A 57454-nucleotide genomic window follows, 5' to 3' on the forward strand; every position below is an offset into this window, starting at 1 on the left:
GTTCTCCTTGGTTCCCTGTTCGGGAGGTTGGTCCTGGAAACCCGATTCTCTCGGATTCCACTGGCGAACCGCCGCCTTCAACCTTCAACTACGCCTGGGACATTGCCTCGGTTTCAACGGTACTACACCGGCGCTCACGGGCCGGCCGTCTTACCATCCTGGCGTGATGCTGAAGATCTATGTCTACGGCTATCTGAACCGGATACCGTCGAGCCGGAGACTTGAGCGCGAATGCCAACGCAATGTTGAGCTGATGTGGCTGACAGGACGGCTTGCTCCGGACTTCAAGACGATCGCGGACTTCCGCCGTGACAGCGGCGCCGCGATCCGCAACGTATGCCGGCGTTTCGTCGAACTGTGTCGCGGGCTCAAGCTGCTATCCAGTGACATGGTGGCTATCGACGGTAGCAAGTTCAAGGCATCGAACACCCGCGACAGGAATTACACGGCAAGCAAGATCGACAAGCGCCAGAAGCAGATCGAGGAAAGCGTGCAGCGATATCTTGATCTGATTGAAAGTGCAGACCGCACCAGTCCTACCGGGTTCGATGTAAAGACGGTCAGGCTCTACGAGAAGATCGCCGTGCTGCGCCAGCAGATGCGTGAGCTCAAGCAGATCGGCAGGCAACTGGAAGAGCAGCCGGACAAGCAGTTGTCGCTGACGGATCCGGACGCACGCTCGATGGCAACGAGTGGAAGAGGCTCCGGCATAGTGGGCTACAACGTCCAGGCAGCGGTTGATACGAAACATCATCTGATCGTTGAACACGAAGTAACGAATGTCGGCAACGATCATGGACAACTCAGCAAGATGGCGATATCCGCCAAGCGCGCGATGGGCAGATCCAAGCTGAAGGTTGTTGCGGACCGCGGTTACTTCAGTGGGCCGGAGATAAGGGCATGCGATCTGAATGGCATCAGCGCGTATGTTCCCAAACCGCTCACGTCGGCATCCCGGAAAAAAGGTCTGTTTACGAAAGCCGACTTTATCTACGTGGCGAAAAGCGACACGTATCGGTGCCCTGCTGGAGAGCGGGCGATCCGTCGATTCACGACTGTCGAGCATGACCTGAATCTGCGAGTCTACTGGCCCAGCGCGTGCCCACGTTGCCACCTCAAGGAACAATGTTCACCGTCTGACTATCGTCGAATTCGGCGATGGGAGCGCACGAGAATGTGCTTGAGGTGATGCAGCGTCGGCTCGACCGCAGACCTGACGCCATGACCATCCGCAGAAGTACCGTTGAGCATGTCTTCGGCACGCTCAAGCACTGGATGGGCCCCGCACACTTCCTGACCAGGACGCTCAGGCGGGTGAGTACGGAGATGAGTCTTCAGGTGTTGGCTTACAACCTCAAGCGGGTCATGAACATACTCGGCGTTCAAGGGACACTGAACGCCTTGAAGATGGTCGGAAATTAGAGCCCTGAGGGGCTTTGTTGCGCCTATTACGGTTGATTAACGCACGCCGTCTGTGTCAAACACAATCGACCTGATCGGCACGCGCTCTTATGGCCGCGAAAATCGAGTTTCCACACAAGCTGGGTCGCGTGCTGCCGATCGCTACATATTGAGATTGGGCGGCGAATGTGGATTGCATGAGGCAGTGACCGGCCAATCTGAGACGTTCGTCATCACTTTCGCACGGACGCTCGTCTGCCCGGATTGCACTTGGAAACGGTCGGAGAGCGGTAATGATCATCGATCATCACCGATTGTTCGCATTCGGAACCAGCTACATGCGCTCCCGAACACGGCTTTCCCTAAAAGCATCCGAACGCAATTTCTCTTCGTGACCAAATTGTTCTCGCTACCAACTAGGGGCCCATGTTCACCAGCGCGCCATCAATGATGCCCTCGTTATTGAGGTGAATACGCCACGTTGATGAGCCAGAATTCTGGGTGACCTGATATATATCCCAGCCTGCGTTGCCTACACCCATGAAGCGAACTTTGTCGACGCGACCTGCTTGGTTCAAACCGTCTTTGAGCCCAGGCAATTGCTCGCGGGTTGCCTCCTGTAACAGGGGGGACATCTCAGAATAATTTGGGTTTCCCGACATCAATCCATCTATCAATCTGCGCAGTGCGGCTTCGCTCCTCGGGTCAGCAGTCTGACTCTTGACCTTTGCAGCGAGCATCGCCTCCATTTTCTCTGCCTCGGCATCATCGATTCGCGACAATGTAGTATCACGACCGTTCTGATGATGTATCAAGCCCGATACATGTCCCTGACCGTCAACCACAAATGTATCGGTTGCTTCGACGACCTTTGCAAAAAATTTCGTCTCACTCATTGGATATTTTCCAATCCATCCTTGGCCGGTGCGTTGCGACATCAGGTGGTCGCCTTCGCGTCGGAATTTCAGCAGCGTTGAGGTATAACTATCGCTATACGTGCCGACATATCGATCCAGAATTTCAGCGGATATCGGCACTTGAGTATGTTCTTTCGAAGCATCGTTCATGATTGGTGGGCTCACTTGTGCGGCCATAGTAGCCAGCGTGATTGACATACATCCAAGAAGTACTGTAACCAGCAATTTCCGTTTGACAGGCTTCCGCAACATCAGCTTTAGACGTCGCTCCAAAAAAGATCTGGACTCGGACATACCGGCTACTGATCCGATATATCGCGATTGCCTCTCTCCCACCGCGATCAGCGTTTCGCCATAAACAGCAAAGTTGTATCCAGCCTTCAGGACTCTCGCGTCGCAGTCAACTTCAATAGCACACCTGAGTTGTCGCAACTGCCACCAGAGTGGCAGGTTCCATGGCATGAACGCAATGAGACAGAGTGCGATCGTAAGAAGCGCCGGGTCATGGGCATCGATGTGCGATTTTTCGTGCGCGATAACGGCAGCCTGTTGCTCTAGGGGGGAATCCAGAAGCCAAGCTGGAAGGACGATGCGCGGGCGGAGAAGACCGACAACCGCCGGACCGACGTCGGCCGACAGGTACACCGAAACGCCGCAGACAGATGCCGAAGTCCATTGCCGTTTGCGCCACTGCAAATGCGTTGCGGTGATCAGCAAAATCAAAATCATCAACGTTGACGCCACGTACCATACGTCTCTTGCGTGAAATTGAACGTGCTGGAACGTCGAGGACTTACCATCGTGGTTCTCAATCCAGACTGCGGGCGATAAACGGGTGGACGTGATCTCGTGCAGGGCGATCACGTTCTGAGGTACCGACGGCCTCAGCTCCGCTGGGATTTCGATTGAAACCGACGTCATAGCCGTCGGAATTGCCAGTGATGCGACGATCGCGAGAAGCCAGAACCATCTGCTGGACGATCGACGTTGCCGTGCGGAATGTTCGGCAATGAACGCGGCCGCAGATAGAACCGCCGATATCGATGCCGCATAAATCATCCACGTCAGCATCGCCGTTATTCCTCGTCAGGTTTCTCTTTCAGTAGCTCACGCATACGACGTATTTCTTTCGGCGTGAGATTTTTGTCGGCCACCAGCTGCGCAAATAGCAGTTCTGTCGATCCTGCGAATAACTTGCTCGTGAGGTGCCGCAAGGCACTTTTTCGTGCCGCCTGCTGCTGAACGGCGGCTGCATAGCGATGCCCTCGACCTTCTTCCACGTGAGTTACATAACCCTTGCTTTCCAGCGTACGAAGGATTGTTAGAACCGTGGTGTAGGCGAGGTCATCGGTAAGTCCATCACGAACCTCACTTACAACGGATGGGCCACGTTCCCACAGTATCTGCATGACGTCGGCTTCCCGGTCAGTCAGCGAGATGTCCAAAATGCCTCCTACTAAAGGTGTAGTAGATCGTAGGATCGAAGTTGCGAACTGTCAACTATTCTTTTAGTTGATTAAAGTGCGGAGCGTGGCGACGCCAGCACATGCGTCCGGAGTTGCGACCGCTGGAATTTGGAGCTCATGACGACTTTCCATCGTCGATTTGCCCTGACGGGCGTCATGTGCGACAGATGCGGAACGGCAGCAGTACCTCAAAAGTGGGCGTAACGTCCGCTTGGGCCGGGTGTCCGAACTGGGTGGGTCGACTCCGGGCCTCCGTGCGTCGTCGCGTTGCGGGCGCGCTATGCAATTGGCATCGTTCCGTGATCGGCCATGAACGGTCATTCGGAAGTAATCACTGAAAGCGGCCATTCGACGGTATTGACCTGCGAAGCCAACCGACGCTACGATCGTCCCTAAGCTTAGTCTCAAAAAATTCCTCTCTTCGCTGATCCGCGCATGTTGTCAGAACGTGCCGGGGGAAATTTGCGTCTAGCGATCTAGCTACACGTCGAATCAATTGCCTTCTGGCCGCCCGTTGCAAGACTGGCGGCCTTTTTGTTTGTCCCAATACATTTTGTCAGAGAAACTCGATGCCGCTTGCGCTGTATGACACCTGGTCGCGTACCGTGCGCCCGTTCATCTCAATCCACGCCGGCGAGGTCGGTATGTATTGCTGCGGTCCGACCGTCTATGACTACGCACACATCGGTAATCTGAGAACGTACGTGTTCGAGGACATCTTGCGCCGCGCACTGATGCACAATGGATATGAGGTCCGGCACGTCGTCAATATCACTGACGTCGGTCATCTCACTTCGGACGCTGACGAAGGTGAAGACAAGATGGAAAAAGGCAGCCGACGGGTCGGAGAGTCGGCGTGGGCAATCGCGCAGCGCTATACCGAGGCCTTCGTCACGGACTGGCGCGCTCTTCACCTGCTGGAGCCGACGGTATGGTGCCGTGCAACCGATCACATCGCCGAACAGATCACGTTCATCAGCGAACTGGAACGAGTCGGTTATGTGTATCGGACCGATGACGGTCTGTATTTCGACACAAGTAAGCAGGATAACTACGGCTTCCTGGCCCGGCTCAATCGCGCCGGCCTTCAGGCGGGCAAGCGCGTCGCAGTGGGCAACAAGAAGAACATCACGGATTTCGCGTTGTGGAAGTTTAGTCCATCTGGCATCACCCGTCAGATGGAATGGGATAGCCCATGGGGACGCGGATTTCCAGGCTGGCATATCGAGTGCTCGGCCATGTCGGCGAAGTACCTTGGAAACTGGTTCGACCTTCACTGCGGTGGCGAAGACCATATCTCCGTGCATCATAGCAATGAGATTGCACAAACTCAGGCGGCCCACGGCACACGCCTTGCCAATTTCTGGATGCACGGACACTTTCTGACGCTCGATGCCAATACAAAGATGTCAAAGTCGGGCGGCGATTTCATTCGCCTGCAGACCTTGCAGAGCCGAAACATCGATCCTATCGCATACCGTTACCTGTGCTTGACGGCCCACTACCGAAGCAAGCTACATTTCAGCTGGGCGTCTCTTGATGCAGCGCAGATAGCCTTGAGCCGGCTACGGAATCTCTATTTCGGCTGGCCGGACGGTGGTCGCATCGATCCGGATTTTGCCGCACGCTTCGACGCCGAAGTGAACGAGGATCTGAATCTGCCGCGAGCGCTGGCCGTGCTTTGGGAACTCATCAAGAGCGCCCTGCCGCCGGCGACGTTGCGAGCGACCGTGGATAGCTTTGATTCGGTTCTGGGGCTCGGGCTGCGCGATTGGAAACCGCTTGTGTCTGACCTTCCGGAAAGCATCCAGGTGTTACTTAGCGAGCGCGAACAGGCCAGAGCGGAAAGGAACTGGGCAAAAGCCGATGACATACGGGAGAAGTTAAATGCGCAAGGCTGGAGAATCGAGGACAGCAAAGAAGGGCAACGGGTTATCGGTGTCACCACAGAACGGACAGATATTGGGAATGAATGATCATTGCAATGGCACCAAACTGAGTGTCCGGTCTGCATGAGATCGACTGACTGCTCCGGGTCGACCACGGTCCGACGGGAGCCGACCTCGGCAAGCAGTCTATGCAATTGGCATGGGACCGTGGGCGGCCACGAGCGGACGGTCGACGCTGACGCCTAGATCGTGGACAATCTCCGTGTCCGTCTCTTGATGAACGAGTGGCGTGATAAGGGAGAGCTGATGGGACACAAGTGGCCGATGATGAACTGGAACTGTACCGACGAGTGGACGAAGTTCTGTTCTATGTTTGGGACCCGATTGGCGTCGCGACAAGCCCGACAGCACGCGACGAGTATTATGGGTACCTGCCCATCGTTTTTTCAATGCTACAGGGTGAGGGAGCGAATGCGTCGATAATCGCGGCATATCTTGACAGCATCGCTAGCGAGCGAATGGGTCTGGATGCGAATCCTGAAACATTCCAAGCGCGTCGCCCAATTGCTGCTCGACTGGAAAACCGAAGTCCGAACAATTTTTGCACGGCCGAGGTGAGCCTACGGACCAACTCAAGCCCTTAGCGTCGATCAGGCTCAGCTTCCACGAGCGGCCAACAGCGGTAACTCTACCTTCCGACGCGAATCGTCGACAACGGTGTAAATTCCACTCCTGCGGCCAAGGTCGTCCATTCAAACACAATGAGCCCATTCGTCTGGAAACTTTGCGAAGCGCCCGTACTTGGGATGTTGGCTTGGGCTGCAAATCTGTGCGGGATTCCTCCGCTAATCGAATCGTCAAACGTGTCGCTGGCACGTGCGACTTGCGCAATCGATGCGAACGTAACGACACCCGTCCCGGTCCGGAAAGGTTATCAGCCTGCATTGATGGTTAGGCGGGCGGGTGCGGCAGACACGGCAAAGAGCGGAGAAACCGTCAAGCTAAAGCGTGCGGAATCCAATACAAGCTCGAAGCGCGCGATGGAGAATGTCCCGCAGATCAGCCCAGAACAACGAATCCCGTTCAGGGTGACGGTTACTGACTTGGCTAACGGGCGCATAGTATCGAGCACGATAGCGGGTCTATCGAGTAGGACGGCGTATAACCAAACAATGAACGAGTACCAGATTGGTGGCCTTATCTGGCTCGTTCCTGGACGTTATCACATTGCGGTTTGCACCTTGAGCAAAGGACTTGAGAATCCTGCATCGATTTACGACATTGCTATCGAATGACGTGCGACGCTGCCTTCGACTCTGACGGTCTAGTGTGTCGTCGACCGGGCGAAAGACCGCTTTAGAGAAAGCCGTATGTCCCTTGCGGGTCGATATGGTGCGTTCGCCGTCGCCAAGTACCGGGCAGAGGATCGTCGCATTCGCGCCGATCGCCATTGCGTAACTGTTGCATGTCACGGCGCGGACATATAGCGACCACGAACAACGTGCAAGCAAGGTCCTCAGACACAGAAAAAGCGCTTAGCATTGCGTCCGCAAATGGCACGACATGGAAACATGCGGCTTAGATGCATTATCATCTGTATGTTTTACCACTTACTGTCGTTTCGAGACGACGGAATCAATATGAGAACGACGGGGCGAGACGAAGTCATCACGCGCGGCACCTTTTATCGACAGGCCTGTCGGGTGGTGTGGTCGGAGAGGTGTCGTCTGGTGGGACTTGTTTAATGATGGGGACGCTGTGATCGATACCATGCGCCCTCGCGATATAGTCGCGGGGTCATCAGTGCAGCAGCATCCAGGTATTTACGTGCTCGGATGTTACGACAAGCGGATCACCTTCTACTCCCAGCAGGTCCGCGCGATGTCATTGGCGTACGCCCTTCATGTTGAAGGCTATCTCAAGGCCCCGAGACGAGTCGCAGTCGTCGGCGCGGGTGCTGCCGGGATGACTATGGCCGTCGCCCTTGCTCTTATTTCAGAAAGCGAGGTAGTTCTTTTCGAACGAGGCGCTGAGATCCTCCCTCTGCAGAGCGCGACGCGCCGGCGCAGCCTCGACCCACACATTTACGATTGGCCAGAGTGGGACACTGATGACCCGCTGGCAGACTTGCCTTTTCTCGATTGGAAAGCCGGACCTGCTCAGGACGTGCGAGCCGCCATTGCTGCTGATTTTGAGGCGATCACGGCGAGATTCAATCTTCGGTTGAAGAAGTGGACGCGCCATAGAGTCACTGCAATCCAGCGTGAAGGTAAGTCTTTCAGCGTGGAGTTTGAGCGAGACGCCAAAGGCGACGAAGAGGGGCCCCTGACAGTTGATCGTGCACAGTTCGATCTAGTATTCATTGCGGTCGGTTTTGGATTGGAATCAGAAAGCACGCAGGGCTTGCCGAATCATAGTTACTGGAGCGATGCAGGCGTTCCGAACCAAGAGTTTGAAGCCAGAACTCAGCCCCGTTTTTTTGTGAGTGGAAATGGTGATGGAGCGCTGATTGACCTTGTTGCAGCAGCGTCTGCCGCCTTCGACCATGCCGGCATGATCCAGTCGATCGTCTCGCATCCGGGTCTCCCGCGAATCTATGACCCTTTGCGAGAAATTGACCAAACAGCACGCGAAGCGGAGAGAGGCGCTCGGCGGTTTGACTTTGTCTCTGCATACGAGCGCGACATTCTCACTGCTGCGCGAGACACCGGACTGTTAGCAGCAGTAGCCGCTCAACTACGACCTGGTGTACAGATAACACTTCAGACGCAGCACCCGGAGATGTTTTCTGCCGCCACGTCAACTCTCAATCGATTGGCTGCTTTTCTCGCGATAAAAGCCTGCGAGACGGACCCGCGATGTGGATTTACCCATTTGCATTGCGTCGACGTGCGAATCGTGGCGCCGCCTGAGGGCAGGACGTACGATGCACAATACTGGCTAGATTGTGAAGGCAAAATCGTCGGAGCCGATTCTGTCATCTTTAGGCGTGGCCCGGATCGCTCCAAGGCGAGAGAACCATTTAAGGATCTTCTATCTCAATTCGAGGCAGAACATCAGAAATGGCTTGATCTTTATGGCGACTCTACTCTCATTCCCAAGTTGGCACCTGCAGCACGAAGTTACTTCGAGGAGCAAGCGAGAGCAAAACAGCTACCCCTGGCTTATCACGAACAGGCCGCACGTGATGCCATCGCCGTCGAAACAATCCAGGTTCGACCAGTGGGCGGAAATATTCGATGGTCCGGTACCATGCGTGCGGCTGAAATCGCGAGTGCATGGAGTGTGCAAGGCCATCATTTGGACATCGTATGCCCAGACATGCCAACCGAATATGGGCAGATGGCTAGCGCTTTGGTCAGGGTGGCAACCCACGCGAAGTATTGCAAGATTATTGCGGATCCAAGGCATTGGCGTGATTACGTGGAGCGCCTGACAAGCGATTCACTTCACGCAGAAGGATTGACTGCACCTGAAGTCGAGGACGGAGTCGTCGGGCCTGTAAATCGCGATCCAGACATACTGGATGCTGACCAACTCGTCCGCACAATTCATTACGCTCTTGATGAATTTGTGATGGAGGCAATTGATCGCCACATCGAAGATTATCTTCTTCATGCCCGTGATCCCGGCCGGAAAGTAGGATTTGTCACCGCGGCAGATCTTAGAGGGAAAATGCGTCCGATCTGGCGACAATGGAAGGCATCCTTTGACGCAGATGCACTGATGCGATCTCGCTTTCTGAGCCTACTCGTATGTGCCCATGACGACGACGAGTCAGTCGAGTTTGCTCGCGTTCTGGTTGGTCCGGCAAAGTTAGTGTCACTTGTGCGCGGTACTACAGTCGCATTGGCAATCGCGGCAGGATGGCAGACCATCGCACCTCACAACGCACGCCCCGGAAACTTGCGGAGGGCGCGGGAAGGCGTGGTGGCTTGGACCGGTCACAGTTGCGCAGCCGATCAGATTGACGGCTTGGCGCTTTCTCTCTGTGCTGCTAGCTTTATGTGGAAAACAGACTTTGTGATTCTTTCAGTGCGAGGGTCCGTAGATCTGGCAGAACGTGCAGAAAGATCGTTCGATATGACAGAGGAAGGGCAGCCAGGACTGGATGATTCGGGCGGTTCAGGGCAAATCGTTATGTCGATCGATGCGACGCTAACCGCCGCGATTGGCGCCGGCGCGAACCAGCTTGCGCAGTTTCTGGAAAATACCGAGCGAATCCACATTGACAATATGAGAAGGTCCATCGAGCCACAGCCAGCGGGGGCCGCATGACTGAAAAATCGCACCAGACTGAAACAGAGGCCGTAGCGCAGTTCGCCAAAGATCTGAAACTTGCTGCAACGTCGCTGTCGTTGCCCGTCACTGAATGGCCTGAAATCGCAGGACGGTTTTTTCGGGGAGATAGCTCGCCCTCAACAACCCTTGATCAGGGCGATCTGCCCAATGCGAAGCAAGGGATCTCGATTGGAAGATACGCGATTGTGCTCGGCGTGCTCCCTGAGATCCCCACTGTCTCGGCTATCCGCGAAACGTTGCGGCGGTATCGAAATCAGTGTGTGGTCGCACGATCATTTCTATCAGTAAATCAGGCATTAGATCTTCAATTGATGCTGGTTGGGCCGCGTGGGAGTGAGCGCGACGCCGAGTGGCGATCGCTTGCATTGATGGTGGAGCGAGACGATCGGGTCGCAAGAAAGCTGGCGTGGCTGCGTCCAGACGAGCAAGAAAACGATGCTCGTAGTTTCTCTGATTTCGTGAGACGCACCTTCCTCGCGCGTCCGTGGGAGCAAGTCGGACAGTTTTCGATTTCGGGTTTGGACCGACTGAACACAGGGCAAGATGGCGTAGAAAGCAGAATTCCTCGTGACACCGCTGAAGAATGGGATTCAATCGCATTGCGACCGGATGCTGATCCCGCACATATAGTCGCTGCGCTAGTGGATGCGTGGAAGCGGAGGTCACAGTAATGAGCAGCATCTATCTTTCACGGATTAAGGTCGAAAACTTCCGCACATATGGCAGCTTTGAGATTGCACTTCCCGCAGGGCCGGGCCTTACTCTTATCAGCGGCACGAACGGCCTTGGAAAGAGCAGTCTATTCGACGCTATCGAGTGGGCGCTAACGGGTAACGTTCTTCGATTCTCCCGTTACAACAAAAATCTGGATGAAGGAAGTTATCTTACGCGACGCGGGGCGGAGCCAAACTCCCATCGAGTGACCCTATCGTTCGGCGACGACCAAGTTATCTCTCGGGACGCGATGCAAGGGGCAGACAAGGCGAATATCTTGGACTTGCTTAAGCGCGCCGAATGGGGCCCTATTCGAGACGTTGGAACTTACTTGGCGTTCACTCACTTTTTGGGGCAAGCATCGCCACAACGTTTTACGAGTCGTTTGGGCAACGAGCAGTGGGAGGCTCTAAAAGGCCCAAGCGGGATAGAGCGATTGGAGCTCATTCGTCAAGCCCTGCGAGGACGATCAACCCAATACGCGTTTTCGAAGCGAATCGAGGAAGAGCAAGGAGTTGTCGATCAACTGGAGCGGCAACTTGCCACCTGGAAAGATCTCTGCTCTAGACTCGACAGGCTCGAGCAAGCCGTGCGCGTGTCCGGAGTGATCCTGCCACCTGACCTTGCGAACGCAGTTTCCTCACTAAGCGTCGAAGTGACGGCTTTAACTGGCGTACCATTCGTGTTCGCTGATGGTGACAATGCAGCGCAAATTAATGCAATCAAGGTTGGGCTCGATGATGGACTTCGGACCGTCCAGAACCGGCTCGCAGCGATAGATGCATCTTCTGAGCTGCCAGATCGATACACTAAAGCGATGGCTGACTCTCGAGACGATAGCCCTTCGATTATTCAGGCGAAGACAGCTATTGAAGCGGAGCGTTCAGCCGTAGATAAAAGCCTAGTCGCTGCGAAAGCGGCTGAAGAGCGGATAATCGAGCAAACAAAAGTCGTCGCCAGGCACAGGATGCTCTTAGATCGTCTGGACGGGGCTCGTCAAGATGTGGAGCGGATTGACCAATTAGGCCTTTTGATCCGTACGGCAGAACAGGTCAGAGACGACTTCTCGCAGAAGGTTGAGCGCCATCGTAGCGAGTCAAACAAGCGCGAAGCCTCCTTCTCCCAACTGACCGACGCGCGCAAGCAACTCGAAATTGCAAGGGCTGCGGTCGGAGCGGCCGAAGCGACGCTCAACGATTGCCAAAATCTCACAGGTTTGGAGACGAAGGCATCGGCAAGTGCCAACTCGCTCATGGAAGTGAGGGACCAATCGAACCAAGCGCAGCCTGAGCAAGCCTCATTACTGCGAACTCGGGGCGATGTCGACCAGAAACTAGAGCGAGAGAAAGTCGCACTGAACGTTGCCCGGCGCCGCGCCGGAGAAATCGCGTCTGCGGTTGCCAGTATTGCGAGTCACATACATGAGGATGATAGGGAATGCCCTGTTTGTTTGTCGCCGTTTGAAAAGGGGGAGCTCAAGCTAATTGTTCGAACAGCTGCAGAAGCGAGCAATTCGGCCTTGCAAGCCAACCAGTCCGTCGTTGAAAAGCTACAGGTTGAAAAGGACGAACTTGATAGGCAGATCGCCAACCTGCAGAAAATCGTCTCGTCGGTTGCAGAGGCAGAACAGAAGGCGAAGTCAGACCTGGATGCCGTAGCCTATGCCAGAAGCAGAATCTCTGGGCGACTGAATGCAGATCCAGCCAGTGATCTTTTGGGAATTGCGACCGAGCGCCTTAAGGCGACCAATGACGCCTTGTCTAAGGCAGACAAAGCCTTTCAAGACGCTCAGATTTCGAATGGTCCCGATGGCGTGAGCTTGCAGGATCTGCGCGAAGAGTATGCGGCGTTGGTCAAGCAGCGCGATGAAGCCGGCGCTCGCCTGTTTGCTTACGAGAGCGAGCGGCGCACCCGTATGGAGAGGCTGGTATCAAATTCGCTGAACGGCTCATCACTCGAAGAATTGTCAGCCCGCCTCGCAGATGAGCGCGCGAGCCTTGTGTCTGCGCAAGAGGTGCTACGGACCGCGACTGCCGTTGCGGATCAGGCTCGTGTGGTCTTGGCAGGATGCCGCGCAAGTTTGGGAGCAGCTGAACAAGAGCACACCAAGTTGCTCAAGCTTAGGGAGCAGGCGGAAGAGTCTGTGAGTGCAATCGTGAAACGATGGAGCGCTGTTGGTTTCCAGTCTCCGCCGAACGAGGAAAATTTTCAGACATTCCGGATGTTGACTGAAAACATCAGGACGGCGTTGGAAAACTGCGTGAGAAAGTGGACAGAGCTATCGCGCGGGAACGAAAGCGTGGTGTTGCAGCAAGAGATCAGCGAAGTACGTGCTGCTATGGCGTCTGCAGCTGGTGATCCAGAGACTATTGATCGATCCGGACACGAGACTTCATTGAAGAATCAGCTGAAGTCAGCAAAGGCGGCGCTCAAGTTGTCGAGGTCCGCAAAAACCGCAGTGAACAAATATTCAGAGAGCTTGAAACAGGACGCGATCGACTTTTCGACACAGTTCCTTGCGCCGCTCAATAATGTCATCAACGACTTCAATGAGGCCATGTTAAGCACGCCAGGTGAGACGATCCAGTTTAGCGCAGAGCATAGAGTGGACGCGACCCGGTTCGAGATGATGCTGCGCTCAAGAGACCGTGTTGAGGATGCCAACTTCGACAAGAGCCTCCCCCCTCAGATTGTTCTAAGCGAGGGGCAACTCGCGGCAAACGGTTTCAGTATCTTGTGTGCCGCGAGCACAGCCTATCCCTGGTCGAACTGGCGAGCGTTGCTGCTCGATGATCCGCTGCAACATAACGACGTCATCCATCGCGCCGCATTTGTTGACGTCATGCGAAACATGGTGGAAATGAAAGGGTATCAACTGATTCTGTCCAGCCATGATCGCAGTGAGAGCGACTTTATCGCGCGTAAGTTTGATTCAGCCGGGCTGCCGTGTTCGACCGTAACGCTTACAGGGCCATCGGCGTCCGGGGTTCAATATGATGGGCCTGTAGAAAATCGGGCAGCCGCACGAAGTCGCTGGGCTGAGGTCGATACAAGGGAGGCGATTGGACCGACGTAGTTAGGATGTCCCTGATGTCTGGGCTCAAAAGGTAGGTCAGAGATCAGGCGGAACGCATTCGAATGGCATTTGACGCTGTAATTTCATTGGTTGCCAATAGACATCTTCATCCTCGGCGTTCTCTCGCTTGAAAGGTGAGATCGTGGAATTGGGGAGTGTGTTGTCCGGTAATGAGATAGCCGAAAATAGATGGCAATACGCTCCGAAGGTGATTGTAATCATCCCATTCCAGTGGCGCGAACGGCATGTCTCCATGCCGACTGGCAGGGTGAAACGTCTGGATGCGGCGATCGTAAAAGGAAGCGAAATAGCGAACATCTTCGCCATATACTAGGCCCAGTGGTTCGTCGAAAGTGCGATAGAGCCAAGTGCCTGCATCGCGGGATGTCGGCGAAGGATTCCCATTTTTTCGCAGATAACGCAATACCAGTTCATGAGATGCATCGAGGGAGATGAAGGTGTTCATCGTCGCCTCTTCCCGGAATTCAAAATTTCCGGCCAACATGTCGGCCTTGACAAGGGCGTAGAGTCCGCGAAGCAAGACTAAATTTCGGCTAGAGATTGCCTTCCAAAACAAGGGTTGCAGCGAATTCTGGATTGATGCGCGATCAAAGCAGTCGAACTCCTCATCGCCAATAGCTTTCCACGCATCGAGCAGACTGGACTTTTGAGTGTGGTTTCGTGCATCGAGCAGAGACCGCTTGATCCTTGCGAGGGTTATTGGGCTTGTTAGATCGAGGTCTTGGTCAATATATGCCCGAAAAAGCGGTATGGGGCGAAAGATACATCGCGGTCCGCCTTCGAAGCACTCAGTCAACATCAGCGACCCAAGCAACCGAATCTCTGCCGGATTCAGCCAGGCGACGGGACTGTACGGGAGTTGCTCTGGCCACTCGATGCATCGTGACACCATGAAAACCAAGTCGGTGTCAGCCCAAAAAGCGGCAGTTCGAGCCCTGACTTGCATCTTGGGATAGATACCCCCGGCCGAAACAATGTGATCCGTACTTGCCGGTTGCTCTGTGTCCTCTTATTCAACCTTGGGAAAAGAGTGATTGGGCTTTTTCTTCTCCAGACTTTATGCATAAGCTGAATAATTTTTAAGCTCTCAAGTCGAATCAGGCAGAAAAAAGCTTTGGCGCACGCACGCGTGCAGAGCGGGGTAAGTTTTTGTCAGTACTTGGCCTTAATTTTCTCATGCCGTCGCCGATATCGTCGCTAATTATTTCATTGGCACGGAACTGGTTCTGTAGACAACATATGACAAAGCGAAAAAAGGACTCAGGCGGAAACACGCTACCTCCGCAGCGGACTGACGAGCATCGGATCGACACAGAGGCAGTGAGGGTCGTCAGAAATCAATTCACTTCCGATTGGGAGGAGCGGTCAGTAGAGGGAAGAGACTACGGCATGGACATGATGGTGGAGGCCTTCGACGGGAACAGCCCGACGGGTATCCGATTATCTTCGAGCTGGTAAATTGCCGCGTACTTCCCCACGCGAAGTTCATAAAGATTGTTATCAATTTTGCGCGCTCGCGCTGCCGCGAGGGGCTGGCCATGCCGCACGAGATCGGAAATCGCAGCAAGTATTCGCGCCACATCGTTCGTTGGCAATTCTTTGAGCTTGCGTGAGGCATGCAGCGTTAGGGCGGATTCCATATTTGGCTCTCGATCGGATAACTGACACAAGATGACACATTCCTTCGTCGGGGAGCTAGAAAGTGAACCTGATGCCTACATTGGACCCTGAAGCGCAAACCTCACATTCGCGCCAGAGCAAAGTAATCATTTGTTTTTGCTATCAATTCGATTGAATAATAGGTTCGTCTGCCCTGCTCATGTAGCGCTAAAGACCGCTTGACGACATTTGATACGCCGCACAGGGAAATCGAAGCCGCAGTTTTGCAGCGCCGCGCGCACGCGCTCGCGGCTCTCGCGGACTTCCAGATCAGGAAGCCCCACGATGGAAAAAGAGGGTAGCCCGTTGGCGAGGTGAACCTCGACGGTTACTTCGGGCGCGCGGCCGGCGGCCGGCGCGCGACTGCGCACCACGGCAAGCGACATGTTTTCTCCCGTCGGACGGCGCGCACACGGCGCGCTCCATCCCCTTAATACGCTGATGACGTCACGGCTCGCTTGCCTGTGATGTGCAGTTCGATGCAGCTAAAGCGCGATCAGTGAACCGTCAGACGGTTTGCGTCGTGACCGGCAGCTTCTGTTCGAGCTCGGCGACGCGGCGCTCCAGTTCCTCGAGGCGCGCCCGCGTGCGCACCAGCACCTGCGTCTGCGTCTCGAATTCCTCGCGTGTGACCAGATCGAGCTTCGAAAAACCTTGCGACAGCATGGCTTTCACATTGCGTTCGACGTCTTTAGCCGGCGAGTTCTTGAAGAGCTCGCTCATGCGGGCCTGAATGTCGTTAAAAACATCGTTGGGTTGTTTCATGGTGTTCCCCTTGGTGCACAAAAAATGTGCAGTGTTTCATTACGTCTGTGCCTCAGCTTTCGCCGTGCGCTCTGTTGGTGCGTCCATGCGGGCGCTGCTGCACCGCATGAGTCGCTTTGGTGCGTGCTCTTGCCGCGAAAGCCTGCGAACACTCTAGCAACGATCCCCGCCTCACGCCACCGGGCGGCCCGCGCGTTGGCCATCTGGACAAGGGCGGCTGAGCCCTTCGCGGGTCCGCACGGGCGCAGTCTGACACAACATGGCATACGAGTTGCTCTTACTGCCCCGCGCGCACTGGCGGCACTATTTTCCGGCAGCGCAACGAGACCACGCGAACAGGCTGCGAGTAGCGCCAGGCTTGCGCGAGCGGCTACAACGAGCTTACGCAACGGTTACGCAAACGCTTACGCAACGGGTTAGCAACGGGTTAGCAACTAAGCGAGGGGATTTCATGAAACTCATCACCGCAATCATCAAGCCGTTCAAGCTCGATGAGGCACGCGAAGCCTTGTCGGCGATCGGCGTCTCGGGCATCACGGTCACCGAGGTCAAGGGGTTCGGCCGTCAGAAGGGCCATACGGAGCTGTATCGCGGCGCGGAGTACGTCGTCGATTTCCTGCCGAAGGTGAAGATCGAGGCGGCAGTCTCGGACGACATCGTCGACCAGGCGATCGAGGCGCTCGAGCGCGCGGCGCGCACGGGCAAGATCGGCGACGGCAAGATCTTCGTCACGCCGATCGAGCAGGTGGTCCGCATCCGCACCGGCGAGACCGGCGCGGACGCTCTGTAACACCAAAAGATAGCGACACAGATAGCGACAAGAGGAAACGAAAGATGCGCAAATTATTGATGTCCTTGCTGATGGCCGGTTCGCTGCTCGCGGGCGGTATCGGGGCCGCCCTCGCGGACGACGCTTCAGCCCCCGCAGCCGCCTCGGCCGCTGCTTCCGACACGGCGGCAAGCGCGCCCGCAGCGGATGCGTCCGCGGCACCGGCCGCCTCGGCACCCGCTGACGCGTCGGCTGCACCGGCAGCAAGCGCCGCGGCAGCTGCGCCGGCCGCATCGGACGCGGCTCCGGCTGCGCCCACCGCACCGTTCTCGGTCGATTCGTCCAAGATCAATTCCGGCGATACCGCCTGGATGCTGACCTCCACCGCGCTCGTCCTCTTCATGACGATCCCGGGCCTCGCGCTCTTCTACGGCGGCATGGTCCGCAAGAAGAACGTGCTGGCGACGCTCATGCAGAGCTTCGCAATCACCTGCCTCGTGACGATCATCTGGGCCGTGGTGGGCTACTCGCTCGCCTTCACGCCGGGCGGCTCGTTTATCGGCGGCTTCTCGCGCTTCTTCATGGCGGGGATGAACTACATCAAGGGCGACAAGGCGACCACGCTGACCGTCAGCCATCTCGCGCCGACCATTCCGGAAACGGTCTACTTCGTCTATCAGATGACGTTCGCGATCATCACGCCGGCGCTGATCACAGGCGCGTTTGCCGACCGTATGAAGTTCTCGGCGATGCTCGTGTTCATGTCGCTGTGGTCGATCATCGTCTACGCGCCGATCGCGCACATGGTGTGGGAACCGACCGGCTGGCTGGCGACCGCAGGCATCCTCGACTTCGCGGGCGGCACGGTGGTGCACATCAACGCGGGTATCGCGGGTCTCGTCTGCTGTCTCGTGCTCGGCAAGCGCATCGGCTACGGCCGCGAAGCCATGGCTCCGCACAACCTCACGCTGACGCTGATCGGCGGCGCAATGCTGTGGGTGGGCTGGTTCGGCTTCAACGCAGGTTCGGCAGTCGCAGCGGACGGCCGTGCCGGTTTCGCGATGTTCGCAACGCAAGTGGCAACCGCGGCGGCAGCGCTCGCGTGGATGTTCGCCGAATGGGCCGCGAAGGGTAAGCCTTCGGTGCTCGGTATCGTGTCGGGCGCGGTGGCGGGTCTCGTCGCGATCACGCCGGCTTCGGGCTTCGTCGGCATGACGGGCTCGCTCGTGATCGGCATCGTCGCAGGCGTGGTCTGCTTCTGGTCGGCAACGTGGCTCAAGCACAAGCTCGGTTACGACGATTCGCTCGACGCCTTCGGCGTGCACTGCATCGGCGGTATCGTCGGCGCGCTGCTGACCGGCGTGTTCGCGGTCAAGGACATCGGCGGCTTCGACGGCAGCCTCGTGCTGCAGGCCAAGGGCGTCGTGACGACGCTGGTCTACAGCGGCGTGGTGAGCTTCGTCCTGCTGAAGATCATCGACATGGTGATGGGCATCCGCGTGACCGAAGAACAGGAACGCGAAGGTCTCGACGTCAGCCTGCACGGCGAACACGTCGAATAACCAGGGTCTTTCGAGCCCGCGCTCCCGGGCTCGACGACCGCACGCCCTGGCACCCGCGCCGACCGGCGCGATGCGCCAGAGCGGCAACCAGCGGTAGCAACAAGCGCAGCGATTTGGCCCGCCTTCATGGCGGGCTTTTTTCTTGCTCGCCATCTTGTTAACAGCACTTTTTCCTGCCTATCATTGCGATAGGAAGAATGCATTCCGGCTAGCTTGCGAATGGAGAAACCATCCCCAAATGGGCAAAGCATTTGCTCTACAATCTTTTTTCTCCAGTCTGCGAGTGATCAATGGTTCCGCACCTAGTTACGGCGTTAAACGGCCCGCTGCTCGATCTCGAGCGGAAGATCCTCGACGCTACGCCCGCCATCGAACGCTGGTTCCGGCTCGAGTGGCAGGAGCACACGCCGCCTTTCTACTGTTCCGTCGACTTGCGCAACGCGGGTTTCAAGCTTGCGCCCGTCGACACCAATCTGTTTCCCGGCGCATTCAATAATCTGCCGCAGGAAGTGCTGCCGCTCGCCGTGCAGGCCGCCATGGCGTCCATCGAAAAGATCTGCCCGGACGCGAAGAATCTGCTCGTCATTCCCGAGCGCCACACGCGCAACGCGTTCTATCTGGAGAACGTGGCCCGGCTCGCGGCGATCATGCGCCAGGCCGGCCTGAACGTGCGCTTCGGCACGCTCGACGAAAGCATCAACGGACCTGTCACCATTGCGCTGTCCGACGGCCAGAAGCTCGTGCTCGAACCGCTCGAGCGCTCGCAGCGGCGCCTCGGGCTCAAGAATTTCGACCCGTGCTCGATTCTGCTGAATAACGATTTGTCGGGCGGCATTCCGCCCGTGCTCGAGAATCTGCACGAGCAGTATCTGCTGCCGCCGCTGCACGCGGGCTGGGCGGTTCGCCGCAAATCGACGCATTTCTCGTGTTATGACGACGTGGCGAAGAAGTTCGCGAAGATGGTCGAGATCGATCCGTGGATGATCAACCCGTACTTTGCGCATGTCGAAGGCGTGGATTTTCAGGAGCGCACCGGCGAAGAAGCGCTGGCCGACGCGATCGACGGCGTGCTGAAGAAGATTGCGAAGAAGTATCGCGAGTACGGCATCTCCGAAAAACCGTATGTCGTCATCAAATCCGATGCGGGCACTTATGGCATGGGCGTCATGACGGTGCACGACGCGTCGGAAGTCGCGGCGCTCACCAAGCGCGAGCGGGCGAAGATGGCGGCTACGAAGGACGGCCTCGAAGTGCACGACGTGATCGTCCAGGAAGGCGTGTACACGTTCGAGCGCATCGGCGAGGAAGTGGCCGAGCCGGTCGTCTACATGATCGACCGCTATGTGGTGGGCGGCTTCTACCGCGTGCACGGCAGCCGTGAGCGCGATCAGAACCTGAACGCGCCCGGCATGCACTTCGTGCCGCTCGGCTTCGAGCACACGGCGCTGCCGGACGCGCACGCGAAGCCGGGCGCGGCGCCGCCGAACCGCTTCTATATGTACGGCGTGGTGGCGCGGCTCGGTTTGCTGGCCGCCTCGGTCGAACTGGAAAAGACCGATCCGGAAGCGATCCAGGTCTAAGCGCTGCGGCGCATTGCCGGCCGCGCTGTTTTCACCCGCCACCTTCGCCGTCTTTCACGATTAACGCCAGGCCCAGCAGGGCGCAACGGGACCTTCATGGACATTCTTTTCATCGCCGATCCGCTCACGCAGTTCAAGATCTACAAAGACTCCACTTACGCGATGATGGCCGAGGCGGCGCGCCGCGGTCATACGCTGTACACGTGCGAGCCGAAGCATCTGGCGTGGACGGGCGGCGACGTCGAAGCCAATGTGCAGCGCTTCGCGATTACCGGCGACGTGACCGATCTGCATCGCGACGCATGGTATGCGGCGGAAAGCGCCGCGCCGCGCGCGCTCAGGAGCTTCAGCGCCGTCGTCATGCGCAAGGACCCGCCGTTCGACATGGAATACGTGACGTCCACGTGGCTGCTCGAATTGGCCGAGCGGGCGGGCGCGCGCATCTTCAACAAGCCGCAGGCGATCCGCGATCATTCGGAAAAGCTCGCCATCGGCGAGTTCGCGCAGTTCGTCGCGCCTACGCTCGTGACGCGCGACCCGGCGCGCCTGAGGGCATTCCATGAGCAGCATGGCGACGTGATTCTGAAGCCGCTCGACGGCATGGGCGGAATGGGCGTGTTCCGCGTGAAGCCGGACGGCATGAACCTCGGCTCGATCATCGAAATGCTGAGCGACGACGGCGCGCGCTCGGTCATGGCGCAAAAGTTCATCCCCGAGATCAAGGACGGCGACAAACGGATTCTGCTGATCGGCGGCGAGGCGGTGCCCTATTCGCTCGCGCGCATTCCGCAGGGCAACGAGGTGCGCGGCAATCTCGCGGCCGGCGGGCTGGGCGTCGCGCGTCCACTCACGGAGCACGACCGCAAGATCGCGGACACGCTCGCGCCGGTGCTGGCGGCACGCGGTCTGCTGCTGGTTGGACTGGACGCGATCGGCGACTGGCTCACCGAGGTGAACGTGACGAGCCCGACGTGCTTCCGCGAGATCATGGATCAGACGGGCTTTGACGTCGCCGCGATGTTCGTCGACGCGCTGGAGCGCGCGGCAGGCTGAGCGGCCCGGCTTGAAAGCGCGCCGCGGCGCCCAAACTGAGTGGTGGAATCCGCATGTTGTCCGCTGCGGGCGGGACATCGGCGTTGGCCCGAAAACGGGCCTGCTACAATGCCCGCTCTCCGCATCGATTTCGGGCGATGAGCCCCACGCGGAGCGCTCGGCATGGACCGCGGAGTGTTGAGCCCTCATGGCCAACGGCCGGCCGGGGGCGTGAGCATCTCGGACAAGGTTCCGACCCACGTTTGGGGCCGTCTTTTTGCAGTAGGCTGACATGGCAGGCATTCTGATCATTGCGCACGCTCCGTTCGCCACCGCGTTGCGCGACTGTATTTCGCATATTTACGGCGGTTTGCCGGCTCGCATCGGTGTGATCGACGTATCGCCCGACTGCGATCCCGCACAAATGGTTGCTTTCGCCGAGTCGGAGATTGCGCGCCTGAAAGAAGAAAACGGCGCGCTGGTGCTCACCGACATGTTCGGCGCGACGCCCGCGAACATTGCGGGGCGGCTTGCTTCGGTGCCGGACGTGCGCGTGCTGTGCGGCGTCAATCTGCCGATGCTGGTGCGCGCGGTCTGTTATCGCGCGACGCCGCTCGACACGCTGGTGGACAAGGCGCTCGCCGGCGCGACGAAAGGCGTGCATGCTATCGGACCGGCAACGCCCGCGCCCGCCGAGGCGGCGGCGGTGACCGGAGACTGCCTGCCGGCCTTGCCGCCCGACGCGAATCTCGCGCAAAAGAGCGGCCCGGCAGGTCTGTAGGCGCCCCGCATGGCAAGCCGCGGCGCAACTCGCGCGGCGGCTTGCATCTCGATTCGCATTGCGCCTGAGCAGTTTCTTTTTTCACAACAACACTTACACGCGCTTCGGACCATCACATGCTGCAACAGGAAACGACTATCGTGAACAAGCTGGGGCTGCACGCGCGCGCGTCGGCCAAGTTGACGCAACTCGCAGGCAACTACCAGTCCGAAATCTGGATGAGCCGCAATGGCCGCCGTATCAATGCAAAAAGCATCATGGGCGTGATGATGCTGGCGGCGGGTATCGGCAGCACGGTGCTGATCGAAACGGAAGGCGCCGACGAAAAGGAAGCCATGGACGCATTGTTGAAACTGATCGCCGATAAATTCGGTGAAGGTCAGTGAGCTTGCGAATCGCCATTGCGATGAATAACGACGCCGCGGCTATCCGCGGCGTTTTTTTTAGCGCGCGACAATACGCGTCACAGCGCGAGCGGCGCGCTACGGGGCAGGCTTTTTCTACGCGCTTTCGTGCTGCGCTGCACACAGCATTCGTACACGTGAGCGACGGCGCGGAATTTATAATGACGACGACAGTCTGAGAGCATTGCAGCGGTTTGCCGCGGCATCACACAACTAGAGGAGGTGCGCGTGTCGTTCACGCTGCATGGAATTCCCGTGTCACGCGGTATTGCCATCGGGCGGGCTTATCTCATCGCCCCGGCTGCACTTGACGTAGACCACTATCTGATCGAACCCGCGCAGATCGAAAGCGAGGTCGAGCGGTTTCGCGCGGCCCAGCAACGCGTGCATGAAGAACTCGACGCGTTGCGCGCCGACCTTGCCGCAGACGCACCCAGCGAAATGGGCGCGTTCATCAACGTTCATTCCATGATCCTGAACGACGCCATGCTCGTTCAGGAAACCATCGACCTGATTCGCACGCGCCGCTACAACGTCGAGTGGGCGCTTACCGAGCAGCTCGAACGCCTGTCGCGTCATTTTGACGATATCGAAGACGAATACCTGCGCGAGCGTAAAGCCGACATCGAGCAAGTGGTGGAGCGCGTGCTGAAGGCGCTGGCGGGCGCGTCCGGCGCACTCGCGGACGGCGTGCACGGCGCCTGCGACGAGATGATCGTGGTCGCGCACGACATCGCGCCGGCCGACATGATGCAGTTCAAGACGCAAACGTTTCAGGGTTTCGTCACCGACCTCGGCGGTCGCACGTCGCATACGGCTATCGTCGCGCGAAGCCTCGGCATTCCGGCTGCGGTCGGCGTGCAGCATGCGAGCGCGCTGATCCGTCAGGACGATCTGATCATCGTCGACGGCGATCATGGCATTGTGATTGTCGATCCCGCACCGATCGTGCTCGAGGAATATTCGTACCGGCAAAGCGAAAAGGCGCTGGAGCAGCGCAAGCTGCAGCGCCTCAAATTTTCGCCCACGCAAACGCTGTGCGGCACGCGCATCGAGCTGTGCGCGAACATCGAGTTGCCGGAAGATGCGCGCGCCGCGCTCGATGCGGGCGCGACCGGCGTCGGCCTGTTTCGCACCGAGTTCCTGTTCATGAATCACAAGGACCGGATGCCGGAAGAGGAGGAGCAATTCGAGGCGTATCGGCGCGCGGTCGAGTTGATGAACGGCCTGCCCGTCACAATCCGCACCATCGACGTCGGCGCGGACAAACCGCTCGATTCGATGAGCGGCGGCGACGGCTACGAGACGGCGCCGAACCCGGCGCTCGGGCTTAGGGCGATTCGCTGGAGCCTGTCCGAGCCGCAAATGTTCCTCACGCAACTACGGGCGATTCTGCGCGCGTCGGCGTTCGGCTCGGTGAAGATTCTGGTGCCCATGCTCGCGCATGCGCAGGAAATCGATCAGACGCTGGATCTGATTCGCGAAGCGAAGCGTCAGCTCGACGACGCGGGAATTGCCTACAACCCGAACGTGCAGGTCGGCGCGATGATCGAGATTCCGGCGGCTGCGATTGCATTGCCGCTGTTTCTCAAGCGGCTCGATTTCCTGTCGATCGGCACGAACGATCTGATCCAGTACACGCTCGCTATCGACCGCGCGGACAACTCCGTCGCGCATCTTTACGATCCGCTGCACCCGGCCGTGCTGCATCTGATCGCGTTCACGTTGCGTGAGGCGAAGCGGGCGGGCGTGCCGGTGTCGGTGTGCGGCGAAATGGCGGGCGATCCGGCGTTGACGCGCCTGTTGCTCGGCATGGGCCTGACCGAGTTTTCCATGCATCCGAGCCAGTTGCTCGAGGTGAAGCAGGAAGTGTTGCGCTCGCATCTGAAAACGCTGGAGAAGCCGGTGGCCGACGTGCTCGCATCGTTCGAGCCGGAAGAAGTGCAAGCCGCGCTCAAGCGTGTCGCGCAAGCCTGATCGACTTTGCCTGCCTCAATGACAAACGCCGCACAATGTGCGGCGTTGTGTTATGGGTTTTCGCTAGGTGCGCGCGACGTGGCGCTCACGGCAGACCGGGCAATCCGGCTGCCGCGCAATGCGCATGGTGGTCCATTCCATCCGCAGCGAATCGAGCATGGTCAGCCGGCCGGTAAGCGGCGTGCCGATCTGGCCGATGACCTTCAGCGCTTCCGCCGCCTGCATCGACCCGATGATGCCGACCGTCGGCGCGAACACGCCCATGGTAGAACACGCGACTTCCTCGAACGGCTGGTCTTCCGGAAACACGCACGCGTAGCAGGGCGAGGCTTCGTCGCGGAAATCGAAGGTGCTGATCTGGCCGTCAAAGCGCAACGCCGCGCCCGACACGAGCGGCACGCCGTGCTTCACGCACGCGCGGTTGATCGCGTGGCGCGTCGCGAAGTTGTCCGTGCAATCGAGTACGACCGTGGCGCCCGCCACTTCGCGATCGAGCCAGGCGTCGTCCACGCGTTCGGCGACCGCGTTCACCCGCACTTCGGGATTGATGCGCGCCAGCGTGTCGCGCCCGGACTCCACCTTCTTGCGTCCGACGGACGCGCTCACATGCAGGATCTGCCGTTGCAGATTGGTGAGGTCGACCGTGTCGGCATCCACGAGCGTCAAGCGCCCGACGCCCGCCGCCGCCAGGTACATCGCAGCAGGCGAACCCAGCCCGCCCGCGCCGACGATGATCGCGTGCGCGTCGATAAAGCGCTGCTGCGCCTCGATGCCGATTTCGTCGACGAGAATGTGGCGGGAATAGCGGAGGAGTTGATCGTCATTCATGGCGGGAGCCGGTGTGTCTTCGCGGTGCACGGACCGCGAAGACACGCGAGGTGTGCTGCTTGCGTGACTACTTGCCTTGCGTTGCCGGAGCGGAAGCCGGCGCGGTGTTCGACGCGCCCGGCACCGGTTGCGTCGGCTTGACCGCGACCGGCGCGGAGGCCGAAGTGGCCGGCTTGTTCTGCGCGAGACGGCGCTCGGTCAACGACTTCGACTCCTGCACCGGCTTGCCTTCCAGCTTGTTCAGCGCCTGTTGCAGCATGAAGTCGTCGGCGGAACCGAATTCGACCGGCTTGCGCTCGCGATCCTTCTGACGCTGTTCCGGCGTTTTCTTGTCGTTCTGCTCTTCGAGCTGACGCAACTGATCCATGCGATCCTGCTCGCGCTTCTCGGCTTCCTTCTTCTCGTTCGGATCTTGCGTATTGGCAAGGTGGTTCGAGTAGTCGACTTCGCGCGTGACGAGTGCGTCGTCCGGATCGCCTTCCGCGTATTGATCCACCGCGATGTCAGGACGGATGCCCTTGTTCTGGATGGAACGGCCGCTCGGCGTGTAGTAGTACGCAGTGGTCAGGCGCAGCGCGGTGTCGGCGGTCATGGGGCGCACGGTTTGCACCGAGCCCTTGCCGAAGGTCGTCTTGCCGACGATCAGCGCGCGATGCTGATCCTGCAGCGCACCCGCGACGATTTCCGATGCCGACGCCGAATACGCGTTGGTCAGCACGACCATCGGCACGGTCTTGAAGATCGGCGCTTCGTCCTTCAGCGGGTCGCTGTCGAAAGATTGCAGGCGGTAATTGTCGTAAGTGTCGCGATAGACCTGCTTCGAATCCGGAATCTGCCCGTTGGTGGACACGACCACCGAATTCGGCGGCAGGAACGCGCCGGCCACGCCGACCGCGCTTTGCAGCAGACCGCCGCCGTTGTTGCGCAGATCGAGGACGAGGCCCTTCAGATTGGGCTGCTGACGCGCGATGTCCTGCAGCTTCGCGGCGAGGTCGGGCGTGGTGCGCTCCTGGAAGCTCGTGATACGCACGTACGCGTAACCCGGCGCCAGAATCTTCATCTTGACCGATTGCACCTTGATGACCGCACGCGTGACGGTGAGCGGGAAGGTGCGGTCGTCCGTCTTGCGGAAGATGGTGAGCGTGACCTTGGTGCCCGGCTCGCCGCGCATCTGCTTGACGGCCTGGTCGAGCGTCATGCCGCGCACGGGCTTGTCGTTGATGCGCGTAATGAGGTCGCCCGGACGGATGCCGGCGCGGAACGCGGGCGTGTCTTCGATCGGCGAAATGACCTTGATCAGACCGTCTTCCGACGAAATTTCAATGCCGAGGCCCGCAAAGCGGCCTTTGGTCTGCTCCTGCAGTTCCTCGTAATCGGTCTTGTCGAGGTAGGACGAATGCGGGTCGAGGCTCGACACCATGCCCTTGATGGCGGCGGTGAGGAGCTTTTTATCGTCGACGGGTTCGACGTACTCGTGCTTGATCTGCCCGAACACTTCGGCAAAGAGCCTGAGCTGGTCCAGCGGCAACGGAGCGGCGGCGCTGGCAGGCTGCTGTGCCGAGGCCGAGAGTTGCAGAGTGGCAAATACACCGGTAGCAAGGCCCGCGGCGATCAGGCCGATATTTTTCAGGTTCTTTCGCATAGAGTCTGTTGCGGTCGGAAGCGCGTGGCAGCGTCGATAGAGATGGGGACGGACAAGTATAACTGCACACCCGCCCACAGAGGGCGCGGCGCCGGTAATCGAGGTTCGACAGCGCGGAGCGTGCCGGGTTCGGCGGACCGTGCGCCCGGCGGCGAAGTAATGTGCGGTAACAATGGATGGCGGTGGGCGGGAATGCTCTGCGGAGGAGCGCTTTGGCGGCTGGGTGGGTTGCCGGGCGCGCGTTCGCCGCCCTCGCCGCGTTCACCGCGAGCTTCGCGGCCACCTTCTTTAACAAAGATGCCCGCGAATGCGCCTGTTCATCCATCAAGCCCGCACAAGGACGAACAAACGCGAGCAAGCAGCGGTTGCAGGGACGGCCAGGAAATCTGGCGTGGGCAGGCGCCCGTCACTGCGCTGCGCCGCAATCAGCCCGCCTTGCCTTGCTTGGCAACCGCAGCCTGCGCCTTCGCGATGGCGTCCTGATCGCCGAGATAGTAGTGCTGGATGGGCTTGAGATTCTCGTCCAGCTCATAGACGAGCGGTACGCCGTTCGGAATGTTGAGCCCGACGATGCCGCTATCCGAGATGTTGTCCAGATACTTCACCAGCGCGCGGATCGAGTTGCCGTGCGCGGCGATCACCACCTTGCGGCCCGACTTGATGGCCGGTGCGATCGACTCGTTCCACAGCGGCAGCACGCGTGCGACGGTATCTTTCAGGCACTCGGTGAGCGGCAGCTGTTCGCGCGGCACCTTGGCGTAGCGCGGGTCGTCGTAGGGCGCGCGTTCGTCGGTCGGCTCGAGCGCCGGCGGTGGCGTGTCGTAGCTGCGGCGCCAGACGAGCACCTGTTCGTCGCCGAATTTCGCCGCCGTTTCCGCCTTGTTGAGGCCCGACAGCGCGCCGTAGTGGCGCTCGTTCAGACGCCACGAATGGACGACGGGGATGTACATCTGGTCCATCTGGTCCTGCACGTGCCACAGCGTGCGGATCGCGCGGCGCAGCACGGACGTGTACGCGATGTCGAACGTGTAGCCGGATTCCTTCAGCAGCAAGCCCGCCTGCTGCGCTTCGCGGTTGCCCTGCTCGGTGAGGTCGACGTCGACCCAGCCCGTGAAGCGGTTTTCCTTGTTCCACGTCGATTCGCCGTGGCGGATGAGAACGAGTTTGTACATAAGATTGCCGGTCGGTAGTAAGGAAGCGGTAAAGCGTGCGAAGCGCCCGCCGGGGAGCGCCGCCATCGCGTCAGACGGTTATTTTATAATGGCGGGATTGCCCTTTCCGATTTCTCTCTTTTCGGCGGATCTTCCGTGAAGTTTTTCACTGATTACACAAACCTTGTCCTGATCGCAATCGTCCTCATCTCCGGTGGGTTGCTGCTGTGGCCGACCATCAGCCGGCGCGGCCGCGGCGGCCTGTCGGCAGCCGAAGCCACGCAGTTGATCAACCGGCGCAATGCGGCCGTCATCGACCTGCGTCCGTCGGCGGACTTCGCCCGCGGCCATCTGCCCGCGGCGCGGCATCTTGAATTTGCCGAGTTGCAAGCAAAGGTCGCGCAACTGGTGAAGAATAAGAACAACCCCGTGCTGCTGGTGTGCCAGACCGGCCAGCAGTCGAACAAGGCAGCGCGTATCGTGCAGGACGCCGGATATGCGGAAGTCCACGTTCTGGAAGGCGGTGTCGACGCCTGGCAGAAAGCCGGTATGCCGGTTGTGAAACAAGGAGTAGCCAAGTGAACAAAGTGATCATGTACAGCACGCAGGTGTGCCCGTATTGCCAGATGGCCGAACGTCTTTTAAAGTCGCGCGGCGTCGAGAATATCGAAAAAGTACTGATCGACAAGGACCCGGCCCGTCGTGAGGAAATGATGACCAGGACCGGTCGTCGCACGGTGCCACAGGTGTTCATCGGCGAGAAGCATGTCGGCGGGTACGACGACCTTTCCGCGCTCGATCGCGCGGGCGGTCTGACGCCTCTGCTCGAAGCCGCCTGAGTTCGCGCGCATCTTGCGCGCGTGTCCCGGCGGGTGAAACACAAGCCGGCGCATCGTTGCTCCTCACCGGAGCCGGCGGTGCGCCGCAACGATCTGGCGGCCCATGGAACCCGTGGGCCGCCGCTACGCATATCTATCAGGGAATCACACCATCATGTCCGACGATAATAACCAGCCGTTCTTCAACATCCAGCGTATCTATCTGAAGGACATGTCGCTCGAGCAGCCCAATTCGCCGGCCATTTTCCTCGAGCAGGATATGCCGTCGGTCGAAGTGGAAGTCGACGTGAAGGCGGAGCGCCTCGCGGAAACCGTGTTCGAAATCCTCGTGACCGGCACCGTGACGGCCAAGGTGTCGGACAAGGTTGCGTTCCTGATCGAAGCAAAGCAGGCCGGCATTTTCGATATCCGCAACATCCCGGCTGAGCAGATCGATCCGCTCGTCGGCATTGCGTGCCCGACCATTCTGTTCCCGTACCTGCGCTCGAACATTGCAGACGCGATCACGCGCGCGGGCTTCCCGCCGATCCACCTCGCCGAAATCAACTTCCAGGCGCTCTACGAGCAACGTCTCGCGCAAATGAGCGGCCAGGACGGCGCCACGGCGCAAAACGGCGTCACGCATTAAGTGTCAGAGGCAGTGCCGGCCATGAAGGTTGCTGTCCTCGGAGCCGGCGCATGGGGCACAGCCCTCGCCGGCCATCTGGCCGTTCGGCACGACACCGTGTTGTGGGCGCGCGATTCCGTGCTTGTTGCCGATCTGTCCGCGTCACATGAAAACGCCCGCTATCTGGCGGGCGTTGCTTTGCCCGCGGCGCTTCGCTACGAGGCGGACCTGAACGCAGCGCTCGACCACGCGCTCGCCGACGAGGCGTTATGCGTCGTTGCGACGCCTGTGGCCGGACTGCGCAGTTTGATCCAGTCGATGCGCGATGCCGGCAAGGTTCCGGCGCATGTCGTCTGGCTGTGCAAGGGCTTTGAGGCGGACTCGCAGCTGCTGCCGCATCAGGTGGTCGCCGCGGAACTGCCGCAGCACGGCAGCAATGGCGTGCTGTCGGGTCCGAGCTTCGCGCGCGAAGTCGGCCAGGGCTTGCCGGTCGCGCTGACTATCGCGAGCGCTTCAGCGGCCTGCCGTGAGCGAACGGTGGCTGCGTTCCATCACGGCGCGATGCGCATTTACACCGGCGACGATGTGATCGGCGTGGAAGTGGGCGGCGCGGTGAAGAACGTGCTGGCCATCGCAACAGGCATTGCCGACGGTCTGGGTCTCGGCCTGAATGCGCGTGCAGCATTGATCACGCGCGGGCTCGCCGAAATGTCCCGCCTCGGCGTGACATTGGGAGGACGTGCCGAGACGTTCACCGGTTTGACGGGGCTCGGCGATCTGATTCTGACTGCCACCGGCGACCTGTCGCGCAACCGGACCGTTGGCGTGCAGCTCGCCGCGGGTCGTTCGCTCGCCGATATTCTGAGCGGCCTCGGGCATGTGGCCGAGGGCGTGCGCTGCGCGCAGGCCGTGCTCGCCATTGCGCGCGCTCATGCAATCGACATGCCGATCACCCAGGCGGTCTGTGCCGTGCTGTTCGACGGCGTGGCCGCGCGCGACGCCGTCAGCGCCTTGCTGCGACGCGACTCCAAGGCCGAATAGGCCCCATTGCGCTTTTTTTCCGTCGTTCCAATCAGTCGTTCGGCGTGCAAAACGCTGAACGGCTGCCTGCTCTCGCTGTCCATTGTGTATTGACTCCTGGGTCAGCGAGGTTCACATGCTCACTATCGATCGTTGCACGCTGGAAGCGCGCGTGGCCGACATCACGACGCTTGATGTGGATGCCATCGTCAACGCGGCCAATACTTCGTTGCTCGGCGGCGGCGGTGTGGACGGTGCGATTCATCGCGCGGCCGGCCGGGAGTTGCTGCGCGAATGCGAAACGCTTGGCGGCTGCGCGACCGGCGATGCCAAACTCACGCGCGGCCACCGTTTGCCAGCGCGATATGTGATCCACGCGGTCGGCCCCGTATGGCGCGGCGGCACGCACGGCGAGCCCGACCTGCTCGCTTCGTGCTACCAGCGCTCGCTGGAGGTGGCGCGCGAGGTGAATTGCGCGAGCATTGCGTTCCCGGCAATTAGTTGCGGCATCTACCGTTTTCCAGCCGACGAGGCGGTTCGCATCGCGATCGACACGGTACTCGAAAACCTGCCGCGCATGCCGCAGCTACAAAGCGTGATCTTTGCCTGTTTCGACCACGCGATGTTCGAGCGCTACCGCACTGAATTGAGAGGCCGTCAGGCGCCACCCTCGAAGCCCATCTGACGCCACGCTTCGAACACCACAATTGCGACGGTATTGGATAGATTCAGGCTGCGGTTGCCGGGACGCATGGGCAGCCGCACGCGCTCTTCGCTGCCGAATTGCTCAAGGACCGAGTCCGACAGGCCACGCGTTTCGGCACCGAACACGAACCAGTCGCCGGCGGCGAACGCGTGGTCGTGAAAGCGGCCCGAGCCCCGCGTGGTGAACGCGAACATGCGCGATGGCTCGGGCGACTCCTTCGCGATGAACGCAGCCCAGTTCGCATGCACATTCATTTGCGCGTACTCGTGATAGTCGAGGCCGGCGCGGCGCAGCTTGGCGTCGTCGAGCGGAAAGCCGAGCGGCTCGATCAGATGCAGACGCGCCCCCGTGTTTGCGCACAGGCGGATGACGTTGCCGGTGTTCGGCGGAATTTCCGGTTCGACGAGAACGACATTGAACATAACAGTAGCCAGGTAAAAACTAGTTTTTCGGTGTGCGCAGCGCGACGAAGTTCGTGACCCGGCGCGCGCCCGCTGCCTTTAATGTGCGAGCCAGCGCTTCGAGCGTTGCGCCGGTCGTCATGACGTCGTCGACAATGCCGATGTGCTGCCCTTCGACGCGTCGGGCAACCTCGAACGCGCGCCCCACATTCATTCGGCGCGCATCGAGGTCGAGCCGCGACTGCGGCGCGGTTTCGATGACCCGGCGCAGCAGCGTCGCGTCAGCGGGTACACGCAATGCACGAGCCAAAGGCCGGGCGATCTGCCAGGCCTGGTTATAACCGCGCTCGATCAGGCGGCGACTCGCAAGCGGCACCGGTGCGATCACGTCTGGACACTCGGACGGGTCTTGCCAGGCATCTTCTGCGAGACGCGCGAGGCGCCGCGCGAACTCACGCGCCAGCATGAGCTGCGCACGAAACTTCAGGGCGACCGCGAGCGTGTCGAGCGGCGCGCCGTAGTCGGCGAGCGCAAAGGTCGCGTCGAACGGCGGCTTTTCGGCGATGCAGTCTGCACAGCGATATGACGCACGGCGCCCTCGGAATGTGACAGGCAACGGAACGGCGCATACGTCGCATCGCAAAGCGCCGTCATTCCAATAGGATTCGTCGCAAAAGGTGCACAGCGGGTTATGCGACAAATTGCCGCACAAATTGCAGGCATTCGGCAGTACCGCCTGCAACGTGCGCGGCCATGCCGATTCCAGGCCGCGCGCGAATCGCGCGAGGCCGCTTCGTGACGACTGGAAATGGGCTCGGAGTGACATACGGGGACGGCCGCTCGGGCCTTCGGCGCTGAATCGAAGGAAGCGAACGAGTATACTTCGGGCTCCACGCCAGTACGACACCCATGTCCCCAACGCCCCCTCAATCCGGCCGTCCGGCCTATGACTCCCGGCGCCTGCGGCGGATTTTCGACCGCCGTGCCGCGACTTTCGACGACGTCGCCTTTCTGCCGCGCGAAATTTCGCAGCGCATGCGCGAGCGTCTCGATTACATCAAGGTCGCCCCGGCGAGCGTGCTCGACGCGGGTTGCGGTGCGGGCGAAGATATTCCCGCTCTGCGCGAGCGTTTTCCTGAAGCGCCGGTGTTCGGCACGGATCTGTCGCGCGGCATGCTCACGCGCGCGCTGCGCCACGATTCCGGCGACACGAGCTGGCGCCGCTTCCTGCCGGCCACGCTCGGCAAGGCGCTGGGCGCGCGCGGTCCGCGCTTCGCGCAAGCCGACTTCGCCGCGCTGCCCTTCGCGGCGGGCGCGTTCGAATTCATCTGGTCCAATCTCGCGCTTCACTGGCACTCGCGGCCCGACCTTGTGTTCCCGGAATGGCAGCGCGTGCTGAAGGTGAACGGGCTCCTGATGTTCAGCACGCTCGGCCCAGACACGCTGAAGGAGTTGCGCGGCGCCTACGCTGAAGTGGAAGCGGCGCACGGCATCGCCTCGCGCAAGCACGTGATCGATTTCGTCGACATGCACGATCTCGGTGACATGCTCGTGGAAAGCGGCTTCGAGATTCCCGTGATGGACCAGGAGACGCTCACCATCACTTATAAATCGCCGGAATCGCTGCTCGCGGACGTGCGCCGTTGGGGCGCGTATCCGTTCGAGCGCGAACCGTCTTCGGGCGCGGCGGCACGCCGGTTGCACAAGGCATTGCTGGCCGCACTACAAGCGCGCCGGCGCGGCGACGGCACTATCGCGCTGACCTTCGAGGTGATCTACGGACACGCATGGAAAGCCGTGCCGCGCACGACGGCAGAAGGGCATGGCATTGTGCGGATCGAGGATATTGGACGAGGTTCGCCAAGGAATCGCTGAAGCGGTAAAGAAGACATCTGTTATGTCTGAAATTACCGTTTCCAAACACCTGCAAAAGGTGCGGCAAAACGGCGCGGAGGCTTGTCGCGCCTGGCTTGTGGGGCAGCCGGGGCTTGCTTGTGGATGCTATGGATCGCGCCTATAATGCGTCAGTTTGTCGCCCGGAGTTCCCACATTTGGGGCGGCAGGCCCGAGGCACTGGGCCGCAGCAAGCGTTGGCGCGGTAGCGGTCAGGCGGCCGGAACAAGAGGCCGTGGTCTGGCGCAGTTGGAGCGTCCCCGGCGGCCTTTGGGACGATCGGCGGGAGGCAGCGATGGAAGCATCTGATCTGCTGGCGGATTCTGAACCGGTCCTGAAAGACTGGACGATGAAGCGCAACTGCTCCATGTCGCCGCGGCAGTTCGTCTGTTTCTACGTGTCGCTTGCGTTGTTCTCGTTGGCAATTGCTTTCATGCTGGTTCTGGTCGGCGCCTGGCTGGTGTTGCCGTTCACCGGTATTGAATTGCTGGCAGTGGGCGTCGCGTTTGCCATTTATGCGCGCCATGCTGTGGATTACGAACGCATCCGGCTGTTTCCGAACCGGCTCGTGATCGAACAGGTGAGTGCCGAGCAGGTCACGCAGTTCGAGTTCAATCCGCGCTGGGTGCGGATCGAGGCTGGCGCAACACCGCGTGATCAGATCAGGCTGATCTCGCGCGGCGAGACGATCATGATCGGGCAGCACCTCGCGCAGCACCGGCGCGCGCAGTTCGCCGGCGAATTGCGTATGTGGCTCGCGCGGTGTTAGACGCGCCGGGGCATGCGGCATTCGCGGCAGCGGTGAGCGGGCGGGCTAGCGGGGTCGGCGGGCCAGCGGGGTCGAGGGTTTGAATGGAAATTTTGGGTAAGGAAGCTATGAAAACAATCAAGCGAGCGCTCATGGGCGTGCTGGCGATGAGCGGACTGCTTTTCGCCGGTGCCGCCCTGGCAGTGGGCGATGTTCCGGGCGGCCCCGCCGTCAACGAGATCAATCTCCAGCCGCCTGCGACGAAAATCGCTGAGGAGCTCTACAGCCTCCACACGCTGATGCTGATTCTGTGCACGGTGATTTTCGTCGGCGTGTTCGCTGTGATGTTCTATTCGATCTTTGCGCACCGCAAATCGAAAGGGCACAAGGCTTCGAACTTCCACGAAAGCACCACCGTCGAAATCATCTGGACGATCGTGCCGTTCGTCATCGTCGTGTTGATGGCGCTGCCCGCCACCAAGACGGTCGTCGCGATGAAAGACACCACCAATGCCGACGTCACCATCAAGGTCACCGGCTATCAGTGGAAGTGGGGCTACGACTACGTGAAGGGTCCGGGCGAGGGCATCAGCTTCCTCTCCACGCTCGCCACGCCGCGTGCTGAAACCGACGGTCGTCAGCCGATTTCCACTACGTATCTGCAGGAAGTCGACAATCCGCTCGTCGTGCCGGTCGGCAAGAAAATCCGCATCATCACCACTGCGAACGACGTGGTGCACTCCTGGTACGTGCCGGCGTTCGGCGTGAAGCAGGACGCGATTCCGGGCTTCGTGCGCGACACGTGGTTCAAGGCGGAGAAGGTCGGCACGTTCCGCGGCTTCTGTACCGAACTGTGCGGCAAGGAACACGCGTTCATGCCGGTCGTGGTCGAAGTGCTGTCCACCGACGACTACGCGAAGTGGGTCGACGCGCAGAAGAAGAAAATGGCCGCGGGTCAGGACGACCCGAACAAGACGTACACGATGGCCGAACTGATGGAGCGCGGCGGCAAGGTCTACGCAGCGAACTGCGCGGTCTGCCATCAGCCCACGGGTAAGGGCGCAGGTGCGTTCCCAGCGCTCGACGGCAGCAAGATCGCCAACGGTCCGATCGCCGAGCACGTCAGCCTCGTGCTGAAGGGCAAGAACGCCATGCCTTCGTGGGCGCCTACGTTGAACGATGTGGAAATCGCTTCGGTCGTCACGTTCGAGCGCAACTCGTGGGGCAACCACACGGGCGACATTCTCCAGCCGAAGCAGGTCGCGGACGCGCGTAACGGCAAGCTGCCGGAAGGCGGCAACCATCTCGCCGACGCCGGCGCGCCGGTGTCCGATGCATCGGGCGCGCAAGCCGCATCGGGCGGGGCGGCTTCTGAAGCGTCGAGTGCGCAAGCCGCCGCGGCGGGTTCGGAAGGCGCAGCGGCACTGCCGGCCAGCATCTATTTCGAAACTGGCAAGAGCACGCTGCCGGCCGACGCCAAAGCGGCAGTCGAGGCCGCTGCGGCCTATGCGAAGGCGCATCCGGACGCGAAGTTCGCCCTGTCGGGCTTCACCGACGCCACCGGTTCCGCCGGCACCAACGCGAAGCTCGCGAAGAGCCGCGCGGAAGCCGTGCGCGACGCGTTGAAAGCAGCCGGCATCGCCGAAGACCACATTATTTTGAAGAAGCCGGAAACGATCACGGGCGGCAGCGACGCAAAAGAAGCGCGCCGTGTTCAGATCAGCGCGGCTGCAAGCCCGGCTGCCTGACATGTCATGGTCAGCACCGCAGTATTCGCTTTAGGAGATTGTCATGTCTAGCATCGGACACGATGTAGTCGCGGGCCACGAGCACGTGCACGGCGACCATGCCCACGAAACGCCGCACGGCTGGCGTCGTTGGCTGTTCGCAACCAACCACAAGGACATCGGTACGCTGTACCTGATCTTCTCGTTCACCATGTTCCTCTCCGGAGGCGTGATGGCGTTGATGATCCGTGCCGAGCTGTTCGAGCCGGGCCTGCAGATCATGCGCCCCGAGTTCTTCAACCAGTTGACCACCATGCACGGCCTCATCATGGTGTTCGGCGCGATCATGCCGGCCTTCGTCGGCTTCGCGAACTGGATGGTGCCGCTGCAGATCGGCGCATCGGACATGGCCTTCGCCCGTATGAACAACTTCAGCTTCTGGCTTCTGCCGGTGGCGGCTGTTCTCCTCGTCGGTTCGTTCTTCTCGCCGGGCGGCGCGACCGCCGCGGGCTGGACGCTCTACGCGCCGCTCTCCACGCAGATGGGCCCGGGCATGGACTTCGCGATTTTCGCGGTCCACTTGATGGGTGCGTCGTCGATCATGGGCGGGATCAACATCGTCGTGACGATCCTGAACATGCGCGCGCCGGGCCTCACGCTCATGAAGATGCCGATGTTCGTCTGGACGTGGCTCATCACCGCGTACCTGCTGATCGCCGTGATGCCGGTTCTGGCTGGCGCGATCACCATGGTGCTGTTCGATCGTCACTTCGGCACGTCGTTCTTCAACGCGGCAGGCGGCGGCGACCCGGTCATGTACCAGCACATCTTCTGGTTCTTCGGGCACCCCGAGGTGTACATCATGATCTTGCCGGCGTTCGGGATCGTGTCGCAGGTCATTCCGGCGTTCTCGCGCAAGCCGCTGTTCGGCTATAGCTCAATGGTGTACGCCACGTCGTCGATCGCGATTCTGTCGTTCATGGTCTGGGCGCACCACATGTTCGCCACCGGCATGCCGGTCACGGGCCAGCTGTTCTTCATGTACGCGACCATGCTGATCGCCGTGCCGACGGGCGTGAAAGTGTTCAACTGGGTCGCCACCATGTGGCGCGGTTCGCTCTCGTTCGAAACGCCGATGCTGTTCGCGGTGGGCTTCCTGATCGTGTTCACGTTCGGCGGTCTGTCGGGTCTCATGCTCGCGATGGCGCCGCTCGACATCCAGTATCACGGTACCTACTTCGTGGTGGCGCACTTCCACTACGTGCTGGTGGCGGGTTCGCTGTTCGCGCTTTTCTCCGGCTGGTATTACTGGGCGCCGAAGTGGACCGGCTGGATGTACAACGAAACGCGCGGCAAGATCCACTTCTGGGCGTCGCTGTTCTTCTTCAACCTCGCGTTTCTGCCGATGCACTTCGTCGGTCTCGCCGGCATGCCGCGTCGTTACGCCGACTATCCGGCGCAGTTCACCGACTGGAACCAGGTCATCTCGATCGGCGCGTTCGGTTTCGGTCTCGCACAGGTGTACTTCCTGTTCGCGGTTGCATTGCCCGCTTATCGCGGCGGCGGCGATCACGAAAAGGCGAGCGACAAACCGTGGGACGGCGCAACGGGCCTCGAATGGACCGTGCCGAGCCCGGCCCCGTTCCACACGTTCGAACATCCGCCGACCGTCGAGTAATCGTCGTTGGGCGCGTTGACCGGTTCCGGCGGCGGCAGCAGTGCCGCTTCCGAACCGGGCAGCCGCGAAAGCGGCGAGCGCTGTGAAATGGCTGTAATGGCCGCAGTGAGCAGAGCAGTAAAAAGAGCAGCACAAACGGTATTCAGAAACGTGAGCATGACGCGCAATCCACAGGAAAGACGTACGCCGGAGCAGATTCGCGCGAGCAACAGGCGGTTAGGTCTCGTGCTGCTTGCTATCGCAGCGGTTTTTTTCGCCGCCGTCATCGTCAACCAGGGTTGGTTTTCCTGACGGGAACGGGTAGCCCGGGTTTGCAGTTTGTTGAGGATTGAGATGTCGACGCAGCCGCCGGCTCAGGCCGATCGCTCTTTTAACCGTTCGATGCTGATCAAGCTGTTCGTCGTCGCGTTGATGATGTTCGGTTTCGGTTTCGCGCTGGTGCCCATGTACCGCGCGATCTGCCAGATCACCGGCATCAACAACCTCGTGCAGCGCGATGCGACGGCGCGCGAGGCGAAGAATACGCAGGTCGACATGAGCCGCACGATTTCGATCGAATTTGATGCGAACGCGCGCGGCCCGCTCGGTTTCAAGCCCGAGCAGCACAGTCTGGACGTGCACCCGGGCGAAGTGACGACGGTGATGTACGAGGTCAGCAACGAACAGGCGCGCACGATTCAGGCACAAGCCATTCCGAGCTACGCGCCGAAGCAGGCGACCGAGTACTTCAAGAAGATCGAATGTTTTTGCTTTACGCAGCAGACGTTGAAGGCGAACGAGACGAGGCGCATGCCGGTGGTTTTTGTCGTCGATCCCAAGCTGCCGAAGGATGTGAAAACGATCACGTTGTCGTACACGTTCTTCGAGTTGAACACGCCGGCAACGGCAAAGGTCGGAAGCGCGGCGCTTCCGGCTGAGACGGCGGCCACGGCCGCCAATCCCGCCTGATGGCCAAAGCCCGGGCGAAGGAAGACAACAATGAGCGATAACAGCGGCGGCCCGCGCAAAAGCAGCTTTGGCCAGTCGATGCGGGCGGTGTTCTGGTCGTTTTTCGGGGTGCGCAAGCGGCGCGATCTGGAAAGCGACGCCACGCAGCTCAATCCGCTGCATGTGATTATCGCGGCGCTGATCAGCACGGCGATTTTCATCGGCGTGCTGATTCTGGTGGTCCGGGCGGTGGTCGGCTGAGACGCCGGCACGGCGCGGGCACGATGCAGGACCGGGCGCGCGGCGCCCACGAATTAGAGTGAAGCGGTGCGGTACACACGCGCCGTCGAAGATGCAGCCGGAGTTTCCGGAACAACTGGACTGAAGTGGAGAATCAAGAATGAGCGGTCAAAACGAGAGCCCGTACTATTTCGTACCGCATCCGTCGCGGCATCCGATCAGCGCCGCGGTTGGCTTGCTGATCATGCTCGGATCGCTGGCGGCCTGGATCAACGAACATGAACTGGCGCCGATCGGCGTGGTCGTCGGTCTGTTGTGGCTGCTCTTTACGCTGTGGCACTGGTTCGGCGACGCCATTGCGGAATCCGAAGGCGGCATGTACGGCAAGAACGTCGACAAGTCGTACCGTTGGAGCATGAGCTGGTTCATCTTCTCCGAGGTCATGTTCTTCGGCGCTTTCTTCGGCGCGCTGTTCTATGCACGCGCCATTGCGCTGCATGAACTGGCCAGCCTCGACTACAAGCTGATCTGGCCGGATTTTTCGGCGGTGTGGCCGAACAACGGTCCGGCTTCGCTAGTGTCGACCTTCAAGTCAATGACGCCGTGGCCCGTGCCGACTATCAATACGGCGCTGCTGCTGTCGTCGGGCGCGACGCTCACGGTCTCGCACCACGCTCTGCGTGAAAATCATCGCAAGAAGGCGATTGTGTGGCTGGCGGCTACGCTGGTGCTCGGCGTCTGCTTCCTGTTCCTGCAAGGCTTCGAATATTTTCACGCGTACAACGAACTGAACCTGACGCTGGCTTCAGGCGTGTATGGCTCGACGTTCTTCCTGCTGACCGGCTTTCACGGTTTCCACGTGTTCCTCGGCGGCACGATGCTGGCAGTGGTGCTGGTGCGCATGATCCGCGGCCATTTCACAGCGGATCACCACTTCGCGTTCGAAGGTGCAGCCTGGTACTGGCACTTCGTGGACGTGGTCTGGCTCGGGCTGTACGTCGTCGTGTACTGGCTGTAAGAAGGCCGGCCTGCGCGCCGGCTGCTCTTGCGGATCGTGCGCGGGCGGCCTGTTGCGTAAGCTGTTCGCGGCGCGCGTTGCCAAAGAAGCGGTCGACGCGCAAGGCGACGGGCCGTCGTTGGGCAGGTCGCGAGCAGTTCACAAGCAGTGAGCGAAGCAGCGGGCGGAACGTCCGCAGCAAATACGCAGAATTGGATGCAGCGCCGCCCTCGACCCTGTCAGGGCGGCGTTTTGCTTTGGCGCAAGAGAGCTCTAATTCCGGACTCAGCGCCCGTACGGAATGCCGGTAGACTGAATCCAGCCCATCCAGTAGGCGAACAGGATGAAGAGGAACAGCGAGATCGACAGTCCGACTCGCGTGGCGAGCGACCAGACCATCCGTTTGGTTTTGCCCTTGTCATGCATCATGAAGTACAGCGCCGACACCATGCTGGCGATGATCAGTGCAAAGGCAATGGGAACGAGAATGTGCATGGAACCTGCTGAAACGAAAAAGCGCGAAGGCAACATAGTCATTATCTCACCGCGAGCCGGCGTTTGCCCCGCGTCTCTCGCGGGGATCAACGCAGTGCGGGAGTGCGGTCGATGAAAATCCGGCTCGTTCCGGCGTTGTTGATCCTCTTCGTCGTCGTGGTGACCGTGCGGCTCGGTTTCTGGCAGCGCGAGCGCGCGCATCAGAAGGAGGCGCTCGAGGCGCGCATCACGCAATTTGAGAATGCGCCCGCGCAGCCCGTCACCGGCGCGCCCGTGGCCTTGAAGGACATCGAATTCCATCGCGTCAAAGCGCGCGGCACGTTCGTCGCGGACAAGGTCGTGTATCTCGATAATCGTCCGTATAACGATCAGCCGGGCTTTTACGTCGTGATGCCTTTTAAACTCGCCGACGGCGGGTACGTGCTGGTGAACCGCGGCTGGTTGCCGCGCAATATGAGCAATCGCGAAACGATCGCGCCGTACGTCACGCCGCCGGGCGAGATTGAAATCGAAGGCATTGCGCGCGCGGATGCGACGCGCGCCTACGAGCTCGGGCAGGGCGGGTCGGCCGCGCATCAGCTGATTCGCCAGAATCTCGACGTCGCCGCCTACGCCGCGGAGACCGGATTGCCTTTGCAATCGTTCGTGATCCAGCAATTGAGCGACGACGGCGACAAGCTCGTGCGCGATTGGCCCGCGCCAACCAGCGGCGTCGAGCGCAATTATGGTTACATGTTCCAGTGGTGGGGCATGGCGGCTGCGGCGCTCGCCTTTGGCCTGTACGCGGCGCGCCGCGCGGCGAGAAAAGAGCATGCGCCCGGCGTGTAATGCGCAGTGCTGCGCGCGGCTTCACGCGAATCCCGCGCCGGCAGAACAATCATTGAAAGAGGTCAGGTAGTGTCCACGCAATCTCCCCGTTCGCCGCAGTCCGGCAATTCCGCTGCCCAACCCGCCGCCGCCCAACCGGCCGCCGCGCAGGCCAACGCCGCCCAACCCGCCGCAGCGAAGCCAATGCCCGGCCAGCCCAACGGCCGCGGCTCGTGGCAACGCGGCCGCTGGATGCTGCTGCTGGTGGCGATTGTCTGCGGTGCGCCGATCGCCATCTCGTACTTCATGTACTACGTGGTCAAGCCGACGGGCGGCACCACGAGCTACGGCACGCTCGTCGAACCGCAACGGCCGATTCCGGATTCGCTCGTCGTCACGGGCGAAAACGGCAAGCCGCTCAAGCTCGCCTCACTGCGCGGCCACTGGCTGATGATCTCCGTCGACAGCAGCGCCTGCGACAAAGCCTGCGCCACCAAGCTCTACTTCATGCGGCAAATCCGCGCGGCACAGGGCGCGGAACGCGAGCGCGTCGTGGAAGTGTGGCTGCGCACCGATGCGGGCAACGTCGCGGACGTGATACAAAAGGCGTACCCCGACACCGACATGCTGGTCGCCGATCCGGCGCAGGTCTCGGCGTGGCTGCCCGTCGACCAGGGCACCCAGATTTCCGACCACCTCTATCTGGTCGATCCGAACGGCAATCTGATGATGCGTTTCCCGAAAGACCCGAACCCGAGCAAGATCAAGGGCGACCTGACCAAGCTGCTGAAGTGGTCGCGCATCGGCTGACGCCGTCACCAGGGTAAAGAAGATGTTCGTTCTGCAATTAGGCCTGATCGGCTTGTGTATCGCGTTGTTGCCGCTGTCCTACGTGTGGGTCAAGGCCGACGACAACAAATTCCGCAAGCTTGTCTGGCTCACCACTTTTCTCACACTCGACCTCGTGATGTTCGGCGGCTTCACGCGTCTCACGGATTCGGGGCTCGGCTGTCCGGACTGGCCCGGCTGCTACGGCACGTCGTCGCCGTTCATCGCGCACGCGGCCATCACCGCGGCGCATCAGGCCATGCCGACCGGCCCCGTCAGCATGACGAAGGCCTGGATCGAGATGATCCACCGCTATTTCGCCATGGCGATCGGCGTGCTGATCATCGCCCAGACGATCATTGCGTGGGTCGCGCGCATCAAGCGCCGCCCGCTGCACGTGTCGCCGTGGTGGCCGACTTCGCTGCTGCTGCTGATTCTCGTGCAAGGCGCATTCGGCGCGTGGACCGTGACGATGAAGCTGCAGCCGGTCATCGTGACGACACATCTGCTGCTCGGTCTCGCGCTGCTCGGCACGCTCGGCTGGCTCGCCGCGCGGCAAACGCCGCTGCCCGCCTATGAACCGGAGGCCGCGCGCTGGCGCGCCGCGGCGCTCGCCGGTCTCGTGCTGCTGGTTGCGCAGATCGCGTTGGGCGGCTGGGTCAGCACGAATTATGCTGTGCTCGCATGCACGGATTTCCCCACGTGCAACGGACAATGGGTTCCGCCAATGGATTTCACGCACGGCTTCCACCTGTGGCGCGCGCTCGGCATGACGGGCGACGGCGACATGATCACGCAAGATGCGCTCGTCGCCATCCACTGGACGCATCGCACATTTGCGTTCGTGGTGATTGTCTACCTGGTGTGGTTTGCGTGGAAGCTGCGCCGCTTCGAGTCGCTGCGGCGTCCCGCGAACGGCGTCTTGCTGGTCGTGCTGATCCAGTTCGTCACCGGGCTGTCGAACATCGTGCTGCAATGGCCGCTGCCTGTTGCGGTAGCGCATAACGGCGGCGCCGCGGTCCTGCTGCTTTTGCTCGTTATGTTAAACTTTCGAATCGCTTATAGCCGTCCCGGCCGCGCCGTGTTGCCTGCGCGCGATGCCGCGCCAGCGTGACTCCACATGGACAGCACAACACTCTCCCAAACGCCCGGCAGCCGGATGTCCCAGTACATCGCCCTGACCAAGCCGCGCGTCACGCAACTCGCCGTGTTCTGCGCCGTCATCGGCATGTTTCTGTCGACGCCGGGCATGGTGCCGTGGACCGTTCTGATCGGCGGCACCGTCGGCATCTGGCTGTTGGCCGGCGCGGCGTTTGCCATCAATTGTCTCGTCGAACAGAAGATCGACGCGAAGATGCGCCGCACTTCGTGGCGTCCGTCGGCGCGCGGCGAAATTACCACTGCGCAGATACTGCTGTTTTCGGCCGTGCTCGGCGGCCTCGGCATGTGGACGCTCTACACCTTTGCGAATCCGCTGACCATGTGGCTCACGCTCGCCACCTTCGTCGGCTACGCGGTGATCTATACGCTGCTGCTGAAGCCTGCCACGCCGCAGAACATCGTGATCGGCGGCGCCTCGGGCGCCATGCCGCCGGCGCTCGGCTGGGCCGCCGTGACGGGCCATGTTCCCGGCGACGCGTGGATTCTCGTGTTGATCATCTTCGTGTGGACGCCGCCGCATTTCTGGGCGCTCGCGCTGTATCGGCGCAAAGACTATGAAAACGCCGGCCTGCCCATGCTGCCCAACACGCATGGCGAAAAATACACGCGGCTGCACATTCTGCTTTACACGGTGATCCTGTTCGCCGTCACCATGATGCCGTTCATCTCCGGCATGAGCGGCGTGGTCTACCTTGCCGCGGCGGTCTTGCTGGGCGCCGTGTTTCTCGCGTATGCGTGGAAGATCTACCTCGAGTATTCGGACGATCTGGCGCGCCGAACCTTCCGTTATTCGATCGTCTACCTGTCGCTGCTGTTCGCCGCGCTGCTGATCGACCACTATGTGCGCGTTGTGATCGGCGCGTAATACCCATGCTCTCTACCCGCTTCGGGCGCGCGGCGCGCGCTGCTGTGATTGCTTGCGCGCTCGGCGGCGCGTTGTTGGTTGGCGGCTGCGGTAAAGAGCAGCCGGCCTTCCAGAATCTCGACATTACGGGCAACACGCAATTCGGCAGCAACTTCTCGCTGCCGGACACGTCCGGCAAGGTCCGCACCATGGCGGACTACAAGGGCAAGGTGGTCGTGCTGTTCTTCGGCTATACGCATTGCCCGGATGTGTGCCCGACCACCATGGCCGAGCTCTCGCAGGCGCTGCAGCAACTCGGCCCCGAAGATGCGAAGCGCGTGCAGGTGCTGTTCGTCACCGTCGACCCGGAGCGCGATACCGCACCGCTGCTCGCGCAATATGTGCCGGCGTTCAATCCGACCTTCGTGGGTTTGCGGCCCGCCGACGAGGCCGAGCTCAAGAAGGTGACGAAGGACTTCCGCGTCTACTACGCGAAGGTACCCGGCAAGACGCCTGACAGCTACACGATGGACCACACCGCGGCGAGCTACGTGTTCGATACCGACGGCAAGCTGCGCCTGTTCGCGCGCGACGGCCAAGGCGCCGCGCCGTGGGTGCACGACATCAAGCTGCTGCTCGACTGACGCGGCGACGAGGCCGCGTCCAAAGCAAGTCGGAACCGCGTCCACCGCCGCGACACCGCCGCGTCACCCCAGGCACATCTTCCCGCGACAACCTCAAACCGGTATCGGCAGATTCAGGCCCGGCGCGAGTCGCGTGGTCTTGAATTCCGTCACCTCATAACGCGCGAGATTCTGCACGGCGAACGGGTCGCTTGCGAGGATCGCGTCGAGCCTGTCGCGCTCGATGCGCACCGCCAGAATGATGCCGCCGTCGCGCGGCACCTTCGGCCCGGCGGCCACGAATACCCCCGCCTCGAACTGCCTTGCCAGGAACGCGCGATGCGCTTCGAGCGCGTCGTCGATCCGTTCGAGCGGTGCGGTGTAGATCAGGTTGATGACATACATGGATGAGCGTCCTCGGGAGCAATGAAGAGGCCGCGAAAACTCGCGGCAAGACTCCGGATTATCTGCCACCGCGCGGTGCAGTGGTGTCAGAGCGCGTCGCATACTCATATGCCATTGCGGTATTTCCCATCTTGCGCAGCCTGTGAGACGATTTACGGTCCGGCTGGAGGCGCCGCTGTCGTTGCGCGGTGACGCGTGTGTCGTGAGCGTGTGCTTCCGGCTATCACCCGGGTCCGTTTGCGAACGGCTCCGATCAGAAACAGCGAGAATTACATGCAGCGCAGAAACATCCTCAAAGCCCTCTCAGCAGTGATCGCCGGCGCGGCGATTGTCACCAGCTTCGGCGCACATGCCGGCGACAAGGTCATCAAGGTCGGGACCATCAGCGGCCCGGACGCGCAGATCTGGGAAGTCGTCACGAAAGTGGCCAGGCGCGAGGGCCTCAACGTGAAGGTCGTCGAATTCAACGACTACGTGCAGCCGAACGCCGCGCTCGACGCGGGCGACCTCGACGCCAACAGCTTCCAGCATCAGCCGTATCTGGACAGCCAGGTCAAGCAGCGCGGCTACAAGATTGTGAGCGCCGGTCTCACGTACATTTCGCCGCTCGGCATCTACTCGAAGAAGCTGAAGTCGGTGAAGGATCTGCCGCAAGGCGCGAAGGTCGCGGTGCCGAACGATCCGTCGAACGAGAACCGCGCACTGTTGCTGCTGCAAGCGCAGGGCGTGATCAAGCTGAAGGCGGGCGCGGGCACGAACGGCAACAACGCGACGGCGCTCGACGTCGCCGACAATCCGAAGAAGATCAAGCTCGTCGAACTCGACGCCGCGCAATTGCCGCGCTCGCTCGCCGATGTCGACGCCGCCGCAATCAACACGAACTTCGCGCTCGCCGCCGGTCTGCAGCCGACCAAAGACACCATCGCGCTCGAGGACATTCACAGCCCGTACGCGAACCTGATCGCGGTCCGCACGCAGGACAAGGACAAGCCGTGGGTGAAGAAGCTGGTTGCCGCGTATCAGTCCGAAGACGTGCGCCAGTTCATCAAGACGCAGTTCAAGGGCTCGGTGGTGCCGTCGTTCTGACGAAGGCGGCCTACAGGCCCAATTCCCAGCGCTCGATCATCAGGTCCTTGCCGAAGCGGCGCTCCGGCGCCGTACTGACGAGCTCGAACCCGGCGCGCTTGCACAGGCGCCGCGGTTCTTCCAGGGTGCTGGCCGTGGTCAGCGTCAATCGGGTGTAACCGGCGCGCCGAGCGAAGTGCGTTGCTTCCGCTACGAGGCGTGTGCCGATGCCACCGCGCTGCACGTCCGGCTCGACCCACAGGAGCCGCACGCCTGCCACTGTCGTCGAAACGGCGACGACGCACACGCCGCCCACCACCATGCCTTGCTGATCGGCGACCAGGCACCGCTCGCGAAGCGTATCGTTGCGCTGCGTGTAGTCGGCGATCACGCGCGCGAGCAGTCCTTCGAACGACGCATCCCAACCATATTGCGCGGCGAACCACTGCGCCTGCCGGTGCACGAGCCAGCCGCATTCGCCGGCGCGCGGCGCGCGCAGTTCCACGGCGTCCTGCCGCGGCTTGTCGCCGAGGAGCCTTTCGACAAGGTTCATCGCGGCAATCAACTGTTCCTGCGAGTTCACGCTGAGGCCGCCGAGCAGATCCAGCACTTCCTGACTGGCGGCGGCGTCGAGCGGCGCATAGGCCGCGTGCCCCTCACGCGTGAGCGCGATCAGCGACTGACGCGCGTCCGTCTCCGACGGCCGTCGCGTGATGAGATTGCGTCGCTCGAAATTGGTCAGCAGGCGGCTCAGATAACCGCTGTCCAGTCCCAGCGCGCGGCCGAGCACGGACGCCGTCTGCGCGCGTCCGCGCGACAGCTCGTGCAGGACGCGCACCTCGGTCAATGAGAACGTACTCTGGGCCAGGTGCTCATGCAGCGCGCCGATCAGCCGCGTGTAAAAGCGATTGAAACGGCGGACTGCCTGAGCCCGCTGCAGCGCCTCGGAATCGGTCAAATGCTGCTCTCCGGATTTTATGCATTCGCGTATCACTATATTGGAACGCGCCCTTATTAACAAAGGCGCGTGGCTGCGCGAGCATCGCGCGATGCGAAGAAGCGCCGAGCTAGCGGCGCCGCAAAAGTGTGCAAGTGGTCCGCAAGTGGCCACTAACCCATGCCACCCATCTCGAATACGGGTAAGTCCTGGGGCCGGGCATCCGGTCGCCAGAGCGGTTTGTTCCCCCTCTAAGGCCCGCGCCACAAGGCTTTCCCTATCAACAGACCAGCCTATAACCAGTTCGTTGACTGGTATTATGTTGGTTATATAATGGGCTCTCATTTTCGTAGGCCGGATTTTTGGCAAGGCCGCCCGGAGCGCCATGGAAACTCGCTGGTCCGCACTCATGCCTGACGCTCGCAACGTCACGCCGCTGTATCTGCAGCTCGCGCGCAATCTGGCGACGGCCATCCATTGCGGCGTGTGGTCGGCGGGCGAGGCGCTGCCTTCGGAGCGCACGCTGTCTGACGCGATCGGCGTGTCGCGCATCACCGCACGCAAGGCGATCGAGCTGCTGGTCGAGCAAGGCCTGATCCGGCGCGCGCGCGGCGCGGGCAGTTTTATTACGCCGCGCGTGGAAGATCCGCTGTCGCGGCTCACCGGTTTCACCAAGAAAATGCAGCAGCGCGGCTTTCGCCCCGACTCGGTATGGCTCGAGCGCGACATCCGCGCCGCCAATCGCGAGGAGCTGGTGCACCTCGGTTTGTCGCCCGGCGCGGCAGTAGCCAGCCTGCGCCGCTTGCGGCGCGCGGACGGCATTGTGATGGCGGTCGAACATTCGGCGCTGCCGGTTGCCATCGTGCCCGATCCGCTCGCCATCGGCGTCTCGCTTTATAGCTACCTGGAGCAACGCGGGGCGGCGGTCGTGCGCGCCCTGCAGCATTTTCGCGCGGTCAACGCTTCGAGCGAGATCGCTGCATTGATGGATATCGAACCGCGCTCGGCGCTGCTGGTCATCACCCGTATCGGTTACAGCGCCGATCAGCGCGCGATCGAGTTGACCGACACCTATTGCCGCGACGACTACTACGACTTCGTCGCTGAATTGCGCACCTGAGCCGCGTCCGGTTGCATCACGCGAGCCGCACGAGCCGCACTCACCCGCGACGCCGCCCAGCCCAATCAGCCTCGCCCTGTATCACGCCTTGCAAGAGAGACTCATGCTGACCGGAAACATACTCACCACCGAAGGGTGGATTCACGGCACGCTCGAATTCGAAAACGGCCGCATCACGGCGCTCACCGGCGAGCGCGTCGATCCCGCTACCAACGACGCGCCGTACATCCTGCCAGGTTTCATCGATCTGCACGTGCACGGCGGCGGCGGCGCCGACGTGATGGAAGCCGGCGACGCGATCCAGGCCATCACGCGAACGCATGCCCGCTACGGCACGACGAGCTTGCTCGCCACCACCATGACCGCGCCGCGCGACGAACTGATGAGCGTGGTGGCCGGCCTCGGCGACGTCGCGCGAGTCCGCACGCCGGGCTGCTCGCGCGTGCTGGGCGTGCATCTGGAAGGACCGTACATCAACCCCGGCAAGCTCGGCGCGCAACCGGACGCGGCCGTCTCCGCCGTGATGGACGAAGTGCTCAAGTATCTGTCCATTGCGCCGATTCGCGTCGTCACGCTTGCCCCCGAGATTGCGGGCCACATGGACATCATCTCGGAGATGGCGGCGCGCGGCGTGCGTGTGCAGCTGGGTCACTCGCTCGGCACCTACGACGACGCCGTCGCCGCGCTCAAGCACGGCGCGTGCGGCTTCACGCATCTATTCAACGCGATGTCGCCGCTGCATCACCGCAATCCGGGGCTCGTCGGCGCAGCGCTCGCGCACGCCGAGTTCGCCGAAATCATTCCCGATCTGCTGCACGTGCATCCCGGCGCGATCCGCGCCGCACTGCGCGCGATTCCGCGTCTTTACGTGGTCACGGACAGCACGTCGGCGACCGGCATGCCCGACGGCGAATACCGCCTCGGCAGCCAGCACGTGACGAAGTGCCTCGGCGGGGTTCGCCTCGCCGACGGCACGCTCGCCGGCAGCACCCTGACGATGGATCAGGCGCTGCGCAATCTGGTGTCGATCGGCCTGCCGATCGCCGATGTTTCCAACCGTATGTCGCGCTATGCCGCCGACTACCTCGGCATTGAAGACCGCGGGCGCCTCGCGCGCGGCGCGTGGGCCGACGTCGTCGTGTTCGATCGTCAACTGGCGCTGAGCGCGACTTACGTCGAAGGAGAAGCAATTGTCGAATATGCTTAAAGAAGCGCTGGCGTCCGCAGAGACGGTCGCCGCGCAACTCAGGGACACCTCGCGCGTCGAGGCGTTGGCCGCACGGCTTGCGGAAGAGCCGCGCCACGTCGCGCTGACTGTGGCGCGCGGCAGCTCGGATCATGCTGCAAGTTATTTCGCATCCCTGACGATGAGCCGCCTCGGCGTGCCCGTCGCCTCGCTGCCGATGTCGGTTGCGACGCTGCAACAAGCCCCGCTTCAGGTGCGTGATCAGCTCGCTCTGGCGTTCTCGCAGTCGGGCAAGAGCCCGGATCTCGTCGGCACGATGCAGGCGTTGCGAGCGGCCGGCGCGCTGACCGTGGCCGCCGTCAACGCGCCCGCCTCGCCGCTCGCCGACGCGTGCGAGTGGCATCTGCCGCTTGTCGCCGGTCCCGAGTTGAGCGTGGCCGCGACCAAGAGCTATATCGCGATGCTGTCGATGTCGGCACAGCTCGTTGCCCATTGGCAGAAAGACGCGGCGCTCCTCGGCGCGTTGAACGCGCTGCCCGCCGCGCTGCAGGCTGCGGGCCAGCTGGACTGGTCGCAAGCGGTCGAGGAATTGCGCGGCGTCGAACGCATGATTGTGATCGGACGCGGTCTCGGCCTTGCCATCGCGCAGGAAGCCGCGCTGAAGCTGAAGGAAACCTCCGGCATTCAGGCGGAAGCGTTTTCGAGCGCTGAAGTGCGCCACGGGCCGATGGAACTGATCGACCGCGACTATCCGCTGCTCGTATTCGCGCCGCGCGGCCCGGAGCAGGCGGGTTTGCTGCAACTCGCGCGCGACATGCGCTCGCGCGGCGCGCGCGTGCTGCTCGCCGCACCTTCGCATGTGGCCGAGGCGACGCTGGCGCTTGCCACTACCGCGCACGCGGCGCTCGACCCGATCGCCGCCATCCTGTCCTTTTACGTGATGGCGGCGGGCCTCGCGGCCGCTCGCGGGCGCAATCCCGACGCGCCGCGCCATCTCAACAAAGTCACCGAAACTCACTGACGAGAGAATCAGATGCGACGTGTCGAGGAGTCCCGCTTAATGAGCCATTCTGAAGGCCATATTGTTTTGCTCGCGCCGATGACCGGTCCGGTCGTGCCGCTCGCGAACGTCCCTGATCCGGTGTTTTCGGGCGGCATGTTCGGCGACGGCATCGGTGTCGATCCGCTCGAGGGCCGGCTCGTCGCGCCATGCGACGCCACCGTCACCCATCTCGCGCGCACCGGCCACGCCGTGACGCTGGCCACCGCGGAAGGCGCGGAAATCCTGCTGCATATCGGCATCGACACGGTCGAGCTGAACGGCAAAGGCTTTGCGCCGATGGTCGAGCAAGGTGCGCAGGTGCGTGCCGGCGACGTGCTGATCGAGTTCGACCAGGATCAGGTCGCGCTGCATGCACCGAGCCTCGTTTCGGTGATTGCGATCGCCAATTCGGATGCATTCGAGATTGTCGAGCGCGCGCAGGGCGGCATGCTGAAGGCGGGCGAAACACCGTTGCTGCTCCTGCGTGCCCGCGACGGCGCCGCGGCTGCGGCCTCGCGTGAGTTGAGCGCAAGCAGCGTGACCGAAGAAGCGCGCGCGCAGATCACGCTGGCTCACGCGGGCGGTTTGCACGCGCGCCCGGCGGCGCGTGCTCGCGAAGCGGCGCGCGGCTTCGATGCGCGTGTCGAGGTCCGCTACGAAGGACGCAAGGCGCCAATCGAAAGCGTGGTCGGTCTGCTGGGCCTCGGCGCCGGGCAGGGCTCCACCGTCGAGTTGCTCGGCGTGGGGCCGCAGGCGCAAGCTGCCGTCGACGCAATCGCGCATGAACTGACGCGCGAGGCGCTCGGCGAAGTGGAAGAGAAGCCCGCGCGGCAAAGCTCGCCCGCGCCGCAAACGGCCGCGCCCACCGTCGGCGAGGCGCTCGCGCCGAATACGCTCGCGGGTGTGTGCGCGGCGCCCGGCGTCGCGGTCGGCAAGCTCGTGCGTTGGGACGACGCCGACATCGATCCGCCGGAACAGGCGAGCGGCACGTCGGCGGCAGAAAGCCGTCTGCTCGACAAGGCGCTTGCGAGCGTCGACGCCGATCTCGGCACCACGGTGCGCGACGCGTCGCAGCGCGGCGCGGTAGGCGAGGCGGGCATTTTCGCGGTGCATCGCGTGCTGCTCGAAGATCCGGCGCTGCTCGACGCCGCGCGCGATCTGATCAGCCTCGGCAAGAGCGCGGGCTTCGCGTGGCGCGAAGCGATCCGCGCACAGATAGGCATCCTGAATAATATTGAAGACGCTTTGCTCGCCGAGCGTGCTGCCGATCTGCGCGACATCGAAAAGCGCGTGCTGCGCGCGCTGGGTTATACCAACGCGGCCGCGCGGGCGCTGCCGGACGAAGCCGTGCTCGCCGCAGACGAGTTCACGCCGTCCGATCTGTCGACGCTCGACCGCTCGCGCGTCACCGCGCTCGTCATGGCGCGCGGCGGCGCGACCTCGCACGCGGCCATCCTCGCGCGCCAGGCCGGCATTCCGGCGCTCGTGGCCGTCGGCGACGCGCTGCATGCGATTCCCGAAGGCACCCAGGTGGTGGTGAACGCGAGCATCGGCCGCCTCGAGTTTGCGCCGACCGAGCTGGACGTCGAGCGCGCGCGGCTCGAGCGCAGCCGCCTTGCAGGCGTGCGGGAGGCGAATCGCCGCATGTCGCAGCAAGCGGCGGTCACCGCGGACGGTCGCGCAATCGAAGTGGCCGCGAACATCGCCACACTCGACGACGCGAAGACGGCCGTTGAAAACGGCGCCGACTCCGTCGGCCTTCTGCGCACCGAGCTGCTCTTCATTCACCGCGCCGCCGCGCCGACCACGGACGAGCATCGGCAGAGCTATCAGGGCATTGTCGACGCATTGAGCGGGCGCACGGCGATCATCCGCACGCTCGACGTGGGCGCCGACAAGGAAGTGGATTACCTGACGCTGCCGCCGGAGCCCAATCCCGCGCTCGGCTTGCGCGGCATTCGCCTCGCGCAGGTCCGCCCGGATCTGCTCGACGATCAGTTGCGCGGCCTGCTTGCCGTGAAGCCGTTCGGCGCCGTGCGCATTCTGCTGCCGATGGTGACCGACGTCGGCGAACTGGTTCGCATCCGCAAGCGCATCGACGAATTCGCCCGCGAGCTCGGGCGCACGGAGCCGATCGAAGTGGGCGTGATGATCGAGGTGCCGTCGGCGGCGCTGCTCGCCGACCAGCTCGCGCAACACGCGGACTTCCTGTCTATCGGCACGAATGACCTCACGCAATACACGCTCGCCATGGACCGCTGCCAGGCGGACCTGGCCGCGCAGGCGGACGGTTTGCATCCGGCGGTGCTGCGACTCATCGCGGCGACCGTGCAAGGCGCGAACCGGCATGGCAAATGGGTGGGCGTGTGCGGCGCATTGGCGGGCGATCCGCTCGCGATGCCGCTCCTCGTCGGCCTCGGCGTGACCGAACTGTCGGTTGATCCGGCCTCCGTGCCGGGCATCAAGGCGCGCGTGCGCAACCTCGATTATCAACTGTGCCGCCAACGTGCCCAGGACGCCCTGGCGCTCGAATCGGCGCAGGCGGTAAGAGCAGTCAGCCGGGAAACCTGGCCGCTGGATTGAAACCCGCGGTCCGGAGCCGTCCGGCCACACAACTTAACGACGTCCGTCGACAACGAGACATGGATTGGAGGTAATCAATGGATGGGAATCCGTTTCTGAAGATACAGCGCCTGGGACGCGCGCTGATGCTGCCTATCGCGGTGCTGCCGGTTGCCGGCCTGCTGCTGCGGCTTGGCCAGCCCGATGTGTTCAACATCAAGATGATCGCCGACGCCGGCGGCGCGATCTTCGACAACCTGCCGCTGCTTTTTGCAATCGGCGTGGCGGTCGGCTTTGCGAAGGACAACAACGGCGTGGCCGGTCTCGCGGGCGCGATCGGTTATCTGATCGAAGTCGCGGTGATGAAGGACATCAACGATAAGCTCAACATGGGCGTGCTGTCGGGGATCGTGGCGGGTGTTGTCGCGGGCTTGCTGTACAACCGCTACAAGGACATCAAGTTGCCGGATTACCTCGCGTTCTTCGGCGGCAAGCGCTTTGTGCCGATTGTCACGGGCGTGGTCTGTCTAGGGCTCGGCATTCTGTTCGGGTACGTGTGGCAGCCGGTGCAGGCGGTGATCGATACGGCCGGCCACTGGCTCACCACGGCCGGCGCGTTCGGTGCGTTCGTGTTCGGCGTGCTGAACCGGCTGCTGCTCGTCACGGGGCTGCATCACATCCTGAATTCGCTGACGTGGTTCGTGTTCGGCACGTTCACGCCGCCGGGCGGCGCTGCGGTGACAGGCGACCTGCATCGCTTCTTCGCCGGCGATCCGACTGCCGGAACGTTCATGACCGGCTTCTTCCCGATCATGATGTTCGGTCTTCCCGCCGCGTGTCTCGCGATGTTCCATGAAGCGCCGAAGGAGCGCCGCGCGGTGGTGGGCGGCCTGCTGTTCTCGATGGCGCTGACGTCGTTCCTCACGGGCGTGACGGAGCCGATCGAATTCAGCTTCATGTTCCTCGCGCCGGTGCTGTACGTGATTCACGCCCTGTTGACAGGGCTCTCGCTCGCCATTTGCTCGGCGCTCGGCATTCACCTCGGCTTCACGTTCTCCGCAGGCGCAATCGACTACGTGCTGAACTACGGTCTGTCGACCAAGGGCTGGCTGGCCATCCCGCTCGGTCTCGCGTATTCGGTCGTGTATTACGGGCTGTTCCGCTTCTTCATCCGCAAGTTCAACATGGCGACGCCGGGCCGCGAGCCGGCCGCTGCCGACGAGCAGGTCGAGTCGTTCGCGGCGGGCGGCTTCGTTTCGCCGATTGCAGGGGCCGCCGTGCCGCGAGCGCAGCGCTATATCGCTGCGCTCGGCGGGGCGTCGAATCTGTCGGTAGTGGATGCATGCACGACGCGCCTGCGTCTGTCGGTTGTCGATTCGAACAAGGTCTCGGAAAACGAACTGAAGACGATCGGCGCGCGCGGTGTGCTCAAGCGCGGCGCGACCAATGTGCAGGTGATCATCGGGCCGGAAGCAGACATCATCGCCGATGAAATTCGCACGGCGATCGGGCAGGGCGGCGGCGCTGCTGATCGTGCCGCTGCCAGCGCGGCAAAGCCCGCGGTCGTTGCTGCTGCTCCGGTTGCGGCCTCGGCCCCGTCTTCGGCTGCGGCTTCCACGGGCGTGGCCAATGGTCCGCTCGACCCCGATCCGTTGCGCTGGCTCGCCGTGTTCGGCGGCGCGGGCAATGTGTTGTCGCTCGACGCGGTGGCCGCGACGCGTCTGCGGATCGTCGTGCGCGATCCGTCGGCGGTGGATCGCCAACGTCTGGCCGCGCTCGATACCGCGTGGGTATCGGCGGACACGTTCCACATTGTCGTCGGCGATGCCGCGCGGCGTTATGCGGACACGCTCGCAACGCGCATGCCGGCGAGCGGCGGCGCGGCGCCTGTGCCGGCCTGACGCAATCAGGATGGCGGCGGAGCGCTTTCGTTTTGGCGCTTTGTCGCCGATGGACTTTAGTCACACAAAAGCGCTCCGAACGCCGCCGGGGCGCAGCAACAAAAAAGCCCTGCCGTCATGCGACGGCAGGGCTTTGCTACTTGCGGGCTGCTTTCGGTGCGCTTGGGTGGCGCGTTGGGTGGCGTGTCGGATGGCGCTCTCGGGCAATTCGTAACCCGCCTACGACGCCGCCCGTCAGCCCCGGACGAGCGTTACGCGTATTCAGTCAGCGCGCCGCGCATCTTCTTCATGGCGCTCGCTTCGATCTGACGAATACGCTCCGCCGACACGCCGAACTCGTCGGCCAGTTCGTGCAGCGTCGAGCCGCCCGAACCGTCGTCCTGCACCTTCAGCCAGCGAGCTTCGATGATGCGGCGGCTGCGGGCGTCCAGCGCCTCGAGTGCCGTCGCGATACCGTCGCTTTGCAGCTTGTCGCGCTGACGCGAGGCCAGCACGGCAGTCGGCTCGCTGTGCGAGTCGGCGAGATACGCGATAGGCGCATATGACTCTTCGCCGTCTTCAACCTGGCCTTCCAGCGCGATATCGCCGCCGGACAGACGCGTTTCCATTTCGGCCACTTCTTCGCGCTTGACGTTCAGCTCTTTGGCGAGACCGTCGATCTCGTCCGGCGTGAAAGCGCCCAAGCCTTGCTTGTGGCTGCGCAGATTGAAGAACAGCTTGCGCTGCGCCTTCGTGGTGGCGACTTTCACCATGCGCCAGTTGCGCAGAATATATTCGTGAATCTCGGCCTTGATCCAGTGCATGGCGTACGAGACGAGGCGCACGTTCTGTTCGGGATCGAAGCGCTTCACGGCCTTCATCAGGCCGATATTGCCTTCCTGGATCAGGTCGGCGTGCGGCAGCCCATAGCCCAGGTAGTTGCGCGCGATCGAAACGACCAGCCGCAGGTGCGACAGCACGAGGCGGCGTGCAGCCTCGAGGTTGTCGTGCTCGCGGAATTCTGTGGCGAACTGGCGTTCTTCTGCCGGCGTCAGCATCGGAATCCGATTTACGGCCTGGATGTAGGCGTCGATATTGCCCAGTTGACCGGGCAGCAGGGAGGAATGCGAGAGCGCCAGCGCACCTGCCGGAGCGGCCTTAGCCGACGACGGGCTCAGAGTACTCGGAAGGGTCAATGCATGGCTCACGTGTAAAACTCCTTTGGAATCAGGCAAAAGCTTGTTCAGTTAACGACTCCAGCGTTGGATGTTAGCACTCTCGTTTTCCGAGTGCTAATACTTAGAGGTCGTAGGGGCATCGAAGTTCCGTCAATTCCTATCGAATCTGCCCTTTCAATAGTCATCATACGCGCCTTGGGCGGTCGGCGCAGAGGCCGTATAAATTACCTGACGAAGCGCCTTCATTCTCACTTTCGACCGATTTTTTCGCTTTTTAACGTGAGTAATTGCGAAAATTTAAGTTTCTTAAGATGATCCGCCGACTTCGGATTGTCTTTAGAATAAGCAGGACTATTACAATTTGTTCAACCTTTGCTGAGCTCGGGTGTTCAGATGAACAACAAAAAGAATGTCTTGCGCGGTCTGGCTCTAAAAACCGGCTGTGCGGCCCTGCTGCTTGGCCTTTCCGGCGTCGCCGCGGCCGACCAGTTCGGCGTGCAGATTGCCGGCGGGCTTGGCGACCATCATGTCAGAAAGCTGGACCTTGGCATTGTCTGGGACCCGAACCTCACATGGTGGCAGATCGGCGACTGGCATTTCGCGCTGATCGGCGAGGCGCACGTGGCATGGTGGCATACGAACGAAGGCAATGTGCACGAGAACATCGGCGAGATCGGTGTGACGCCTATCATTCGCTTCATTAAAGGATCCGGATCGATCCGGCCTTTCGTCGAGGCCGGCGCCGGCGTGCGCCTTCTGTCGAGTCCCCGGATCTCTTCTGACTTCACGCTTTCCACCGCGTTCCAGTTCGCCGATATGGCGGGCGTCGGCGTGCAATTCGGCGGACATCAGCAGTATCAGGCCGGCTACCGCTTCCAGCATGTGTCGAATGGCGGTATCAAAGAGCCCAATCCTGGTATAAATTTCCACCAGCTATATCTGCAATATAACTTCTGACCGTGGCCGCGTCCGGCTCACCGGTACAAGGGGCTGAGCAATGGCGGCAAAGACAATCGAGGCGATTCGCGGGCTGGAAAGGGAACGCTTCCGCGCGATGGTCGACGGCGACGGGCAGTCGCTCGACGCGCTGCTCGCTGAAAACGTGAGCTACGTGCACACGAACGGTAAGCGCGAGACGAAGCGGCAGTTTATCGACGGCATTACCGCGGGGCGCCGCCGCTACCGGCAGATCGAAGTGCAGTCGCAGGACGTGCTGCCGGTCGGACGCGAAACCTGCGTCGTGACCGGCCGCGCGCTGATCGAGATGGAAGCGAACAACGGCGCGTTGCTTTTCCCCATTGCCTACACGGCGATCCACACGCACGAAGACGGCCAGTGGCGGCTCATCGCGTGGCAGGCGACGCGTTGCGCGATCGAGTGAACTCAGGCCGGCGTTCTGGCGACATCCACGATCAGCTCGACCTGCCGCTCGATCGCCCCCGGCACCGGCGCCTCGCCGCGCAGGACCGCGCCGATCCACGCCGCGGTGGTCGCGGCGTCGCGCGCTTCGGGTAACTCGACTTCGGGCGCGTCGCGCGAAGAACGCTCGTGCGGCACGCGCGTTTCGCAGATGCCGTCGTGCAGCCAGTCGATCTGCACCTG

52 protein-coding genes and 2 pseudogenes (1 of these 54 cut by a window edge) are annotated in these 57454 nt (G+C 61.4%); 38 read left to right on the forward strand and 16 right to left on the reverse strand.

Annotated features, from left to right (window positions below):
* Positions 1-106 precede the first annotated feature (106 nt).
* Positions 107-1422, forward strand: a pseudogene (locus HV711_RS25515) (IS1182 family transposase); the annotation flags it as partial.
* A 395-nt stretch (positions 1423-1817) separates the two neighbouring features.
* Here HV711_RS25515 and HV711_RS25520 read toward each other — a convergent pair.
* Both HV711_RS25520 and HV711_RS25525 read right to left on the reverse strand, forming a co-directional pair.
* Entirely contained in the window at positions 1818-3389 is a 1572-nt protein-coding gene (locus HV711_RS25520; protein WP_175145315.1) for a M56 family metallopeptidase, read from the reverse strand.
* A 5-nt stretch (positions 3390-3394) separates the two neighbouring features.
* Positions 3395-3763 carry a BlaI/MecI/CopY family transcriptional regulator gene (locus HV711_RS25525; RefSeq protein ID WP_035477887.1) on the reverse strand — a complete coding sequence of 123 codons (369 nt, stop codon included), beginning with the start codon at positions 3761-3763 and terminating at the stop codon, positions 3395-3397.
* A gap of 590 nt (positions 3764-4353) precedes the next feature.
* On the opposite strand from HV711_RS25525, the gene cysS reads away from it, so the two are divergent.
* The 4 genes from cysS (at position 4354) to HV711_RS25545 (ending at position 13765) form a co-directional block, all read left to right on the forward strand.
* Positions 4354-5760: a cysteine--tRNA ligase gene (cysS, locus tag HV711_RS25530; RefSeq protein ID WP_035477890.1), complete on the forward strand. Its 1407-nt coding sequence runs from the start codon at positions 4354-4356 to the stop codon at positions 5758-5760.
* A gap of 1671 nt (positions 5761-7431) precedes the next feature.
* Positions 7432-9951, forward strand: a complete 2520-nt coding sequence (locus HV711_RS25535) for an ABC-three component system protein (protein ID WP_175145316.1) — start codon at positions 7432-7434, stop codon at positions 9949-9951.
* Positions 9948-10646, forward strand: coding sequence for an ABC-three component system middle component 1 (locus HV711_RS25540; RefSeq protein ID WP_175145318.1), 699 nt, complete (start codon positions 9948-9950; stop codon positions 10644-10646). Before HV711_RS25535 ends, HV711_RS25540 begins: the two co-directional genes overlap by 4 nt.
* Positions 10646-13765 (forward strand): AAA family ATPase, encoded by a 3120-nt coding sequence (locus HV711_RS25545; RefSeq protein ID WP_035483685.1) that lies wholly within the window; start codon positions 10646-10648, stop codon positions 13763-13765. Before HV711_RS25540 ends, HV711_RS25545 begins: the two co-directional genes overlap by 1 nt.
* Before the next feature lie 106 nt (positions 13766-13871).
* Here HV711_RS25545 and HV711_RS25550 read toward each other — a convergent pair whose 3' ends face one another.
* The 4 genes and pseudogenes from HV711_RS25550 to HV711_RS25565 form a co-directional block, all read right to left on the reverse strand.
* Complete coding sequence (locus HV711_RS25550) at positions 13872-14687, reverse strand: hypothetical protein (RefSeq protein WP_175145320.1); 816 nt, start codon at positions 14685-14687, stop codon at positions 13872-13874.
* Between the two features lie 481 nt (positions 14688-15168).
* Positions 15169-15426: a type II toxin-antitoxin system RelE family toxin gene (locus HV711_RS25555; protein ID WP_035483681.1), complete on the reverse strand. Its 258-nt coding sequence runs from the start codon at positions 15424-15426 to the stop codon at positions 15169-15171.
* A gap of 210 nt (positions 15427-15636) precedes the next feature.
* Positions 15637-15831: pseudogene (locus tag HV711_RS25560) on the reverse strand (magnesium chelatase domain-containing protein); the annotation flags it as partial.
* 121 nt (positions 15832-15952) lie between these two features.
* Positions 15953-16210, reverse strand: coding sequence for an accessory factor UbiK family protein (locus HV711_RS25565; protein WP_013586993.1), 258 nt, complete (start codon positions 16208-16210; stop codon positions 15953-15955).
* 451 nt (positions 16211-16661) lie between these two features.
* Here HV711_RS25565 and HV711_RS25570 point away from each other — a divergent pair, with 451 nt between their 5' ends.
* The 7 genes from HV711_RS25570 (at position 16662) to ptsP (HV711_RS25600) (ending at position 24315) form a co-directional block, all read left to right on the forward strand.
* The gene (locus tag HV711_RS25570) at positions 16662-17000 is read left to right on the forward strand and encodes a P-II family nitrogen regulator (RefSeq protein ID WP_013088261.1); all 339 of its coding nucleotides are present in this window, start codon (positions 16662-16664) and stop codon (positions 16998-17000) included.
* Positions 17001-17044: 44 nt separating this feature from the next.
* Positions 17045-18541: an ammonium transporter gene (locus tag HV711_RS25575; protein ID WP_013586994.1), complete on the forward strand. Its 1497-nt coding sequence runs from the start codon at positions 17045-17047 to the stop codon at positions 18539-18541.
* 290 nt (positions 18542-18831) lie between these two features.
* Complete coding sequence (gene gshA, locus HV711_RS25580) at positions 18832-20121, forward strand: glutamate--cysteine ligase (RefSeq protein WP_013586995.1); 1290 nt, start codon at positions 18832-18834, stop codon at positions 20119-20121.
* 96 nt (positions 20122-20217) lie between these two features.
* Entirely contained in the window at positions 20218-21174 is a 957-nt protein-coding gene (gene gshB, locus HV711_RS25585; protein ID WP_028361595.1) for a glutathione synthase, read from the forward strand.
* A gap of 271 nt (positions 21175-21445) precedes the next feature.
* Complete coding sequence (locus HV711_RS25590) at positions 21446-21934, forward strand: PTS sugar transporter subunit IIA (RefSeq protein WP_013586997.1); 489 nt, start codon at positions 21446-21448, stop codon at positions 21932-21934.
* A 116-nt stretch (positions 21935-22050) separates the two neighbouring features.
* Positions 22051-22320, forward strand: coding sequence for an HPr family phosphocarrier protein (locus tag HV711_RS25595; RefSeq protein ID WP_006048084.1), 270 nt, complete (start codon positions 22051-22053; stop codon positions 22318-22320).
* 246 nt (positions 22321-22566) lie between these two features.
* Positions 22567-24315 carry a phosphoenolpyruvate--protein phosphotransferase gene (gene ptsP / locus HV711_RS25600; RefSeq protein ID WP_028361597.1) on the forward strand — a complete coding sequence of 583 codons (1749 nt, stop codon included), beginning with the start codon at positions 22567-22569 and terminating at the stop codon, positions 24313-24315.
* Between the two features lie 63 nt (positions 24316-24378).
* On the opposite strand, the gene HV711_RS25605 is transcribed toward ptsP (HV711_RS25600), so the two are convergent.
* The 3 genes from HV711_RS25605 to gpmA all read right to left on the reverse strand — a co-directional run bounded on the left by HV711_RS25605 (position 24379) and on the right by gpmA (position 27957).
* Positions 24379-25143, reverse strand: coding sequence for a HesA/MoeB/ThiF family protein (locus HV711_RS25605; RefSeq protein WP_028361598.1), 765 nt, complete (start codon positions 25141-25143; stop codon positions 24379-24381).
* 67 nt (positions 25144-25210) lie between these two features.
* Positions 25211-26785 carry a S41 family peptidase gene (locus tag HV711_RS25610; protein WP_013587000.1) on the reverse strand — a complete coding sequence of 525 codons (1575 nt, stop codon included), beginning with the start codon at positions 26783-26785 and terminating at the stop codon, positions 25211-25213.
* A 425-nt stretch (positions 26786-27210) separates the two neighbouring features.
* On the reverse strand, positions 27211-27957 hold the full coding sequence (gpmA, locus tag HV711_RS25615; RefSeq protein WP_035480625.1) for a 2,3-diphosphoglycerate-dependent phosphoglycerate mutase: 747 nt from the start codon (positions 27955-27957) through the stop codon (positions 27211-27213).
* A 135-nt stretch (positions 27958-28092) separates the two neighbouring features.
* On the opposite strand from gpmA, the gene HV711_RS25620 reads away from it, so the two are divergent.
* From HV711_RS25620 to HV711_RS25640, 5 genes are all read left to right on the forward strand, one after another.
* On the forward strand, positions 28093-28518 hold the full coding sequence (locus HV711_RS25620) for a rhodanese-like domain-containing protein (protein ID WP_013587002.1): 426 nt from the start codon (positions 28093-28095) through the stop codon (positions 28516-28518).
* Positions 28515-28775 (forward strand): glutaredoxin 3, encoded by a 261-nt coding sequence (gene grxC / locus HV711_RS25625; RefSeq protein ID WP_006048078.1) that lies wholly within the window; start codon positions 28515-28517, stop codon positions 28773-28775. Before HV711_RS25620 ends, grxC begins: the two co-directional genes overlap by 4 nt.
* Before the next feature lie 154 nt (positions 28776-28929).
* Complete coding sequence (gene secB / locus HV711_RS25630; RefSeq protein WP_028361600.1) at positions 28930-29403, forward strand: protein-export chaperone SecB; 474 nt, start codon at positions 28930-28932, stop codon at positions 29401-29403.
* 21 nt (positions 29404-29424) lie between these two features.
* Complete coding sequence (locus HV711_RS25635; RefSeq protein WP_035480624.1) at positions 29425-30423, forward strand: NAD(P)H-dependent glycerol-3-phosphate dehydrogenase; 999 nt, start codon at positions 29425-29427, stop codon at positions 30421-30423.
* A gap of 115 nt (positions 30424-30538) precedes the next feature.
* Complete coding sequence (locus tag HV711_RS25640; RefSeq protein ID WP_013587005.1) at positions 30539-31087, forward strand: O-acetyl-ADP-ribose deacetylase; 549 nt, start codon at positions 30539-30541, stop codon at positions 31085-31087.
* Here the strand turns inward: HV711_RS25640 and trmL are convergent.
* A complete protein-coding gene (gene trmL / locus HV711_RS25645; protein WP_035480623.1) occupies positions 31060-31530 on the reverse strand; it encodes a tRNA (uridine(34)/cytosine(34)/5-carboxymethylaminomethyluridine(34)-2'-O)-methyltransferase TrmL in 471 nt (156 codons plus the stop codon). The two genes, HV711_RS25640 and trmL, sit on opposite strands and share 28 nt — an antisense overlap.
* Before the next feature lie 19 nt (positions 31531-31549).
* Positions 31550-32335 carry a ComF family protein gene (locus HV711_RS25650; RefSeq protein WP_035480622.1) on the reverse strand — a complete coding sequence of 262 codons (786 nt, stop codon included), beginning with the start codon at positions 32333-32335 and terminating at the stop codon, positions 31550-31552.
* An 83-nt stretch (positions 32336-32418) separates the two neighbouring features.
* On the opposite strand from HV711_RS25650, the gene HV711_RS25655 reads away from it, so the two are divergent.
* The 8 genes from HV711_RS25655 (at position 32419) to HV711_RS25690 (ending at position 39740) form a co-directional block, all read left to right on the forward strand.
* On the forward strand, positions 32419-33384 hold the full coding sequence (locus tag HV711_RS25655; protein WP_028361604.1) for a methyltransferase domain-containing protein: 966 nt from the start codon (positions 32419-32421) through the stop codon (positions 33382-33384).
* Between the two features lie 313 nt (positions 33385-33697).
* Positions 33698-34171, forward strand: a complete 474-nt coding sequence (locus HV711_RS25660) for a DUF2244 domain-containing protein (RefSeq protein ID WP_028361605.1) — start codon at positions 33698-33700, stop codon at positions 34169-34171.
* An 83-nt stretch (positions 34172-34254) separates the two neighbouring features.
* Positions 34255-35898, forward strand: coding sequence for a cytochrome c oxidase subunit II (gene coxB / locus HV711_RS25665; protein WP_035480621.1), 1644 nt, complete (start codon positions 34255-34257; stop codon positions 35896-35898).
* Between the two features lie 43 nt (positions 35899-35941).
* The gene (ctaD, locus tag HV711_RS25670) at positions 35942-37555 is read left to right on the forward strand and encodes a cytochrome c oxidase subunit I (RefSeq protein WP_013587011.1); all 1614 of its coding nucleotides are present in this window, start codon (positions 35942-35944) and stop codon (positions 37553-37555) included.
* Positions 37556-37711: 156 nt separating this feature from the next.
* Positions 37712-37846 (forward strand): cytochrome oxidase small assembly protein, encoded by a 135-nt coding sequence (locus tag HV711_RS33295; protein WP_015001523.1) that lies wholly within the window; start codon positions 37712-37714, stop codon positions 37844-37846.
* 42 nt (positions 37847-37888) lie between these two features.
* Positions 37889-38503: a cytochrome c oxidase assembly protein gene (locus tag HV711_RS25680; protein WP_028361607.1), complete on the forward strand. Its 615-nt coding sequence runs from the start codon at positions 37889-37891 to the stop codon at positions 38501-38503.
* Positions 38504-38533: 30 nt separating this feature from the next.
* Positions 38534-38743, forward strand: a complete 210-nt coding sequence (locus HV711_RS25685; RefSeq protein WP_013587014.1) for a DUF2970 domain-containing protein — start codon at positions 38534-38536, stop codon at positions 38741-38743.
* A 139-nt stretch (positions 38744-38882) separates the two neighbouring features.
* Positions 38883-39740 (forward strand): cytochrome c oxidase subunit 3, encoded by an 858-nt coding sequence (locus HV711_RS25690; protein WP_013587015.1) that lies wholly within the window; start codon positions 38883-38885, stop codon positions 39738-39740.
* 264 nt (positions 39741-40004) lie between these two features.
* Here the strand turns inward: HV711_RS25690 and HV711_RS25695 are convergent, their stop codons facing one another.
* Positions 40005-40214, reverse strand: a complete 210-nt coding sequence (locus tag HV711_RS25695) for a twin transmembrane helix small protein (RefSeq protein ID WP_013587016.1) — start codon at positions 40212-40214, stop codon at positions 40005-40007.
* 111 nt (positions 40215-40325) lie between these two features.
* On the opposite strand from HV711_RS25695, the gene HV711_RS25700 reads away from it, so the two are divergent.
* The 5 genes from HV711_RS25700 to HV711_RS25720 all read left to right on the forward strand — a co-directional run bounded on the left by HV711_RS25700 (position 40326) and on the right by HV711_RS25720 (position 44498).
* On the forward strand, positions 40326-41042 hold the full coding sequence (locus tag HV711_RS25700; RefSeq protein WP_013587017.1) for an SURF1 family protein: 717 nt from the start codon (positions 40326-40328) through the stop codon (positions 41040-41042).
* 69 nt (positions 41043-41111) lie between these two features.
* Entirely contained in the window at positions 41112-41831 is a 720-nt protein-coding gene (locus tag HV711_RS25705) for an SCO family protein (protein ID WP_035480620.1), read from the forward strand.
* Positions 41832-41853: 22 nt separating this feature from the next.
* Positions 41854-42963 carry a COX15/CtaA family protein gene (locus HV711_RS25710; RefSeq protein ID WP_035480619.1) on the forward strand — a complete coding sequence of 370 codons (1110 nt, stop codon included), beginning with the start codon at positions 41854-41856 and terminating at the stop codon, positions 42961-42963.
* Positions 42964-42969: 6 nt separating this feature from the next.
* Positions 42970-43875 (forward strand): heme o synthase, encoded by a 906-nt coding sequence (gene cyoE, locus HV711_RS25715; protein WP_013587020.1) that lies wholly within the window; start codon positions 42970-42972, stop codon positions 43873-43875.
* A 5-nt stretch (positions 43876-43880) separates the two neighbouring features.
* Positions 43881-44498 carry an SCO family protein gene (locus HV711_RS25720; RefSeq protein WP_035480617.1) on the forward strand — a complete coding sequence of 206 codons (618 nt, stop codon included), beginning with the start codon at positions 43881-43883 and terminating at the stop codon, positions 44496-44498.
* Positions 44499-44591: 93 nt separating this feature from the next.
* Here the strand turns inward: HV711_RS25720 and HV711_RS25725 are convergent, their stop codons facing one another.
* The gene (locus HV711_RS25725) at positions 44592-44882 is read right to left on the reverse strand and encodes a YciI family protein (RefSeq protein WP_035480615.1); all 291 of its coding nucleotides are present in this window, start codon (positions 44880-44882) and stop codon (positions 44592-44594) included.
* A gap of 273 nt (positions 44883-45155) precedes the next feature.
* On the opposite strand from HV711_RS25725, the gene HV711_RS25730 reads away from it, so the two are divergent.
* Positions 45156-45968 (forward strand): MetQ/NlpA family ABC transporter substrate-binding protein, encoded by an 813-nt coding sequence (locus HV711_RS25730; protein WP_035480613.1) that lies wholly within the window; start codon positions 45156-45158, stop codon positions 45966-45968.
* Between the two features lie 10 nt (positions 45969-45978).
* Here HV711_RS25730 and HV711_RS25735 read toward each other — a convergent pair whose 3' ends face one another.
* Positions 45979-46905: a helix-turn-helix domain-containing GNAT family N-acetyltransferase gene (locus HV711_RS25735; protein WP_028361612.1), complete on the reverse strand. Its 927-nt coding sequence runs from the start codon at positions 46903-46905 to the stop codon at positions 45979-45981.
* Between the two features lie 364 nt (positions 46906-47269).
* Between HV711_RS25735 and HV711_RS25740 the strand changes: the two genes are divergently transcribed.
* The 5 genes from HV711_RS25740 (at position 47270) to nagE (ending at position 54695) form a co-directional block, all read left to right on the forward strand.
* Positions 47270-48004: a GntR family transcriptional regulator gene (locus HV711_RS25740; protein ID WP_013587025.1), complete on the forward strand. Its 735-nt coding sequence runs from the start codon at positions 47270-47272 to the stop codon at positions 48002-48004.
* A gap of 103 nt (positions 48005-48107) precedes the next feature.
* Entirely contained in the window at positions 48108-49211 is a 1104-nt protein-coding gene (gene nagA / locus HV711_RS25745) for an N-acetylglucosamine-6-phosphate deacetylase (RefSeq protein ID WP_035480611.1), read from the forward strand.
* On the forward strand, positions 49204-50211 hold the full coding sequence (locus HV711_RS25750) for an SIS domain-containing protein (protein WP_035480608.1): 1008 nt from the start codon (positions 49204-49206) through the stop codon (positions 50209-50211). The genes nagA and HV711_RS25750 overlap by 8 nt, the downstream gene beginning before the upstream one ends.
* A gap of 39 nt (positions 50212-50250) precedes the next feature.
* A complete protein-coding gene (gene ptsP / locus HV711_RS25755; protein ID WP_035480607.1) occupies positions 50251-52815 on the forward strand; it encodes a phosphoenolpyruvate--protein phosphotransferase in 2565 nt (854 codons plus the stop codon).
* 77 nt (positions 52816-52892) lie between these two features.
* Entirely contained in the window at positions 52893-54695 is a 1803-nt protein-coding gene (gene nagE, locus HV711_RS25760) for an N-acetylglucosamine-specific PTS transporter subunit IIBC (protein WP_035480605.1), read from the forward strand.
* Between the two features lie 251 nt (positions 54696-54946).
* Here nagE and rpoH read toward each other — a convergent pair whose 3' ends face one another.
* On the reverse strand, positions 54947-55882 hold the full coding sequence (rpoH, locus tag HV711_RS25765; protein ID WP_013587030.1) for an RNA polymerase sigma factor RpoH: 936 nt from the start codon (positions 55880-55882) through the stop codon (positions 54947-54949).
* 363 nt (positions 55883-56245) lie between these two features.
* Between rpoH and HV711_RS25770 the strand changes: the two genes are divergently transcribed.
* Both HV711_RS25770 and HV711_RS25775 read left to right on the forward strand, forming a co-directional pair.
* The gene (locus HV711_RS25770) at positions 56246-56809 is read left to right on the forward strand and encodes an acyloxyacyl hydrolase (RefSeq protein WP_028361616.1); all 564 of its coding nucleotides are present in this window, start codon (positions 56246-56248) and stop codon (positions 56807-56809) included.
* Between the two features lie 40 nt (positions 56810-56849).
* On the forward strand, positions 56850-57233 hold the full coding sequence (locus tag HV711_RS25775; RefSeq protein ID WP_015001540.1) for a nuclear transport factor 2 family protein: 384 nt from the start codon (positions 56850-56852) through the stop codon (positions 57231-57233).
* Between the two features lie 2 nt (positions 57234-57235).
* Here the strand turns inward: HV711_RS25775 and ybiB are convergent, their stop codons facing one another.
* A protein-coding gene (gene ybiB / locus HV711_RS25780) for a DNA-binding protein YbiB (protein WP_013587033.1) crosses the window boundary here: on the reverse strand, positions 57236-57454 show its 3' portion. 753 nt of this gene lie beyond the right edge of the window; only the last 219 of its 972 coding nucleotides appear in the window; its start codon lies beyond the right edge, outside the window — the gene reads right to left on this strand; it ends in the stop codon at positions 57236-57238.

Source organism: Paraburkholderia phenoliruptrix, from assembly GCF_902859825.1.
Lineage (GTDB): Bacteria > Pseudomonadota > Gammaproteobacteria > Burkholderiales > Burkholderiaceae > Paraburkholderia > Paraburkholderia phenoliruptrix.

Excerpts from the sequence above, each read along its gene's own strand:
- HV711_RS25520 (WP_175145315.1), bottom strand. The coding sequence starts at position 3,389 with ATGCTGACGTGGATGATTTATGCGGCATCGATATCGGCGGTTCTATCT.
- cysS (WP_035477890.1), top strand. The coding sequence starts at position 4,354 with ATGCCGCTTGCGCTGTATGACACCTGGTCGCGTACCGTGCGCCCGTTC.
- HV711_RS25540 (WP_175145318.1), top strand. The coding sequence starts at position 9,948 with ATGACTGAAAAATCGCACCAGACTGAAACAGAGGCCGTAGCGCAGTTC.
- HV711_RS25545 (WP_035483685.1), top strand. The coding sequence starts at position 10,646 with ATGAGCAGCATCTATCTTTCACGGATTAAGGTCGAAAACTTCCGCACA.
- HV711_RS25555 (WP_035483681.1), bottom strand. The coding sequence starts at position 15,426 with ATGGAATCCGCCCTAACGCTGCATGCCTCACGCAAGCTCAAAGAATTG.
- HV711_RS25565 (WP_013586993.1), bottom strand. The coding sequence starts at position 16,210 with ATGAAACAACCCAACGATGTTTTTAACGACATTCAGGCCCGCATGAGC.
- HV711_RS25570 (WP_013088261.1), top strand. The coding sequence starts at position 16,662 with ATGAAACTCATCACCGCAATCATCAAGCCGTTCAAGCTCGATGAGGCA.
- HV711_RS25575 (WP_013586994.1), top strand. The coding sequence starts at position 17,045 with ATGCGCAAATTATTGATGTCCTTGCTGATGGCCGGTTCGCTGCTCGCG.
- gshA (WP_013586995.1), top strand. The coding sequence starts at position 18,832 with ATGGTTCCGCACCTAGTTACGGCGTTAAACGGCCCGCTGCTCGATCTC.
- gshB (WP_028361595.1), top strand. The coding sequence starts at position 20,218 with ATGGACATTCTTTTCATCGCCGATCCGCTCACGCAGTTCAAGATCTAC.
- HV711_RS25590 (WP_013586997.1), top strand. The coding sequence starts at position 21,446 with ATGGCAGGCATTCTGATCATTGCGCACGCTCCGTTCGCCACCGCGTTG.
- HV711_RS25595 (WP_006048084.1), top strand. The coding sequence starts at position 22,051 with ATGCTGCAACAGGAAACGACTATCGTGAACAAGCTGGGGCTGCACGCG.
- HV711_RS25605 (WP_028361598.1), bottom strand. The coding sequence starts at position 25,143 with ATGAATGACGATCAACTCCTCCGCTATTCCCGCCACATTCTCGTCGAC.
- HV711_RS25610 (WP_013587000.1), bottom strand. The coding sequence starts at position 26,785 with ATGCGAAAGAACCTGAAAAATATCGGCCTGATCGCCGCGGGCCTTGCT.
- gpmA (WP_035480625.1), bottom strand. The coding sequence starts at position 27,957 with ATGTACAAACTCGTTCTCATCCGCCACGGCGAATCGACGTGGAACAAG.
- secB (WP_028361600.1), top strand. The coding sequence starts at position 28,930 with ATGTCCGACGATAATAACCAGCCGTTCTTCAACATCCAGCGTATCTAT.
- HV711_RS25635 (WP_035480624.1), top strand. The coding sequence starts at position 29,425 with ATGAAGGTTGCTGTCCTCGGAGCCGGCGCATGGGGCACAGCCCTCGCC.
- HV711_RS25640 (WP_013587005.1), top strand. The coding sequence starts at position 30,539 with ATGCTCACTATCGATCGTTGCACGCTGGAAGCGCGCGTGGCCGACATC.
- trmL (WP_035480623.1), bottom strand. The coding sequence starts at position 31,530 with ATGTTCAATGTCGTTCTCGTCGAACCGGAAATTCCGCCGAACACCGGC.
- HV711_RS25650 (WP_035480622.1), bottom strand. The coding sequence starts at position 32,335 with ATGTCACTCCGAGCCCATTTCCAGTCGTCACGAAGCGGCCTCGCGCGA.
- HV711_RS25655 (WP_028361604.1), top strand. The coding sequence starts at position 32,419 with ATGTCCCCAACGCCCCCTCAATCCGGCCGTCCGGCCTATGACTCCCGG.
- HV711_RS25660 (WP_028361605.1), top strand. The coding sequence starts at position 33,698 with ATGGAAGCATCTGATCTGCTGGCGGATTCTGAACCGGTCCTGAAAGAC.
- coxB (WP_035480621.1), top strand. The coding sequence starts at position 34,255 with ATGGAAATTTTGGGTAAGGAAGCTATGAAAACAATCAAGCGAGCGCTC.
- ctaD (WP_013587011.1), top strand. The coding sequence starts at position 35,942 with ATGTCTAGCATCGGACACGATGTAGTCGCGGGCCACGAGCACGTGCAC.
- HV711_RS33295 (WP_015001523.1), top strand. The coding sequence starts at position 37,712 with ATGACGCGCAATCCACAGGAAAGACGTACGCCGGAGCAGATTCGCGCG.
- HV711_RS25680 (WP_028361607.1), top strand. The coding sequence starts at position 37,889 with ATGTCGACGCAGCCGCCGGCTCAGGCCGATCGCTCTTTTAACCGTTCG.
- HV711_RS25685 (WP_013587014.1), top strand. The coding sequence starts at position 38,534 with ATGAGCGATAACAGCGGCGGCCCGCGCAAAAGCAGCTTTGGCCAGTCG.
- HV711_RS25690 (WP_013587015.1), top strand. The coding sequence starts at position 38,883 with ATGAGCGGTCAAAACGAGAGCCCGTACTATTTCGTACCGCATCCGTCG.
- HV711_RS25695 (WP_013587016.1), bottom strand. The coding sequence starts at position 40,214 with ATGCACATTCTCGTTCCCATTGCCTTTGCACTGATCATCGCCAGCATG.
- HV711_RS25700 (WP_013587017.1), top strand. The coding sequence starts at position 40,326 with ATGAAAATCCGGCTCGTTCCGGCGTTGTTGATCCTCTTCGTCGTCGTG.
- HV711_RS25710 (WP_035480619.1), top strand. The coding sequence starts at position 41,854 with ATGTTCGTTCTGCAATTAGGCCTGATCGGCTTGTGTATCGCGTTGTTG.
- cyoE (WP_013587020.1), top strand. The coding sequence starts at position 42,970 with ATGGACAGCACAACACTCTCCCAAACGCCCGGCAGCCGGATGTCCCAG.
- HV711_RS25720 (WP_035480617.1), top strand. The coding sequence starts at position 43,881 with ATGCTCTCTACCCGCTTCGGGCGCGCGGCGCGCGCTGCTGTGATTGCT.
- HV711_RS25725 (WP_035480615.1), bottom strand. The coding sequence starts at position 44,882 with ATGTATGTCATCAACCTGATCTACACCGCACCGCTCGAACGGATCGAC.
- HV711_RS25730 (WP_035480613.1), top strand. The coding sequence starts at position 45,156 with ATGCAGCGCAGAAACATCCTCAAAGCCCTCTCAGCAGTGATCGCCGGC.
- HV711_RS25740 (WP_013587025.1), top strand. The coding sequence starts at position 47,270 with ATGGAAACTCGCTGGTCCGCACTCATGCCTGACGCTCGCAACGTCACG.
- nagA (WP_035480611.1), top strand. The coding sequence starts at position 48,108 with ATGCTGACCGGAAACATACTCACCACCGAAGGGTGGATTCACGGCACG.
- HV711_RS25750 (WP_035480608.1), top strand. The coding sequence starts at position 49,204 with ATGCTTAAAGAAGCGCTGGCGTCCGCAGAGACGGTCGCCGCGCAACTC.
- ptsP (WP_035480607.1), top strand. The coding sequence starts at position 50,251 with ATGAGCCATTCTGAAGGCCATATTGTTTTGCTCGCGCCGATGACCGGT.
- nagE (WP_035480605.1), top strand. The coding sequence starts at position 52,893 with ATGGATGGGAATCCGTTTCTGAAGATACAGCGCCTGGGACGCGCGCTG.
- HV711_RS25770 (WP_028361616.1), top strand. The coding sequence starts at position 56,246 with ATGAACAACAAAAAGAATGTCTTGCGCGGTCTGGCTCTAAAAACCGGC.
- HV711_RS25775 (WP_015001540.1), top strand. The coding sequence starts at position 56,850 with ATGGCGGCAAAGACAATCGAGGCGATTCGCGGGCTGGAAAGGGAACGC.